59 protein-coding genes (1 of these 59 cut by a window edge) are annotated in these 54,905 nt (G+C 71.2%); 25 read left to right on the top strand and 34 right to left on the bottom strand.

Features of this window, described 5'->3' with window-relative positions; translation table 11 throughout:
* Positions 1–1,727, top strand: the 3' portion of a protein-coding gene (locus tag ABJI51_RS16800) for an ATP-binding protein (protein WP_348951809.1). It extends 634 nt beyond the left edge of the window; 1,727 of the gene's 2,361 nt are visible here — the last part of the coding sequence; its start codon lies off the left edge, out of view; its stop codon occupies positions 1,725–1,727.
* Here ABJI51_RS16800 and ABJI51_RS16795 read toward each other — a convergent pair.
* Positions 1,711–2,979: a cytochrome P450 gene (locus ABJI51_RS16795; protein WP_348951807.1), complete on the bottom strand. Its 1,269-nt coding sequence runs from the start codon at positions 2,977–2,979 to the stop codon at positions 1,711–1,713. The two genes, ABJI51_RS16800 and ABJI51_RS16795, sit on opposite strands and share 17 nt — an antisense overlap.
* A gap of 785 nt (positions 2,980–3,764) precedes the next feature.
* Here ABJI51_RS16795 and ABJI51_RS16790 point away from each other — a divergent pair.
* Positions 3,765–3,989, top strand: coding sequence for a hypothetical protein (locus ABJI51_RS16790; protein WP_348951805.1), 225 nt, complete (start codon positions 3,765–3,767; stop codon positions 3,987–3,989).
* Between the two features lie 1,459 nt (positions 3,990–5,448).
* Here the strand turns inward: ABJI51_RS16790 and ABJI51_RS16785 are convergent.
* The 18 genes from ABJI51_RS16785 to ABJI51_RS16700 form a co-directional block, all read right to left on the bottom strand.
* Positions 5,449–6,120, bottom strand: a complete 672-nt coding sequence (locus ABJI51_RS16785; RefSeq protein WP_348951803.1) for a 2'-5' RNA ligase family protein — start codon at positions 6,118–6,120, stop codon at positions 5,449–5,451.
* Positions 6,121–6,161: 41 nt separating this feature from the next.
* Positions 6,162–6,401, bottom strand: a complete 240-nt coding sequence (locus ABJI51_RS16780; RefSeq protein WP_348951801.1) for a hypothetical protein — start codon at positions 6,399–6,401, stop codon at positions 6,162–6,164.
* Positions 6,394–7,146, bottom strand: a complete 753-nt coding sequence (locus tag ABJI51_RS16775) for a helix-turn-helix domain-containing protein (RefSeq protein WP_348951800.1) — start codon at positions 7,144–7,146, stop codon at positions 6,394–6,396. The genes ABJI51_RS16780 and ABJI51_RS16775 overlap by 8 nt, the downstream gene beginning before the upstream one ends.
* Positions 7,147–7,157: 11 nt before the next feature.
* A complete protein-coding gene (locus ABJI51_RS16770) occupies positions 7,158–7,529 on the bottom strand; it encodes a helix-turn-helix domain-containing protein (protein ID WP_348951798.1) in 372 nt (123 codons plus the stop codon).
* Positions 7,530–7,609: 80 nt separating this feature from the next.
* The gene (locus ABJI51_RS16765) at positions 7,610–8,833 is read right to left on the bottom strand and encodes a methyltransferase domain-containing protein (protein ID WP_348951796.1); all 1,224 of its coding nucleotides are present in this window, start codon (positions 8,831–8,833) and stop codon (positions 7,610–7,612) included.
* Positions 8,834–9,081: 248 nt separating this feature from the next.
* Positions 9,082–9,672, bottom strand: coding sequence for a Scr1 family TA system antitoxin-like transcriptional regulator (locus tag ABJI51_RS16760; protein WP_348951794.1), 591 nt, complete (start codon positions 9,670–9,672; stop codon positions 9,082–9,084).
* Between the two features lie 79 nt (positions 9,673–9,751).
* Positions 9,752–10,981: a methyltransferase domain-containing protein gene (locus tag ABJI51_RS16755; protein ID WP_348951792.1), complete on the bottom strand. Its 1,230-nt coding sequence runs from the start codon at positions 10,979–10,981 to the stop codon at positions 9,752–9,754.
* A gap of 38 nt (positions 10,982–11,019) precedes the next feature.
* Positions 11,020–11,598, bottom strand: coding sequence for a hypothetical protein (locus tag ABJI51_RS16750; protein ID WP_348951790.1), 579 nt, complete (start codon positions 11,596–11,598; stop codon positions 11,020–11,022).
* 82 nt (positions 11,599–11,680) lie between these two features.
* Complete coding sequence (locus tag ABJI51_RS16745) at positions 11,681–11,836, bottom strand: hypothetical protein (RefSeq protein ID WP_348951788.1); 156 nt, start codon at positions 11,834–11,836, stop codon at positions 11,681–11,683.
* Complete coding sequence (locus ABJI51_RS16740; protein ID WP_348951786.1) at positions 11,833–12,348, bottom strand: hypothetical protein; 516 nt, start codon at positions 12,346–12,348, stop codon at positions 11,833–11,835. The genes ABJI51_RS16745 and ABJI51_RS16740 overlap by 4 nt, the downstream gene beginning before the upstream one ends.
* 4 nt (positions 12,349–12,352) lie before the next feature.
* Positions 12,353–12,796, bottom strand: coding sequence for a hypothetical protein (locus ABJI51_RS16735; RefSeq protein ID WP_348951784.1), 444 nt, complete (start codon positions 12,794–12,796; stop codon positions 12,353–12,355).
* The gene (locus tag ABJI51_RS16730; protein ID WP_348951782.1) at positions 12,793–13,152 is read right to left on the bottom strand and encodes a hypothetical protein; all 360 of its coding nucleotides are present in this window, start codon (positions 13,150–13,152) and stop codon (positions 12,793–12,795) included. The genes ABJI51_RS16735 and ABJI51_RS16730 overlap by 4 nt, the downstream gene beginning before the upstream one ends.
* Before the next feature lie 365 nt (positions 13,153–13,517).
* Complete coding sequence (locus ABJI51_RS16725; RefSeq protein ID WP_348951780.1) at positions 13,518–14,354, bottom strand: SAM-dependent methyltransferase; 837 nt, start codon at positions 14,352–14,354, stop codon at positions 13,518–13,520.
* Positions 14,355–14,425: 71 nt separating this feature from the next.
* The gene (locus tag ABJI51_RS16720) at positions 14,426–14,647 is read right to left on the bottom strand and encodes a hypothetical protein (RefSeq protein WP_348951778.1); all 222 of its coding nucleotides are present in this window, start codon (positions 14,645–14,647) and stop codon (positions 14,426–14,428) included.
* A 554-nt stretch (positions 14,648–15,201) separates the two neighbouring features.
* Positions 15,202–15,858, bottom strand: a complete 657-nt coding sequence (locus ABJI51_RS16715) for a hypothetical protein (RefSeq protein WP_348951776.1) — start codon at positions 15,856–15,858, stop codon at positions 15,202–15,204.
* Positions 15,855–17,336 carry an APC family permease gene (locus ABJI51_RS16710; protein WP_348951774.1) on the bottom strand — a complete coding sequence of 494 codons (1,482 nt, stop codon included), beginning with the start codon at positions 17,334–17,336 and terminating at the stop codon, positions 15,855–15,857. Before ABJI51_RS16710 ends, ABJI51_RS16715 begins: the two co-directional genes overlap by 4 nt.
* 49 nt (positions 17,337–17,385) lie before the next feature.
* Positions 17,386–18,375 carry a GPP34 family phosphoprotein gene (locus ABJI51_RS16705; RefSeq protein WP_348951773.1) on the bottom strand — a complete coding sequence of 330 codons (990 nt, stop codon included), beginning with the start codon at positions 18,373–18,375 and terminating at the stop codon, positions 17,386–17,388.
* On the bottom strand, positions 18,372–18,560 hold the full coding sequence (locus ABJI51_RS16700) for a hypothetical protein (protein WP_348951771.1): 189 nt from the start codon (positions 18,558–18,560) through the stop codon (positions 18,372–18,374). The genes ABJI51_RS16705 and ABJI51_RS16700 overlap by 4 nt, the downstream gene beginning before the upstream one ends.
* Positions 18,561–19,310: 750 nt before the next feature.
* On the opposite strand from ABJI51_RS16700, the gene ABJI51_RS16695 reads away from it, so the two are divergent.
* Positions 19,311–19,631 (top strand): hypothetical protein, encoded by a 321-nt coding sequence (locus ABJI51_RS16695; RefSeq protein WP_348951769.1) that lies wholly within the window; start codon positions 19,311–19,313, stop codon positions 19,629–19,631.
* 1 nt (position 19,632) lies between these two features.
* On the opposite strand, the gene ABJI51_RS16690 is transcribed toward ABJI51_RS16695, so the two are convergent.
* Complete coding sequence (locus ABJI51_RS16690) at positions 19,633–19,842, bottom strand: hypothetical protein (protein ID WP_348951767.1); 210 nt, start codon at positions 19,840–19,842, stop codon at positions 19,633–19,635.
* A 310-nt stretch (positions 19,843–20,152) separates the two neighbouring features.
* Between ABJI51_RS16690 and ABJI51_RS16685 the strand changes: the two genes are divergently transcribed.
* Both ABJI51_RS16685 and ABJI51_RS43570 read left to right on the top strand, forming a co-directional pair.
* A complete protein-coding gene (locus tag ABJI51_RS16685) occupies positions 20,153–21,085 on the top strand; it encodes a helix-turn-helix domain-containing protein (protein ID WP_348951765.1) in 933 nt (310 codons plus the stop codon).
* Complete coding sequence (locus ABJI51_RS43570; RefSeq protein ID WP_431605617.1) at positions 21,078–21,650, top strand: DUF397 domain-containing protein; 573 nt, start codon at positions 21,078–21,080, stop codon at positions 21,648–21,650. Before ABJI51_RS16685 ends, ABJI51_RS43570 begins: the two co-directional genes overlap by 8 nt.
* Before the next feature lie 21 nt (positions 21,651–21,671).
* Here ABJI51_RS43570 and ABJI51_RS16670 read toward each other — a convergent pair whose 3' ends face one another.
* A complete protein-coding gene (locus tag ABJI51_RS16670; RefSeq protein ID WP_348951764.1) occupies positions 21,672–22,340 on the bottom strand; it encodes a hypothetical protein in 669 nt (222 codons plus the stop codon).
* 103 nt (positions 22,341–22,443) lie between these two features.
* On the opposite strand from ABJI51_RS16670, the gene ABJI51_RS16665 reads away from it, so the two are divergent.
* Genes ABJI51_RS16665 through ABJI51_RS16620 form a run of 10 tightly spaced genes read left to right on the top strand, consistent with a single transcriptional unit; the run spans position 22,444 to position 32,139 of the window.
* Positions 22,444–22,977: a hypothetical protein gene (locus ABJI51_RS16665; RefSeq protein ID WP_348951762.1), complete on the top strand. Its 534-nt coding sequence runs from the start codon at positions 22,444–22,446 to the stop codon at positions 22,975–22,977.
* A 4-nt stretch (positions 22,978–22,981) separates the two neighbouring features.
* Entirely contained in the window at positions 22,982–23,974 is a 993-nt protein-coding gene (locus tag ABJI51_RS16660) for a C40 family peptidase (RefSeq protein WP_348951760.1), read from the top strand.
* 47 nt (positions 23,975–24,021) lie between these two features.
* Complete coding sequence (locus ABJI51_RS16655; RefSeq protein ID WP_348951758.1) at positions 24,022–24,489, top strand: hypothetical protein; 468 nt, start codon at positions 24,022–24,024, stop codon at positions 24,487–24,489.
* A 1-nt stretch (position 24,490) separates the two neighbouring features.
* Positions 24,491–24,814 carry a hypothetical protein gene (locus ABJI51_RS16650; RefSeq protein ID WP_348951756.1) on the top strand — a complete coding sequence of 108 codons (324 nt, stop codon included), beginning with the start codon at positions 24,491–24,493 and terminating at the stop codon, positions 24,812–24,814.
* 4 nt (positions 24,815–24,818) lie between these two features.
* Positions 24,819–25,520, top strand: coding sequence for a DUF8175 domain-containg protein (locus ABJI51_RS16645; RefSeq protein WP_348951755.1), 702 nt, complete (start codon positions 24,819–24,821; stop codon positions 25,518–25,520).
* A gap of 21 nt (positions 25,521–25,541) precedes the next feature.
* Complete coding sequence (locus ABJI51_RS16640) at positions 25,542–26,921, top strand: hypothetical protein (protein ID WP_348951753.1); 1,380 nt, start codon at positions 25,542–25,544, stop codon at positions 26,919–26,921.
* A gap of 52 nt (positions 26,922–26,973) precedes the next feature.
* Complete coding sequence (locus ABJI51_RS16635; protein WP_348951751.1) at positions 26,974–28,437, top strand: SCO6880 family protein; 1,464 nt, start codon at positions 26,974–26,976, stop codon at positions 28,435–28,437.
* Positions 28,434–29,999 (top strand): hypothetical protein, encoded by a 1,566-nt coding sequence (locus ABJI51_RS16630; protein ID WP_348951749.1) that lies wholly within the window; start codon positions 28,434–28,436, stop codon positions 29,997–29,999. The genes ABJI51_RS16635 and ABJI51_RS16630 overlap by 4 nt, the downstream gene beginning before the upstream one ends.
* Positions 29,996–31,744 (top strand): type IV secretory system conjugative DNA transfer family protein, encoded by a 1,749-nt coding sequence (locus ABJI51_RS16625; RefSeq protein ID WP_348951747.1) that lies wholly within the window; start codon positions 29,996–29,998, stop codon positions 31,742–31,744. Before ABJI51_RS16630 ends, ABJI51_RS16625 begins: the two co-directional genes overlap by 4 nt.
* Positions 31,744–32,139 carry a DUF4913 domain-containing protein gene (locus tag ABJI51_RS16620; RefSeq protein ID WP_348951746.1) on the top strand — a complete coding sequence of 132 codons (396 nt, stop codon included), beginning with the start codon at positions 31,744–31,746 and terminating at the stop codon, positions 32,137–32,139. The genes ABJI51_RS16625 and ABJI51_RS16620 overlap by 1 nt, the downstream gene beginning before the upstream one ends.
* Positions 32,140–32,467: 328 nt before the next feature.
* Here the strand turns inward: ABJI51_RS16620 and ABJI51_RS16615 are convergent, their stop codons facing one another.
* A complete protein-coding gene (locus tag ABJI51_RS16615; protein WP_348951744.1) occupies positions 32,468–33,397 on the bottom strand; it encodes a S1 family peptidase in 930 nt (309 codons plus the stop codon).
* A 623-nt stretch (positions 33,398–34,020) separates the two neighbouring features.
* Between ABJI51_RS16615 and ABJI51_RS16610 the strand changes: the two genes are divergently transcribed.
* Both ABJI51_RS16610 and ABJI51_RS16605 read left to right on the top strand, forming a co-directional pair.
* The gene (locus ABJI51_RS16610) at positions 34,021–34,905 is read left to right on the top strand and encodes a hypothetical protein (RefSeq protein ID WP_348951742.1); all 885 of its coding nucleotides are present in this window, start codon (positions 34,021–34,023) and stop codon (positions 34,903–34,905) included.
* A gap of 2 nt (positions 34,906–34,907) precedes the next feature.
* A complete protein-coding gene (locus ABJI51_RS16605; protein WP_348951741.1) occupies positions 34,908–35,147 on the top strand; it encodes a hypothetical protein in 240 nt (79 codons plus the stop codon).
* 162 nt (positions 35,148–35,309) lie between these two features.
* On the opposite strand, the gene ABJI51_RS16600 is transcribed toward ABJI51_RS16605, so the two are convergent.
* From ABJI51_RS16600 to ABJI51_RS16590, 3 genes are read right to left on the bottom strand one after another with little or no spacing between them, the layout of a single operon-like run.
* The gene (locus tag ABJI51_RS16600) at positions 35,310–35,822 is read right to left on the bottom strand and encodes an NUDIX domain-containing protein (protein WP_348951739.1); all 513 of its coding nucleotides are present in this window, start codon (positions 35,820–35,822) and stop codon (positions 35,310–35,312) included.
* A 27-nt stretch (positions 35,823–35,849) separates the two neighbouring features.
* Complete coding sequence (locus ABJI51_RS16595; protein WP_348951737.1) at positions 35,850–36,752, bottom strand: phosphopantetheine-binding protein; 903 nt, start codon at positions 36,750–36,752, stop codon at positions 35,850–35,852.
* On the bottom strand, positions 36,749–38,149 hold the full coding sequence (locus tag ABJI51_RS16590; RefSeq protein ID WP_348951735.1) for an NAD(P)/FAD-dependent oxidoreductase: 1,401 nt from the start codon (positions 38,147–38,149) through the stop codon (positions 36,749–36,751). The genes ABJI51_RS16595 and ABJI51_RS16590 overlap by 4 nt, the downstream gene beginning before the upstream one ends.
* A 190-nt stretch (positions 38,150–38,339) precedes the next feature.
* Between ABJI51_RS16590 and ABJI51_RS16585 the strand changes: the two genes are divergently transcribed.
* Positions 38,340–39,677 carry a helix-turn-helix domain-containing protein gene (locus ABJI51_RS16585; protein WP_348951733.1) on the top strand — a complete coding sequence of 446 codons (1,338 nt, stop codon included), beginning with the start codon at positions 38,340–38,342 and terminating at the stop codon, positions 39,675–39,677.
* A 206-nt stretch (positions 39,678–39,883) separates the two neighbouring features.
* Here the strand turns inward: ABJI51_RS16585 and sepH are convergent, their stop codons facing one another.
* From sepH to ABJI51_RS16570, 3 genes are all read right to left on the bottom strand, one after another.
* Positions 39,884–40,726: a septation protein SepH gene (sepH, locus tag ABJI51_RS16580; RefSeq protein WP_348951903.1), complete on the bottom strand. Its 843-nt coding sequence runs from the start codon at positions 40,724–40,726 to the stop codon at positions 39,884–39,886.
* A 205-nt stretch (positions 40,727–40,931) separates the two neighbouring features.
* Positions 40,932–42,080 carry a sensor histidine kinase gene (locus ABJI51_RS16575; RefSeq protein WP_348951731.1) on the bottom strand — a complete coding sequence of 383 codons (1,149 nt, stop codon included), beginning with the start codon at positions 42,078–42,080 and terminating at the stop codon, positions 40,932–40,934.
* Positions 42,077–42,739, bottom strand: a complete 663-nt coding sequence (locus ABJI51_RS16570) for a response regulator transcription factor (RefSeq protein WP_348951729.1) — start codon at positions 42,737–42,739, stop codon at positions 42,077–42,079. The genes ABJI51_RS16575 and ABJI51_RS16570 overlap by 4 nt, the downstream gene beginning before the upstream one ends.
* Positions 42,740–42,852: 113 nt before the next feature.
* Between ABJI51_RS16570 and ABJI51_RS16565 the strand changes: the two genes are divergently transcribed.
* The 5 genes from ABJI51_RS16565 to ABJI51_RS16545 all read left to right on the top strand — a co-directional run bounded on the left by ABJI51_RS16565 (position 42,853) and on the right by ABJI51_RS16545 (position 47,752).
* Complete coding sequence (locus ABJI51_RS16565) at positions 42,853–43,398, top strand: hypothetical protein (protein WP_348951728.1); 546 nt, start codon at positions 42,853–42,855, stop codon at positions 43,396–43,398.
* Positions 43,395–44,489 (top strand): peptidoglycan-binding protein, encoded by a 1,095-nt coding sequence (locus ABJI51_RS16560; protein ID WP_348951726.1) that lies wholly within the window; start codon positions 43,395–43,397, stop codon positions 44,487–44,489. The genes ABJI51_RS16565 and ABJI51_RS16560 overlap by 4 nt, the downstream gene beginning before the upstream one ends.
* Positions 44,486–45,172 carry an ABC transporter ATP-binding protein gene (locus ABJI51_RS16555; RefSeq protein ID WP_348951724.1) on the top strand — a complete coding sequence of 229 codons (687 nt, stop codon included), beginning with the start codon at positions 44,486–44,488 and terminating at the stop codon, positions 45,170–45,172. Before ABJI51_RS16560 ends, ABJI51_RS16555 begins: the two co-directional genes overlap by 4 nt.
* Entirely contained in the window at positions 45,169–46,383 is a 1,215-nt protein-coding gene (locus ABJI51_RS16550) for an ABC transporter permease (protein ID WP_348951722.1), read from the top strand. Before ABJI51_RS16555 ends, ABJI51_RS16550 begins: the two co-directional genes overlap by 4 nt.
* Positions 46,384–46,564: 181 nt before the next feature.
* On the top strand, positions 46,565–47,752 hold the full coding sequence (locus ABJI51_RS16545; RefSeq protein ID WP_348951721.1) for a glycosyltransferase 87 family protein: 1,188 nt from the start codon (positions 46,565–46,567) through the stop codon (positions 47,750–47,752).
* On the opposite strand, the gene serC is transcribed toward ABJI51_RS16545, so the two are convergent.
* The gene (serC, locus tag ABJI51_RS16540; RefSeq protein WP_348951719.1) at positions 47,745–48,869 is read right to left on the bottom strand and encodes a phosphoserine transaminase; all 1,125 of its coding nucleotides are present in this window, start codon (positions 48,867–48,869) and stop codon (positions 47,745–47,747) included. The genes ABJI51_RS16545 and serC overlap by 8 nt on opposite strands.
* A gap of 68 nt (positions 48,870–48,937) precedes the next feature.
* On the opposite strand from serC, the gene ABJI51_RS16535 reads away from it, so the two are divergent.
* Positions 48,938–49,615 (top strand): hypothetical protein, encoded by a 678-nt coding sequence (locus tag ABJI51_RS16535; protein ID WP_348951718.1) that lies wholly within the window; start codon positions 48,938–48,940, stop codon positions 49,613–49,615.
* A gap of 11 nt (positions 49,616–49,626) precedes the next feature.
* On the top strand, positions 49,627–49,944 hold the full coding sequence (locus ABJI51_RS16530; protein WP_348951717.1) for a hypothetical protein: 318 nt from the start codon (positions 49,627–49,629) through the stop codon (positions 49,942–49,944).
* Positions 49,945–49,989: 45 nt separating this feature from the next.
* Here ABJI51_RS16530 and ABJI51_RS16525 read toward each other — a convergent pair whose 3' ends face one another.
* Genes ABJI51_RS16525 through ABJI51_RS16505 form a run of 5 tightly spaced genes read right to left on the bottom strand, consistent with a single transcriptional unit; the run spans position 49,990 to position 54,799 of the window.
* Complete coding sequence (locus ABJI51_RS16525) at positions 49,990–51,330, bottom strand: serine hydrolase domain-containing protein (RefSeq protein ID WP_348951715.1); 1,341 nt, start codon at positions 51,328–51,330, stop codon at positions 49,990–49,992.
* Between the two features lie 46 nt (positions 51,331–51,376).
* Positions 51,377–52,003, bottom strand: coding sequence for a response regulator (locus ABJI51_RS16520; protein ID WP_348951713.1), 627 nt, complete (start codon positions 52,001–52,003; stop codon positions 51,377–51,379).
* Positions 52,000–53,157: a sensor histidine kinase gene (locus ABJI51_RS16515; RefSeq protein ID WP_348951711.1), complete on the bottom strand. Its 1,158-nt coding sequence runs from the start codon at positions 53,155–53,157 to the stop codon at positions 52,000–52,002. The genes ABJI51_RS16520 and ABJI51_RS16515 overlap by 4 nt, the downstream gene beginning before the upstream one ends.
* On the bottom strand, positions 53,154–53,963 hold the full coding sequence (locus ABJI51_RS16510) for an ABC transporter permease (RefSeq protein WP_348951709.1): 810 nt from the start codon (positions 53,961–53,963) through the stop codon (positions 53,154–53,156). The genes ABJI51_RS16515 and ABJI51_RS16510 overlap by 4 nt, the downstream gene beginning before the upstream one ends.
* Positions 53,960–54,799: an ABC transporter ATP-binding protein gene (locus tag ABJI51_RS16505; RefSeq protein ID WP_348951708.1), complete on the bottom strand. Its 840-nt coding sequence runs from the start codon at positions 54,797–54,799 to the stop codon at positions 53,960–53,962. Before ABJI51_RS16505 ends, ABJI51_RS16510 begins: the two co-directional genes overlap by 4 nt.
* Positions 54,800–54,905 lie beyond the last annotated feature (106 nt).

Genomic DNA, 54,905 nt, shown 5'->3' with positions numbered 1-54,905 from the left:
TTCCCGCCGCGCGCAAGGTCGTCAACCAGGTCGACCGGCTGCCGCTGGCGATCGAACTGATCGCCCGGCGGCCCGCCACCGTTCCGCTGTCCAGTCTTCTCCGCCCGGACCTTCCGAACATCCTCACCGGCGGCACCTCCGCCAAGCCGCGGCACCGGACGCTGGCGGATACCTTCGCGTGGTCATACGGCCTGCTCGGCAAGCCCGAGAAGGAGCTGCTGAAGCGGCTGACGCTGTTCGCGGGCAGCTTCGAACTGGACGACGCCGCCGCGCTCAGCACCGACCTCGGCAACCAGGACAAAGTGGCCGAGCTGCTGAGCAAACTACGCGATCGCTCGATGGTGGTGGTGGAACAGTACCTCGACGGACGCCGGTTCCGGCTGTTGGAAACCATCCGCAGCCTCGGCTACGAGCAGCTGACCGAGCAGGAAGCCGACGAGCTACGCGAACGCCACGCCGACCACTACGAAGCGCTGACCATCCGGGCAACCAAGGAATGCTTCGGCCCGGATGAACCGGGCGTGCTCCAGCGCCTGGAAAGGGCGCTGCCGAACGCCCGCCTGGCGCAGAAGACCCTCCTGCGCCGTGACGAAACCGCGCTGCGCGGCCTGGCCCTGTTCAACAACCTCGCCCGCACCCGGCTGTTCTACTTCGCCGGTCGGCTGACCGAGGCGGACGAGATGATGCAAACCGCGCTGCGCTCGAATCCGGACACGCCCAGCCACACCCTCGTCAGCGCGCTCAGTTTCGCGGCAACCGTCGCCCTGTGCCAGGGGGACCAGAAACGTGCCGCGCAGCTGCTGGTGAAGGCCGAAGCGGCGGCGCGGCAGCTGGGGTGCTTCGACGACTTCGGACCGCTGCTCTACGCCCGCGCCACGCGGCTATGGCTCGCGGAACGAGATCTGGCCGAAGCCCGCACGTCGCTGCTGCTTTTCGAGCAGGCCGCCGCGTGGTTCAGCACCAACGACGCCCCTCTCGACGCGTGGATGGCAAGGCTGTTCGGTGTACTCGCTGCCGCGACGCTCGGCGACCGGGAGAGGGCCAGACGGGAGAGCGGGCCGCTGCTGGCTGACGCCGAAGCGGCCGGGGCGGCCTGGTCGATCTCCTGGGCCCGCTGGGCCTGCGCGCTTACCCTTTTCCTGTCCGACCGCAACCTCGGCGAGGCCTTGAAGCTGGCGCAGCAGGCCCTGGCCGCCCAGGATGACATGGGCGAGAAGTGGGGCCTTCATTGGTCGATCTTCCTGATCGCGCTGATCGCGCTGCGGCTGCGCCAGTTCGAGCGAGCTGCCCGGCTGCTCGCCGGCGTCGCCAAGCTGCAGGACGACAGCGAGATTAGCGCCCCGGGCCTGCTGCCGTTCTGGGAACTGCAGGTGCAAGCGGAGACCGCGGGGAGCCGGGAGCTGGAGGCGTGGCCGACCCAGTGGGAACTCGGGTCCGGCCTGAGCCGGGATCAGGTGGTCGAGCTGGCCAGCAAACCGATGACGGCTCCCGCGGTCGCCGCCAAGGCACAGCACCCAGGCGGGCTGACCCGACGCGAATACCAGGTGGCGCAGCTGCTGGCCAAGGGGCTGACCAACCGGGAGATCGCCGACGAGCTGGGCATTTCGCTGCGAACGGCCGAAACGCACGTCGATGCGGTCGCGGGCAAGCTTCACGTGCGGGGCGAAGGACGCCGGGGACGGGTCGTCAAGATCCGCGAGTGGTTCGAGGCTAACAAGCCGAGCTGACCCCGCGCCCGGCGGTGATACCGCCTGCATCACCGGCACTCCGGCCGCCGAGATGCGCGAAGAGATCCTCCCAGCCGTTCATGATGGGGCTGCAGCGACGGCGCAGCGGCCGGTCGGCCAGCTCGGCGTGGGGGAAGGCGCGGGCGAGCACGCCGAGCGCCACCTCCGCTTCCATGCGGCCGAGGGTGGCGCCGAGGCAGCGGTGGAGCCCGACGCCGAAGCCGAGGTGCTTGAGGTCTTCCCGTCGCGGGTCGAAGGTGCCGGCGTGTTCGTACCGACGCGGGTCGCGGTTGGCGCTCAGCAGGGAGATGAGCACGATCTCGCCGGGCAGCAGGGTGGTCCCGCCGTATTCGACGGGTTCCACCACGACCCGGTGGGTGGCCATGCGGACCGGGCAGTCGTAGCGCAGGGTCTCCTCGACGACGTTGGGGATGATCTCGGGGTGTTCGCGTACGAGCCGCCAGCGGGACCGGCGGTCCTGCAGCAGTACGCGCAGCGCGTTGCCGATGAGGTTTGCCGAGGTGTCGTGCCCGGCGTTGAGCAGCAGGAACAGCGTTCCGAGCAGTTCGTCTTCGGCGAGCTGGTCGCTCTGGTCGTCGGCGACGTGGATCAGGTCCGAGACCAGGTCATCACCTGGTCGGCGGCGTTTGTGCGCGATGAGGCGCGAGAAGTACTCGACGAGTTCGTCGGAGGCCTTCGGCGCCTCCTCGGGGTCGTTGACGTTCATCGCATCGACGAGCGGCCGAAGCGCGTCGCGGTCGTCGACGGGTACGCCGAGCAGTTCGCAGATCACCGCAAGCGGCAGCGGAACGGCGAAGCGGCTGATCAGGTCGACCGGTGCGTCATGGGGGAGGCCGGCCACCAGCGAGGCGGTCATCTCCTCGAAACGCGGTTTCAGGGCCGCGACCCGGCTGCTGGTGAAACCCGCCAGCAGGAGCCTGCGCAACCGGGTGTGGCGGGGCGGGTCGCTGAACAGCGCGTGCGGCAGCTCGAACATGCCGCTGGGACGCCGGTCGCCGTATCCGGCCTGCTTCAGCTGACGGCCGATCGCCTCGACCAGCGTCGCGCTGTCCTTGCTGAGGCGGACATCGTCGAGCGCACGGCGAGCCTCGGCGTAGCGGCTGATCACCCACACGGGCAGGCCGTCGGGGAGCGTCCCCTGGCTGATGGCAGCCCGTTCGCGTTCCCGGTCGCCGATCGCGAGCGGGTCCTCCCAGTAGTCGGAGGTGAAGAAGCCGTGTGTGCGGGTCAAGGTCTCTCCTGTACTGCGAGCTGACCCCCGCCGAGGCGGGAGGGGATGGGTGAGCCGGGATGTCGCGGCCGCCGCCCCCGGTTTCGGCGGCGGCCAGGCGCTGCGCCGTGGCGCCGCTGCCACAAGGCCGGGTGCGCGATGCCGCAATCCAGCATTGGCGATCACTCCTCCGATTTCCTCGTGGCTACTACTGAAATTGCAGAGCGATGACTACGTACAACATTTTGCGGACTACGTAGATCATTCCCGAATGGCTACGTAGAAGATTATCGAATGCGCACCGACCGGGCTTTTGCTCTTCCCGATTAATCGCGAAGAGTCTCCCCGCTTTCTGTCGGTCGACCAATCGGCTCGGTCAGGGACTGCAACTTGCAGAGTAGAGCATGCAAAACTGCTTTGCACCTGGTCAGCCCCATCGACAGGCTGCTTGGGCACGGAGCGCGCACGTACGTAGGCGATCCGGGTCACTACCGAGTGCTGATCGTTGGACCATTCGCGCCGGGGCGGACAAAAAGTGGACACTGATTGTGCCGCGGCGCGTTGACAGCTGCAGTTTTGCGCCTAAGGTGGCTACGTCGAAGAGATCACGAATTTGATGGCGACGCGAGTCAGGAATCGGGCGGGATTCAGGAACCACGACACGGCTTCCGCGGCATGAGCCGCCAACGGGGTGCCTGGTGCGGGCATCGGGCCCGGCCCGGGTGCCGCGGTGGCGTCTGCGACCGGGCGGGAGCGGGGGTTCGGCTGATGGCGCGTGCATCCGACGATCAAGGGGATGGGGATCGATGTCAACGCAACTCGCCGGCCAGTGCAGCCGGGGCGAGTACAGGCTCACGCCCTTCGCTGGGGTGCTGATCGAGCCGCTGCCCCCGGCTGCGCGGCGCGGGCGGGAAAAGCAGGTGATCAGCCAGGAGGACTTCGACACGCTCCGGCGGTTGATGCCCGATCTGGATCCGGAGCTGATCCGGGGGATCATGGGTGTCGAGGTGCTGGCGCCGGATGCGGAGTGAACGAGGCGCGCGACCGCGCTGTTCGGCACCCGTTCCCAAAGGTGCCTCTGCCGCGGCCACCACCCGGGGCGGGGCCCGTCATGATCTTGAAGATCCCGGCGACGGGCTGCGACACTGGCCGGCCGGGGCTTCAGCGTGCCAGTGCGGTGATGATTCCTGAGCAAGCCGGCGGCCTTGGCGCACGAGGTCGATACAGCTTCGCCTGTGGGGCCCCGTTGTACGGAATGCCGATGCCCTGGCTCGGGCCGACATCGACGGTCACCTGGCAGGAGGTGAAGCTCCCGTCGATGCCGGGTGCCGAGGATCCATTCACCGGCCGGGTAGGCCATCAGCCAGGCAGGCCGAGCCGTGCAGTGAGGGGCAGCAGGCACGCCCGAACACGGGCTGGTGTGGCAAGCAACGTCCAGCGGAGGCTGGGTCGAAGCCGGTCTCGCCGAGGTGGCGGGTGCGGCCTGCTCGGGGTGACCGCTGCAGGCGGCCGCCGCCAAGATGGCGAGGCAGCCGAGCGGCGGCACGGCGGATCTTCTCAACTATCGAGGTTTCTCCGTATCGGGTGTCCGGCCTGGCGACGTCCGCGCGGCCGTGTTGTTCGATGAACGTCCGGCGTTCCTGCGGGCCGCTCGGTGCAGAGTCCCTGTGCTGGCGGTGACGGTACTGCACGTTGGTGCCCCGGTGATGCAGGCTGGAGGGGCGGCGGGACGCTGCCGGGTCTTTCCGCCGGCTGGGTTGGCCCCGCCGCTCCCCAGGGGTCCTCACGCCGGGTTGAGCGGCGGGAGCGGCGGGAGTGGCGATTTTGCGTGTCAGGCTGTCGATTCAGCCGAACGTATCGGATCGGCGGCCCGTTCTGGTCCGATGGCTGACGCTTCCAGCAACTCCTTCTCTGCCACAGCTCGGAAGTGCTCCAAAATTGCCGCCGACGGCGGTTCCGGGCTCCCTCCCGTTTCCTGGCCCTGTGTCATTAATACACCAGATCTCCTTAGGCGTCGACGCGCCGTTTGACTGCTTAAGTTCCACAGAATTGACACTAAACCAGTAGAGAGTCCCGCGTTGATTGCCTCAATCATTCCGGGCGTCGCGAAGACTTGGCGCGCGTCAGCGTCACGCCATCTCGCCAGCTCCAACCTGGCGATGGTTCGGAATCGTGCGACTGTCTCGACCGGTGGCGGGAGCCGCCTCGTAGCGCTCCTCATTGATACGCCTGAGTTTTTCAGCCGTCGGTGTATTTTGTCGTGGTTCATCTTCCACAGTTCACCGATGTTGGCGCACGGACAGGCCAGGCGACGTATGCCTCGATCATGGCTGGCGTCGCGTAGGCCGTTTTGTCTGGCGTATAAATGTCTTCTCCTCTCGGTGCAGGCAGGCGATTTACTGTTATTTCCGCTTCTCGACTTCGTCCTCCCCCAGATCGCCGACGATTTCGTCTTCCTTTTTCGGTCCCATTTACCCTCCTTAATTATTGTCAAATAACGGCTTCACAGACGGTGCTGGTAGCGCTGGGTTCGGTCCGGCTGCTGAGGGAGAAGCGGCGCAGGACTGTCGAGTCGTACCGGCACCGCTGGGGAACCTGCACGGTTTCGACCAGATCGACCGCGGTGACGGTCAGGCTGGCGTGGCTGGGCCGCACGTGATGGCGCAGCTGGCGTTGCAGCTCGTCGCTGGAGCCGCGGCCGTCGGCGTAGCAGAGGGCCATGTGCGCTGGCCGGGAGTCGTAGGCGATCGCGTCTGGTCCGCAGATGCGGGCGATGACTCGTCGGGCGCGGTCGAGGAGGTGGTTGAAGCCATCGTCGTGGTGTGTGTCGGCAACGACGCCGCGGTGGTAGGCCAGTGGCGAGCCGATCAGCATCTCGAACGCGGGCACCGCGGCCAGCTCGGGCGCCAGCGCCTCGATGAGCCTGGCGCGGGTCGGCTGGTCGACGTCGCCGTGCCCGGGCCGGAACACGGCCTGGACCGTGAGGTGCAGGCTCTCGTCGGGTACCGGTTGGGTGGTAGCCGGGTGGGCGGCCATCACCGCGCGGCAGGCGGCGACCAGTTCGGCGAGGCCGGGGTTCCCGTCGAGGTCGGGGATGATCATCAGCTGGAGCTGGCGGTGGCCGGTGGGCCAGAGCCGATCCGGTTGGAAGCGCGGTTCCATCGTGGTGTCCTCAGGGCCAAGTGACGCGTGGGAGCGGGTTGTCAAAGCCGGGCGCGCAGGATGTGGGCGGCGGCCAGGTCGAGGCCGACGAGGAGCGCACCGCGGAGGTATCGCCGATCGTGGAACGCCTCGCCGAGCGCGGCGATGGCCCCGCCCAGGGCGACGGTCGGCGACGAAGGTGCTGACCAAGACGGTCGCGGTCCGCGCGGCACCGAGCGGCTGCAGGCGGCCGCGGCCAAGGCGAGGCCGCCCAGCGCGGCCTGGCGGATCTTGTCAACCATCGAGGCGCCGCCTCCGGATCGAGGCGTCCGGCCCGGCGACGTCCGCGGGCCCGCGTTGTTCGATGAGCTTCCGGTGTCCCTGAGTCCCCTTCGGGGCGAAGTCCCGATGCTGGAAGGCTGGCGGCTGCGGAGCGGCTAGCTCGTTCCTCGCCCTCGGTGATGCAGGCTGTATCGGCCGAGGAACGCGGCCGGGGTACTGGATCGTCCGGTCCGCTATCGGGGACTGCGCCTCTGGCATCTCCTCGCGAAGCGCGTCGCGGTGGAGGTACAGGCGCCCGACGAAGTAGCCGACGGCCTCTTCCGCGGCCGGGAAGGTCGCGACGTCCGTCCGCCTGCCGTCCTGCGTCCAGAACACCGCCCAGCCGTCGCCGTCGGGCACGAGGCACCACGCGCCGTCGGTGACGTCGCCGATGCGGTAGCGGTCGGGGCTGATCTGCATGTCGGTCGCGGCGCGCTCGGCGGCACGCAACGCATCCTCGCCGGGCACGGCAGGTTCAGGCCGGTGCGGGCGGCTGGTTCCTCGCTCCGGTGGCGCGAAGTCGTAGACGGCTCGGACCACCAGTTCTTCCCGCGGCACGCCCAGGGCGTCCGCGATTCGGGCGACATAGGGGAGGGTGAACGGGACGTCGCCGAGTTCGAGGTGTCCGATGATGCTTCGGTCGATGCCTGCCTTGGCGGCGGCGTCGAGCACGCTCATGCCGAGCCGTTTTCGCTGGGATCGCACCCAGCCGCCGGCGGAGGTCATGTCGGGTTCTTTCACCTCGGAGGTGCCTCCTCGTGGTGTTCGAAGTCGCGGAGCGCGCGCAGGGCGAGTTCGGCGCGCTCGGCGCCGAGGACGTCGGCGAGGTGCGCGACGCACTCGAGCGACTTGGTGAGGGTTCTGCCGGTCTCGATGCGGCCGAGGTGGCGTCTGCTCATGCCTGCCGCGGTTGCCAGTTCCTGCTGGGTGAGCCGGTGGGCCGTGCGCAGCTCGACGACGCGGTCGCCGAGCGACCGGTCGTCCGGCAGCGATCGCGGCAGGTCGTCCGGCCGGGGCCGGGGGTCGATCCTCGGGTCCCGGCAGGGGCGGCTGCGGGTGCCGGCCTCTTCGGCTGCTGGCGGCGGGCTGGGCCAGTGCGTTGCGGGCATGGTGCTGCTCCTGGGCATGTCCGGTGCGAAGTCGAGGATGATGCAGGCGGTATCAGGCGCCGAGGGATCTCCTCGTGCGATCACGCCGAGCCCTGCATGCGCAGGACGAGGAACTGGCTGGGCCGCCGGAGGTACCGGTCTCCGGGCGGCAGCTGCGCCTCGGGGGTCTGCGCGGGGACGACGGTGACCGTGGGGTGGACCGTGCGGTTGGCGCCCCAGGCACGGATCTGGTCGACGTACGCGGCGGCTTGCCGCATGGCGAACGCTCCGAATGCGCCCGCGCCGAGTTCGAATCGCCGGGTGCCGTCGGGCGCGGCCGGGATCTCCCGGCGGGTGAGGTAGGCGATGGTGCCGTGCTGGACGATCGCGGGGGTCCCGGCCGGGAAGGCCAGCGGCGGCACCCCGGTTACGTGGCCGTCCGTGGTGAGCCTGCAGGTTCCGGCCTCGGTCGCGGCGAGTCGGAGCCACAGCCGGTCGAGCGGTTCCCCGTCGTGGACGATCACCCCGGACCAGGCCGTGGAGGTGGTGCTGTAGGTCTCGGAGGAGTAGAGGTCGTAGCCGTGGACGAGCCTCCACTGGTCGTCGTCCCAGCCGAGGGTGATTCGCCCGCCGGGGCCGATGGGTTTGGTGCGCTGGCGGTCGTGGTCGGCGCCACGCAGCGGCGGGAGGGTGCAGGGGTGGCTGTCGCGTGCCTGCACGACGCCGCGGCGCTCCTGGAAGACGAAGCTGCGGCTGGTGCCGCGGAAACGCAGCGGCACGACGAGCCGGCCGCCGGGGGCCAGCTGGCGGATCCAGGCGTCGGGGATGTCGTAGGCGCTGGCGGTGACGATGATCCGGTCGTAGCGGCCGGGGGCGGCGTCGCTGACGCCGGCGGTGATGACCTCGACGCGGGCGTAGCCGAGGGCGAGGAGGGTGCGGCGGGCCTGGGCGGCGAGGTCGTGGTCGCGGTCGATGGTGACGACGCGGCGGGTGCCCGACAGCTCGGCCGCCAGCGCGGCGGTGTAGCCGGTGCCGGTGCCGATGTGCAGGACGGTGTTGCCGGGCTGGATGTCGAGCTGGTCGAGCATCATCGCGACGGTGATGGGCGCGATGCTGCTGCAGGGGCGGGCTCCGGCGGCAGGATCCAGCGTCGCGGCCAGGGTCTGCCGGTAGTCGTAGGCGTCGGCCAGCGCCACGCCGGGGAAGAAGCGGTGGCGGCGCACGGTGTTCAGCGCGTCCTGGACCGCGGGGGTTCGCGCGTGGCCGGCGGCGACGATGCCGCGGACCATCTCGGCGCGCAGGCGCTCGGGGCTCTGGTGGCTCATCGGGTTCCTCAAGGGTCAGTCGGTGCCCCCTCCGTGCGTGCCGTCGGGGTGGGTGGAACAGGCGGCCGCTGCTGTCCGGTTCGTGGTGGCCGCCGGGTTCGGGGGGGGGGCGCGTGGTGTCGGCGTCGCTGTGGGCCGCGGAGTTCGCAGCGACGCCGAGGGGCGTTGCGGTCGAGCGGTTGTCCGGGCGGGGTGCTGTGGAGCCGGGTGCCGCGGGTTCAGCGGCACCCGGTGTCCGGGCTGGATCATCAGAGGCGCTCTGTCAGAGCACGTGCGAGTTCCTCCTCGAATTTCTTGAATCGGTCGATCAATTTCTTCTTGCGCTCATCATCTGTGACTTCCCACAGCTTTTCCTCATCGCTTTCGAAGACCACGGTTTTGCCGTCGAGTGTGAATATGGAAAACGAGGTGCATTCTCCTGTGTACAACCCTGGAACTTTCAGAACTTTCGCGCGTCCCGATGCATGAACGCGCTGCGCCGCATTGAATGCAGCCTGCGTGATCTTGGCTGAGCCGATTTCTCGCGCGGGAACCGTGGCGTCGATGAGGAAGGTTATGGTCCGGCCAGGCCGGTAGAAGCCTTGCTGGCGTTTGATCCGGAAGCCGACTGCCCGCTCGATTTCAACGTCGCTGAACTCGCCGCGGTAACACTCCAGGACCGCCCTCAGATAGGCGAGAGGCTGCAGCGGAAGCGGGAACACGGAACCATGGAACGCTTGCACGGTTGTCGCGTGATGTTCGGCGGCGACGTAGTCGATGAGCGATCCTGGGAAGAATTCCCGGTACAGTTCCCACCAGGGTTCATCGGGCGGTTCGAGCGTGATGCTGTCATAAATCATCGCGGTTCCTTTCCTCGTATTCCGCTGTCCTGGTTGCGGTTGTTCCCAGGGCCTCGACGGCGCAGTGATGCAGGCGGCATCACGTTTTGCGCCACGCGCTGGCGCTGGTCGGGGTGGGGCGAGTCCAGCGGTGTTCACCGTCGGGCTGGTCGAGCCAGATGGTGTGCTCGGTGGGGGTGACGGTGAGCCCGAACCGGGCCCAGCCAGGTCGGCCCAGGTCCCGCCACCACCGGTGGGCCCGTTCGACGACAGCCCAGAGGCGCCGCGGTCCGCCCTCGATCACGTGGTGCTCGCCGTCGCGGGCGACCGTGTCGATCCGGGCCCACGAACCGTCCGGCGTGTCGAGGACGATGGCCGGGTGGCCTGGCGGGAATCCCTGCGGTCGTCGCTGGTGGCGGACCTCGTACATGCCGAGGTCCAGCGCGGCCAGGAACCAGGTGACGCGGGAGACCTCGGGGTCGTGGAGCCACGGCGTGTCCGGCGCGATGGTGCTCCAGCGGCTCCGGGGGCTGGATGTGTCGTGGTCAATCCACGCGGCGGTGTGCTGGCTGGACCGGCCTGGGCAGGGGCGGAGGGGGGCGAAGGCGGTGCCGGCCGGGTGGAAGCGTCCCTCGATCCGGTCGGGGGCCTGGCGCGCGAGCCGGACGAGGGTCGCGGCGCCGGGGCCGAGCCGCAGTTCGGCGACGACGATGCCGTGGGTGCCGAGCTGGCTCAGCCAGGACGGGGGGATCGAGGGCAGGGCGCAGGTGGCGACGATCCGGTCGACTGGGCCGTGCTCGGGCAGGCCATCCCAGGCGTGTCCGGCTTGGACGGTCGGGGTGTGGCCGATGGCCGCGAGCCGGGCGGCGGCGAGGTCGACCAGGGCCGGTTCGATGTCGAGGGACATCACGTCCTGGTCGCCGAGCCGACGGCACAGCAGGGCGGTGAGGTAGCCGCTGCCGGTGCCGACATGGAGAACGCGGTGGCCGGGGTGAACGTCGAGGGCCTGCAGCGTCCGGGCCGCGTGGCGTGGGCGGATGGCGGTGGACAGCACGGCGGCGGGCCGGACGCTGCGGTCGAGGAGGATGGCCAGCTCGGCATCCGAGTAGGCGGCGGCCAGGCTGGCCGGACGGCCACCCTGATCGCCGACGTGGGTCGACGTCCACCGGCCGGGTCGCAGCTGCTGGAAGAAGACGGGGACGAGTTCGTGGCGGGGGGTGCCGCGGATCGCGTCCAGCCAGGCCGGATCGGTCACGTCGCCGGTGCGTGCGAGGTCGTCGGCCAGGTCAGCGGCGCGGTCGCGCCAGTGCACCTCGGCGGTCGTCATCATGAACGGCTCCTCTTCGGTCTTGCCGCGGCGGTGAGGGATCAGGGGCAGCCGTGGGCGGCGAGGATGGTCCGGGTGAGGTCGTCGGCGGGGGTGACGCCTTCGCCGCCGAATTCGGCTCGCTCCCGGGACGGCCAGGAATGGCCGGTGCGCGTGAACCGCAAGGGCTCGCCCTCGGACCAGGGGTAGACGATCACCGAGTCGGCGGTGATCGTGACGAGCTGGAAAGCGTCCCCGCCGTAGTCGGTTCCGGCCAGGCAGCCGCCGCGGTAGGCGTCGAGGTCGGCGTGGTAGTCGCGGGTGAGCGGGTCGCTGGAGCCGATCCCGACGGACACCAGGCCGAGGAAAAGCAGAAGCGGCGCGCCGGTGAGCAGCACCAGGCGCCCTGGAACCGCTGCCCCCGGCCGGGACGCCAGCCACCAGCTCGCCGCCCAGCCGACAACCGCGGCCAGGACAACCGGGAGGCAGAACAGCGGGTAGGGGAGGTAGAAGCGTCCGCTCCAGGTCAGCGCGGAGACGCCGAAGGTGCAGCAGACCGACCACCAGGCGGCGATGGGGGAGCGTGCCGATTCCGGGATGCCGGGGCAACGGGAGCCCTGGCTCGGCGGGCGGGGCGTCATCCGCCACATCGCCGGGCGACGTGGGCGGGCTCGGCTGGCCGCGCCGGGTCCTGGGCGAAGACGGCGGATCACAGGATTCTCCTTAGTAGCAAACGGTTTGCATGACGTGAGGAGTGATGCAGGCGGCATCGGCGAGGCACGGCCAGAGGGTGCCGCGGCGGCTCCAGCTGGCCGCGACGGCTTCCACTGCCAGCACCGTCCGGTCGGCGTGCCGCAGGGGGACAGTCGGTGCTGTCACAGCAAACTCCTTTCCCCGCGCACGGCGAGCCAGGTCGTGGTCAGCGAGGCGACCACGCTGATGAGGCGGTGCATCGCCTGGTCGCATTCGGTCAGCGCCGTTCCCGGCCCGCTCTCGTCGACCACGCCCGGCCGCCGCTGCGCGGTGGCGTGCGCGAGATAGCCGGCCTTGCCGCCGCCGACCAGGCGCAGCTTCCGGGCGCGGTCGGACAGCAGGAACTTCTTCAACGGCTCACGGCGGTCGATCGCGTAGTGCGTCACGGCGTTGATCGCGGTCCCCGCCAGCAGCCCCGGCCACGAGACCCGGGCACCGAGCACGCGGGTCACCGCGACCGCGACGGCGAGCTGGCCGACCGAGTACGACGCGACGTGGCGCGTGCACGCCTTCCGTCCGACCGCGCCGGGCTTGCCCTTGTCGCACGCGTCCTGGTCGTTTTGAAGGATTTGATCGCAGTAGGGGTGCACGTCCGAGAGCACAGCCTGCAACGCGGCGAACAAGGCCAGCGCCTTCACTGCCTCACCCGGCCGCCCCGTTGTAGACATGGCCAGCAGCGGTGCCGCGGTCGGGGCTATGGAAGCCATACGGGTTCCTCTCCGAGTGAGGTTGGGTGGGTATCCCGGCCGGCGACCCGCCGCCGAGCAGCAACGCCAGGAACGCGCTGGTGAACCAGATCAGCCAGCCGAGGCGGACGGCGGAGACGACGGGGCGGCTCGCGCGCACCTGCCAGAACCCGACCGCCGCGCAGAGGAGGAAGGCGATCACGCCGCCGTAGACGGGCAGGTACACCGCCAGGTGTCGGCGGACATGCGAACAGCCGCCGGTGTCGGATGGGGACAGGCAGGGCCCGCCGCGGAGGATCAACGCGCCGTAGCAGGCGAAGACCATCAACGGCGTGACGAAGACCAGGGCGATGAGGTGCGCGAGGAGGTCGGCCCGCTGCGACCGCGTGTCCACGATCACCGCCGCGTTCCCGTGCGAGGACGCCGTGCGAGGGGGAGCCCTGACGCTGCGGGTTGCAGCTGGAGCAGGTGATCGGTGCCGGTTTCGACCGCGAGCAGCTGCCCGCCCACGGGCAGGCCGTGATCGATGAGCCAGTCGAGTGCGGCGCGCCCAGCCGCCTCAAGGCGGGCCAGGACATCGGCGGCCTGGCCGTCCGGGCGGACCGCCGCCTCGACCAGCTCGGGCTCTTCGGCGAGGTTCTCGGGGTAGCCGTGTTCGCAGGCCAAGCAGATGAGGGCTCCGGCGAACTGGTACCCGTTGCTCGCGCGGACCAGTACACGCAGCTCAGGCGACAGCGTGGCGACGGTGGCCGTCATGGTCGTCTCCTTCGTCGTGGGTGGTGGTGGCCTGGCCTCGCGCTGCTTCGAGGCCAGGCCACCGGCCCGGGGGCTGCACCAGCGGGTGTTTCAGGTCCGCTGGGCGCCTGCTCCGGGGTGGCCGGTGAGTCGTGGACTCCCCGGCTGTCCTGGTGATGCAGGCTGTATCGCTGGTTCCGCCGTGGGACGGGCGGTCAGCCGGTGTGGTGGCGCGGGGTGCCCGATCCGGCAAGGGGGAGACCGTGCCGGGCACCCCGCCCGGCTCCTTGTGGGTGCCGGCCTCCCGCGCGCTTCTGGCGGGGGGATCCAGCAGCGCGCGGGAGATCAAGGGGGCGAAACGAGGTCGAACGACCGGCTGCGGCCGCTCAGCCGGGGTCGATGGTGGCGACGACTCCGGCGACGAGCGGCCCGCTCGCCGGTTCGGGTGCTTCCGCGCCGGCGGGGGTGAGCCGGATCGGGCCGTCGCGCCACCACAGGTTGGCGGGGACGACATCCGGCGGCGCGCCGGGAGCTGGTGGCAGGATCGTGGTTCCGGCGACCATCGCGCGGATCTCGTCCCGGGTGGCGCTGGCAGGGCGGCACGGGCCGCAGGTTCCCAGCGCGTCGCGAAAGCGGCGCACCATCGGGGTGATCTTGGGGTCTTCGGGGTCGTACAGGTGCGTGAGCACGACGAAGGATCCGGGCGGGAGCCGGGCGATGTGCTGCTGAGCCACGGTGATGGCGTCGGCCCGGGTGCCGGGGTGGTAGGAGAGGACTCCGCCGAGTACCAGGCAGATCGGCTCGTCGGCCTCGATCGGGGTGGGGTGGCTGGCCAGGCGATTCCAGACTGTGGCGGGGTTCAGCGGGTCGGCGTCCACGACGCGGACCGTCTGGCCGCTGTCCTCGTCGCCGACGAGTGCGCGCAGGTGCACCAGGACCACGGGCTCGTAGTCGACGTACCAGACGCGGGCGTCCCGGTTGTGTCGGCGGACGACATGCTCGAGTCGGTCGCCGTTGTCCGGGAGCAGTCCGGCGAGGGCGACCACCCATTGTGTGATGCCGCGGGCAGCAACGGCGCGCGCGGCGCGGTGCAGGAACGCGATTTCGGACCTGAACACGAAGGCGGCGTCCGGTACTGCCGCCTGCAGCCTGGCGACCCGTAACCGTTCGTATGCGTAGTGGTCTTTGCCGCCGAGCAGCGCGTTGTAGATGCGGGCGATCATGGGCTCGTCTCCGAGGGCATCGATTGGCCTGCGGGAGATGCAGCCGTCGGGCTGGCGGTCACACGGCGCCGTCATGACGCCTTCCCGTGCACCTGGGCCAGCAGACCGACGAGGACGTCCTCCAGCATCCGGGGCCAGTACTCGCTGTCGTGGTCGGGCCAGCCGATGCTGGCGGGATGACGGATCGGCTCGCCGTCGTGGTTGGTTGCGATGTAGGGGGCCGCGACGGGGCGGAGCGCGGAGGACGCCGGGCCTGGGGCGTGCTGTTGGTCGCCGGATTCGTTGGTGTGCACAGGTGCCTCGGGAGTGATCGGGTTGCTGAACTGGAGGAGCGCGCTGCACGGCGCTACCGAGGGTCGGTGGTCAGGGCTGATGCCGGCGGGCCGCGCGAGGATCGCGCGGGCCGTCGGCGCCGGGTCTCCTGCGAAAGCGCGCCCATACCCACGTCGGCGGGGAGCACAAGGTCAAGGCCAGGACGGCGGCGCTGACGACTCCGGGCAGCACTCTCTGGTACGGCAGGTAAAACTGGCCGATCCATATCAGCGCGGCAGACAGTGCGGAGCAGGCCCCCCGGTAGACGGCATGGACAGCCACGTTGGTCCGCTGTGTCCGTCCGCGCGGGCTTCGGCGTCGAGCGAGTGTTCCGGCGCGACGCTCGATGCGGCGCAGCCGCCGGGTGGTGGAAGCGGGCGCCAGGGCGTCCCACCGCGGGGATGCCGCTGTCGGCAACGCGGCGAGGAGCGTCATGAGCGTTCTGCCGGGAGCAGGCGGCAGGCCGTCGTTGGGGCTCGGCCGGAGTGATGCAGGCTGGATCACCGCGTCCTGCACTGTGGACGGTCCATCTCGGTCAGACAATGTGGACGCCTCTCCGGGAACGCCGTGGCATGGGGCCTCGGGGATGGCGGCGCATCGGGTAGATGAACTGCTCGTCACTGTCTGGAATCTGTACGGGCTCGTCGGATTCGAAGTCCAACCGGTGGTAGAGCCAAGCGGCCTGGGTGCTGCTGGCGTGCAGGGTGACCAGCGAGCCGTTCGGCTGCTGGTCGACCCGGCGGAGGTGGTGGGTTACCAGCGTGGTGCCGTGTCCCTGGCGGCGGGTCCTGGCGGCGAGCAGGTCGAGGTGATCGTGCGGTGAGTCCGGTGTGGTGCGCTGGAAAACGTCGTCGAGGGCCCGAAACCGGGGGTAGAGGTCGCCGGTGATCTGGCGGAGCTTGGCGTCGTAGCCGGGTGGATCGGTGACCTCGCCGCCGGGGTGCATGGACCACACCGCCGCAGCGTCCAGCTTCGCGTCCACCCGGATTCCGTCGACGCGTCCGCCTGACTTGAAGGCACCGGTGATCAGCAGGATGAACTGCTGGCGCAGCAGACTGGTCCGGAGCTTGTCGTTGTCGGGCACCAGCCATCGGGTGATCGCGATCTGGTCGGCGAAAACCGATGCGATCAGCTCGGCGATCTCCTCGGTGTCGTCTGGTCCCAGCTCGACGACCTCGGCGGGGGCGGTCATTTGGCCGCTCCCGTGTCAATGGTCGCAGTGGCTGCCGGGGGCCGGCGATGGCATAGGGCCCAGCCGACTCCGGCGAGGGCGACGGCGAGGTAGCTCAGCTGCACGATGCTCGGCAGCGTCGAGTCCGGTCCGACGCCGAACAGGACGTCGAGGTGGAGCAGCACGCTGCCCGCGATCGCGCCGATCACGAATACGGCGGCGACAGCAGCGGCCGCGCGACGGCGGCCGGTGGGACGCTGGCGCAGCAGGATGACGGCGCTGGCCAGGGCGGTTCCGGCGAGCAGGATCAGCACGCCCGCGCCCCCGGTTGTGCCGCCGAGATAGAAGAGGGTGGTGACAGGGTCGGCGCCGAGGACCCACACGATGACGATGGCGGCCAGCGCCAGGACGGTCTGCGCGAGCGAGGCGGTGACGGGGTTGCCGTACTTGCGGCTGACCTTCGCCAGGACGGCCGGGGCGGCGTGGTCGCGGCCGAGGTAGTAGCCGTACAGGGCGGTCGTGCCGTGGAAACTCAGCGCTCCGGCCAGGACGCTGCCCGCGAACAGGATTTCCACGATCGTGGCGCCCAGGTCGCCGAGGTGGGCCTGCGCGGTGGCGACGAACAGCCCGGCCGGATTGGCCTGGGCTGCGGCGACGACGCCGTCGACGCCGAGGGTCACGCTCAGCCCGGCCGAGGCCACGAAGTACAGCGCGGCGAGGACCACGATCGCGGCGATGCTGGCACGGGCCACGCCGCGGTGGCCGTCGCGTGCGTGGTAGGTGTGCACCACGGTCAGCTCGGTGCCGACGATGCCGAGAACCGCGAGCGCCAGCTGCGCGGCGATCACCGGCACGCCTGCGGTCAGCTGGTGCGGGTCGAACGCCGCGGCGAGCGGCTGGGTGTTCGCCGCCGGGTGGCCCCAGTTGGCGGCGCTGACCACGAGGATCATCGCCACCTCGCAGGTCACCAGGAACGTCAGGACGCGGCTGGCCACCTCGATCCGCAGCAGGCCGAGCCAGCCGACCAGCAGGACCGAGGCGATCGCGATGGCCGGCCAGGGCACGGTGACACCGAGCAGGTCCGACACCGGCGTGGCGAGGATGCTGCCGACCAGGCCGTACAGGCCGACGGTCAGCGCGGTGTAGGCGGCCACGGCGACCCAGCCCGCGCCGACGCCGAGGACCCGGCCCAGGCCGTGGCGGATCAGCGAGTAGAAGCCACCGCTGGCGTCCTCGGGCGGATACAGCCGGGATGCGCCGTGGTAACCGACGCAGAACAGCAGGTAGGCGAGCCCGATCAGCAGCCACAGCAGCGGGAAGTTGCCGCCGGTCACCGCGATCCCGACCGGGACCACTCCGGCGACCACGGTGGTCGGGGTGGCCGCGCCGATGACACGGCCCGCGATCGTGCGGGCGGGCAGGTTGCCGAAGGCCAGCTCGGCATCGCGCGGCCTGGTCGGCGACGTGGACGGTCTGCGGCGCAGACGAGGCAGAGGCAAGATCAGCTCCTTGCGGACGGTGGCGGGGGCGGTGCGGGCAGCGGTCGTGCTACAGCGGGATGGCCAGGTGGATCAGCAGGTCGTCGAGCGCGGCGAACAGCGGGTCCAGTTCGGCCGGAAGTGGCGTGGCCTCCAGCCGCGACGCGATGCGGGGATCCAGGTCCAGGGTCCGGCTGTCCAGGCACAGGGCCTGCAGGCCGCGCCACAGGATGGCCGCGGCGGGCGGCACCGCGGCCTGGTCGGTGACCTGGTGCTCGAGGTACTTGCGTGTCCAGCCGACCGGCAGGTAGCTCGTGAGGACGTGCCGGGGTTTCTTCCACCGCAGCCTGCTCTTTTCCTCCTGCGCGACGTCGGCCTCGACGAGGCGTCGCCAGACCAGCCTGGTGGCGCGGTGGTCGTGGGCGAAGTACCGGATCCACGGTCCGGCCGGCCGGGCGTGCGGCTGGGCCTGCAGGTCGGCCAGGACCTCGTTGACGGAAACGTCGTCGTTGTGGGCTCGCCGCTGCGGGTGGATCTTTCCGCCTGCGTCGATGCGGATCTGTCCGTGCAGGTACAGCTCGGCCAGGAGGATCGCGCCGACGACGTGCGCGATCCGGTCGCCGTCGCGGACCAGGGCCTGATACATGCTGTCGCAGTAGATGCCGAGCAGAGTCAGGTCTGCGATCGGCCGGTCAAAGCCGCTGTACCCCTCCGGCTGTCGGACCCGGGTGTCCTGGCCGTCGATCGCGGCCCGTCGTTCGGTCACGCGCGGCTGCGGCGGCAGTACGGCGGCGGGCGGGACCTCCGAGCGGGTTTCCTGGACCCGCGGTTGCGGGACCGTGCTCGGGCCGGGTGGCACCGGAACCCGGGGGAGCACGTCGGTGGTGGCATTGGCCAGCGCGAGAGCTGACCGCGGCAGCGGTAGCCCCCCGGTGGTCGGGTGCCGGACGGCGTGCCTGCCGCCGTGGGCATCGTCGACGGCCCGCGTGTTCGGTGCGCGTCCCCCGTGCCGAGCCCCCGGGGTGCGGCCGTTGTCGGAGGTGTCCACGGCGGGCCTCATCGGGTGACCTGGTCGATGAACATGTGAGCGAGGACGAGGACTCCGGTGACCGCGGCGCCGATGACCAGACCGCCCACGACGACCACGCGGAGGGCCTTGATGACGAACACGCAGATCGGCGAGGCCAGCGTGGTGCCGGCATCAGGTGCGGGCGGCGTGGCGGCGATGTGGCGGCCAGCGGTCATCTCGGTCCTCGCGTGGAGTGGCTTAAGCGGCATGGTCGTGCCCGGCTGCGGACAGTTCGCCGGTGGCGTCGGGCGTGATACGGGCTGCATCACCTCGGACCGCCGTTCCTCCCGTGGTCAGCGGGCGACGGAACGGCCGATGTCCGAGCGGTACAGCTCCAGGCTCGGGATGGACCGCGGCGGGGCGGCTGACGGCGTCCGCTGGATCCAGCAGTGGTTCCGTCGGCCACCGGGGGCTGTCGTCGACCGGCTCGCTGCGCCCCGCGGTGCCGGGCAGCTCGGTTGCCGGTGCGGTGAAGGCGGCGTTCCAGCAGTCCGGGCATTCGCCGTCCTGCGGGCCGTGGGCGCCATCGTCAGCGACGACTGCCCGGCACAGGCAGCCGCAGAGCGCCACGACGACGTACGAACCGGCCAACCCGAGGTCCACTGCATCCTGGCTATCCAGGCGATACGGCATTACGCCGCAGCGAACGCGGTGGCGAAGGGGTCGAAACACTCCAGGCGCGGTGATCAGCCCGTCTGCCGGAGCAGGCTCGGGAGTCCAGCCGTGCGTCATGGCCGCACCTCCGTAGCGGTGCGGGCTTGCCATTCCGGGTGACGGGCCGGTGCGCTGGCGGGCGCGGTCCGCAGCAGGGTGACGGCGGCCCGAAGATCGCACGTGGCTGACCAGGAGAGATAGCCGGTGGATGTCTCGCGGTCCGCGGCCGAAATGCCCGCGCTGATCACCAGGGTGTCGCGCGTGCCGTCGGGATGGACCCGCGTAGCCGCGAGAGCTGGCTCGCCGTCAACCTCTCCACCGACCGATTCCCAGCCAGGACCCTGAAGGAGATCGGCCAGCTCATCCAGCGTTTGGTCGCCGAGGTGGTCCCGGCCGACGCGGACCTGCTGGGCGTTGTGGTCTGGGTTTCGCGGTTGCTCCGGCCGGTCGCCGTGAACTTCGCGCAGCCGGGCAAGGATGGCGTGGACCCCCGCCGCCGCGGATGCGGGAGTGGCACGATCCGCGGCGGCGGGGAAATCAGGGAGGCGACGGGCGTCGGCTGCAAAGGGGACGATTCCGGTGCAGCAAGGTGATTCACTCGACACTGCGGTCACCTTCATCGAGCCGTTTGGCGTCCTTTTGGAGGTCCTCGCCGATATCGCACATCGCCATACCTAGCTCGCGCAGCTTGACCGCGAGTTCGGTGGACGACAGGGGAACATGCGTGATGCCGATGATCCGGCGCTGGAGGTTCGCCCCGAACTTGCGGGCTCGCGCTACCACCTTGGCGGTCGTGGAATCCAAGATGAGCCCTCCGAGTATCACGGGGTCGGTCTGGCAGCGACGGCCTTGACCGGCGCAAACGCGCGGTTGTGCACCGATTTGCACACGACGGCCTCGTTGGTGCACGCACGCACCAACCTGCCGCCGGACCGCTGACGCGGTGACCAGTAGAGTTCCGGAGGAGAGCCGCGGTCGAGGCATCGTCCGTACACCTCCGTCGGTGCGTGAATTTCGTTCGGTGCGCACCACTGTGCACCACGTGCACCAATCGCGCAATACAACGAATGGGTGCTGGTGTGTGCATCGCCAGGTCGACGGCTAGGCTTGGTGCATGGCGCGCACCAACACTGAGATCCCTGCGGCGACCAGCCGTCAGCGCACGCTTGCCGGTTTGCTTCGTACGGTCTTCGACCAAGCCAAGGCGCGCGACTCAAAGGTCACGATGCGGCAGCTCGCCACGCAGCTCGGCATACACCATTCGACCGTGTCTCGATGGCTCAGCGGCGAAGTGGTCCCCGACCCCGAACAGGTCTCAGCGTTTCTGGCGTGCCTCGGCGTGGTGGGCGACGAACGGGAAAAGATCATGCGCCTCGCACGCGGCCAGGCCAGTGCGGACACATGGGTCACAACAGGGCCGCCGGGAATTAATGATCAGCAGACCGCCGCAGTGGAATTGCAGAGCCAAGCGACGGCGATGATCGAATGGCAACCACTGGTCGTCTGCAGACTGCTCCAAACGGAGGCGTACGCCCGATGGGTCATCAGTAACAAGTATCAGAAGAAGATTTCCCGAGCCGAGCTTGAACACCGCGTCGCGCTCCGCATGGGTCTTCAGCACGCGGTACTGCGAGATGACGATAACGACGCGCTGCCTTTCTTGGCTATCCTCGGAATACCTGCGATCCGTGGCCGTATCGGCGCAAGCAGCGCTGACGGCCCCAACGCGATCATGCTCCCGCAGCTCAAGCACCTGGCAAGGGTTTGCCGTGACCGCAGCAACATCAAAGTACGACTAGTCGAGGTCGAAGGTGACTGGCACGGCGGTTTGCTCGGTTCATTCGTCGTGTACGAATTTGCACCACCGATGCCATCCATTGTTTGCCTGGAGCACCATCGCACAGCCTCGTTCGTCGACGACAGCACAGACGTCAAGGCGTACCACGACCTTCGGGATGAACTCCTCGCTCTGGCGTACGAAGAGGATGAGAGCCTGGCACTGATCGAGGCCGAGATTGAAAAGAGGGAGAAGACCCGTAGTGAATGACAGCTGCGACATTCCGCCGTGGATTACCTCTAGCTACACTGGCGAGCAGGGCAACTGCGTAGAGGTGCAGCTGCCGCAGGTCGCGGGGGTCCACGACTCCGTCGTGGGTATCCGCGACACGAAGAACCGTCGGGCCGGCGCACTGTACGCGCAAGTCGATACGTGGCGTGCGTTGCTTGCCCAGCTCGCTGACCGCCTCCGGGGGATGGCTCGCGCGATCGCAGCTGCGTCACCACCTCGCCCAACGACAGCACGCGCGTTCCACGCCGCTGCGGTAAGCGGGCAGCCAATCGACGACAAGGCACATATCCGGCACGCGCTCGACGTCTCCAAGGCCGAGTGGATCCGCGCCGAACCCAAGGGCGTACAGCTCGACGACTGCCTCGAGTATGCGTTTCTCGAACACTCCGAGGGCCGGAACTCCACCACCTACGTCGTGATGCGCCTGTCGTCAGCGCCAGATGGCCTAGTTCTCGTCTTCACGTTGTCGGAGTGGGATGCATTCGGCAAGGGGGTTATCGACGGCGAGTTCGACGTGCCCGAACACGTTCCGAGCGCCTGTTGATACACCGTTGCGATTGTGGTGTCACCATTTCCAGCCGAGGCGCCGGACGCACAGCGTCGGCCGGGCGATGGGCTGCCACACGAGGATGTCGCCGGTGATGTCGCGCTGGTGGGTCGTGCCGGTGACCTTGACGCCGATGTAGCCACCGCCTTGGAGGCTCGGCGGGTCGTCGGTGATGGTGAGGCTGGTGGGCGGGGCGACGGCGACGAGTAGCTGCCCGCCGAGAATGCTCGACGATTCTGGACAGGCCAGCTGTCCGGCGGCCTTGGCGTCGTCGTGGTTGAGCGCGTCGACGAACTGCTGAACAAGCTTCTTCGCCTCGGCCAGCTGTTCGGGGCTGCCCATGCGGATGGTGGTTTTTGCTGCGGCGGTGGTGGTCGGTTCGCTGGTGCTTGCGGGTGGTAGGACGGCGGCGGCGCGGGGTTCGTCGTGGTGCAGGAAGAAGCCGGGCGCGGCGAAGCCGGTGATCGCGAGGGTGGCAGCGAGCGCGCCAGTGACGGCGATGGCGACTCGCCGGCCCACTGATTTCCGTGGCGGTGGAGGTGGAGCGGAGCCAGGGAAGTTCAGCGGCTGGTAGGGCTGCTGGTCTGGCCAGGTCGGCGGGCCTGGCTGCTGGTTCGGATGCGTCATCGCGGCGTCCCCCATCACGATCAAATGCTGAGTTTGGTTGACAAACAGTCGTCGCAGCATACCCTGAAGGGGCGAATGTCAACCAAACTCAGCATTCGCGTATCCCATGCGGGCGTGACCTGGGGAGAGGCCGTTCGCGTGGGCGACCTCGGGGGAGTCCGCCGTGCGCTTGATGCTGCCGTTTTTCTGCGCCTTCGCCGCGCTGACGCTGGCCGGTTGCGCCGTGCCCGCGCCGCCGCCGTCGGCGCCGTCGAGTGCGCCGCCGATACAGCCTGCATCACCCGTTCCGGACGCGAGCGGCGTGCCGTTCGCCGAGGGAGTGGAGCATCCCGCGGCGACCGCGGCGAGGGAGTGGGCGCGGCGGTGGTGCGGATGGTCGTGGCGGGATCCGTTCGGGGCGCGTGAGGCTCGGGCCCGGGAGCTGATGACCGCGGCGGCCGGCCGGGCGCTGGTGGGTACCGCGGCCGACACGTGGCAGCGCGACGTCGTCGGCGCTCACGAGTCCGCGACGTGCTCGAGTCCGTCGGTGTGGCTGACCGACGGTCCGCGCGGCGACACCCGCGTGTACGTCGCGATCACCGCGCAGCGGACCGTGGTCTCCGACGACGGGCTCGTGTCGAGTCCGTTCCGCGACGACCGGCGGATGAGCCTGGTCGACGGCCGGTGGCTGGTCGACGTGGCCGTGGCGGGCGGGTGAGCGGATGGGACGCGTCCTCACCGCGATCGCCGCTGTCGTGGTCATCGTCGTCGCGGCCGCCGCGCTGGTCACCGTCGTGTTCACCAGCTCGTCGGCGGGGTCCGGCTGCGACGGCGGCCACGCGGTCAAGCACCTGACCGGCTCCGAGCTGGATATCGAGCAGCTGGGGATCGTGCAGGTGATCCTCGCCGCGGTCCACCAGCGTCAGCTGCCGGACCGGGCCGCGGTGATCGCGGTGGAGACCGGGCTGGTCGAGTCCGGGTTGCGCAACCTCGACCATGGCGACCGCGATTCCCTCGGGGTCTTCCAGCAGCGTCCGTCGCAGGGCTGGGGCACCCGGGAGCAGGTCATGGACCCGGTCTACGCGACCGGGCGGTTCCTCGATGCGCTCGTAGCGCTGCCCGGCTGGGAGTCGATGCCGCCGGGCGCGGCCGCGCAGGCGGTCCAGCGGTCGGCGTTCCCACAGCGCTACGCGCAGCGGGAGGCGGAGGCCGGCCAGATCGTCGCCGGGGTGCAGGGTCAGCTCGGCGGGCTGTCGGACCCGTGCGTCCCGCCGCACGAGGTCGACGCCTCGTCCGCGGTGCAGCGGGCGTTGGCGCAGCTGGGGATGCCCTACTGCTGGGGCGGCGGGACGACAGACGGCCCGACGCCGGGTGACGGGTCCTCGCCGCCGCCGTGCGGGCCGAACTCCCCGGGTTTCGACTGCTCGGGGCTGATGCTCTACGCGTTCGCCCCGAGCGTCACGCTGCCGCGGACCAGCCGCGAGCAGTACCAGGCCCCGGGCGGCACCCACGTGCCGCTGGTCGACGCCGCGCCCGGCGACATGCTGTTTTGGGCCCGCAGCACCGACGATCCGACCTCGATCCATCACGTCGCGCTCGTCGTGGCGCCCGGTCAGCTGGTCGAGGCCCCCGAGGACGGCAAGACCGTGCAGCAGCGGGCCTACAGCCTCGACAGCGCGGGGCTGATGCCCTCGGCCGTGCGGATGAGCCGATGACCGCGCCGAGCGCCCGGCCGCTGATTCAGGCTGCATCAGCGGCGGTGATGCAGCCTGAATCAGCCGCGCCGCGGCAGCTGGTCGTGGCCGGAGCGTCCGGCAACGTCGGCACGTCCGCGGTGGCGCGGATGCTCGACGCCCTCGACGCAGGCATGTGGCGCACCGACACGGTCGGCCCGCTGCCCGAACCCGACGTCCTGGTGACCGGGGTGTCGCTGCAGGCGATGGAACGCGCCCGGTTCGCGCTGGTGCTGCTGGCCCGCCTGGGGATCCGGCCTGTGCTGGTGGTCGTCGACGACGGCCACGGCCGCCCACCCGCGGACTCGCGGGCCCTGCTGACTTTCCTCCGGCCGCTGGCCCGCGCGGTCCAGCGGATGCCGTACGTGCGCGCGTGGCGGGCGTGCACCAGTCCCGGAGGTCTCACCCCGCCGTCCGGCCCGGCCCTGCAGGCGGTGAACCGGCTGCGCGCCGAGTTCGGCCTGGCTCCGGTGCCTTCACCGAAGAGGACACGCTGAGATGCGGCTGACACAGTTCGATGACCCGTTCTCGCCCGATCCGACGACGACGCAGTCGCCGTTTTCCGTGCCGGACCCGCCGCCGAAGGCGCCGCCGGGCCTGGAGGCCTTCGGGGATTTCGTGGTCAGTTCGCTGAAGTACTTCGGGATCATCGCCATCGTTGCCGGGTTCGCGCTGATCGCGATCATGATGGCGCTCGGCCGCCGCAACCGTTCCGAGTGGGCTGCGCAAGGCGTGCTTGGCCTGCCGTACGTCATCGGCGCGGTGCTGATTGTGGTCGGTGCCGGCGGGATCGTCCAAGGTCTGCTGACCGGGTGGCGGTGAGCTGATGTCGTGGAACGACACCGCCCCGCGTCGCCGCTGGCCCTTCGTGCTGGGCGGCGTACTCGTGCTGCTGGCGGGCCTGCTGGTCGCTTCGGTGGTCTATGCCGGGCAGCACGACGACCCGCCGCCGGGCGCGGCGGCTCAGGACGCTCCCGCCGAGCCGGAGCGGCTCTCGTGGGGTTCGATCAGCTGGGTTTCGCTCAACGGCACGCAGGTCCCGCTGTCGGCTGAGCACGGTCCCCGCGACAACAGCGGCGGGCTGGCGTCCGGGTTTACCCATGATCCGCAGGGCGCGGTGCTGGCGGCGGTGAACATCGCCACCCGCACCAGCGGCCTGGCCGGAGGGGAGGACGTGTTCGGCCCGACCATCGCCCGGCAGACCACCGGGGAGGTCGAGCAGTACCTGGCCGCCACCCAGCAGACCTACCGCGAAGCGCTCGGCCGCGGCGGCGCGACGGCGCCGGTGGTGATCGGCTACCGGCTCGCCGGGCCGAACACCGCCGACGACGTGCGGATCGACATCGTCGGGCGCCTGACCAACAGCAGCAACCCGCGGCTGCGGGCGCTGATCACCGGGACGTTGCGGGTCCGCTGGATCGGCGGTGACTGGCGGCTGGTCGTGCCCACCGGCGCGGGCCGGCAGGTCAAGGCGGTCCCGCCTGGGTTCACCCCGATGCCGGGCCAGCGGCTCGCGCTGGTCGGCTGAGGACAGGGGAGGCGGAGGTCGATGTGCTCGATCTGGGCGAACCTGTTGTCCCAAGGCGCCTGCCAGGTCGTCGAGTGGACCGGTGACCTGGTCGCCGACGGCGCCAAGAGCGTCGCGGGCTCGGCGCTGCAGGGCGCCGCGGACTCGGCGGGCCAGTCGGCGGGCCAGCTGATCACCGTCAGCCTCGGCTGGTGGACTTTCCAGTCCTCAGTGGACTTCGGGTCCCCGGCGATCCGGCTGATCCAGCAGTACACGATGCCACTGTCGGTGATCATGCTGATGGCGGGGGTGATCCTCGCGGCAGCGAGGACGGCGCTGGTGCGCCGCAGCGAGCCGCTGACGAATCTGGCAGTCAACCTCTTGGTCTTCTTGGTGCTGACCACCGCCGGGGCCGGGTTGCTCGGCGCGTTGCAGGCCGGAGGCGATGCGTTCAGCGCGTGGATCATCGCCGAGGCGGGCGCGAATTTCGGTGAGCGGTTCGCCCAGGCGGCCACGTCCAGCTACTCCGGCGCGTTCGGGGTCATCCTGATTTCGTTGCTGTGCATCGTGATCTCGTTCGTGCAGTGGGTACTGATGCTGTTCCGCAACGCGGCGCTGGTGCTGCTCGCCGGGAGCATGGGGTTCGCGGCGGCGGCCTCGACGGTGCAGGGCCGGACGGATTCGGCGAAGCGGGTGGTGACCTGGGCGGTCTCGATTCTGCTGTACAAGCCGATCGGGGCGCTGATCTACGCGGCCGGGTTCACCACGATCTCCGAAGGCGGGTCCCTGCTGGTCATGCTGCAGGGAGTGGTGATCCTGCTGATGGCGATCATCGCGCTGCCGTTGCTGGTCCGGCTGTTTTCCTGGACGTCGGCGGCGATGCCCTCGGGTGGCGGTGGCGGGATCGCCGCGGCCGCCGGGATCGCCGGGATGGTGCTGGCCCGCCGGCCGGGTGGCCGCGGCGCCAGCAACGCCTCGGGCCCGGGGGAGGACGGCGGCGAGACCGATCCGGGCGAGATCGCCACGACGGCGGGGCAGGAAGTCCTCGACCACACACAGGCCATGGACACCGGCGGGCCCGGCACGGGCGGCGGCCGGGACACCCCGGTGAACGCCTCCGACCCCGCGGATGCGGCCGACCCGGGCGGCAGCAGCAGCACCGGCGGGACCGGCGAGGGCGCCACGGGCATGACCCAGCAGCTTCCGCTGTCGGGCGAGGGCGAGAACTCCGCGAGCGGCGCCGCGGCCGCGGCGGCAACCGGCGGTGCGGCCGGAGGCGCGGACTCGCCGACCTCGAGTGGCGCTGGGCTGCCAGGGGCAGAGCAGACCGGCGCGGCGTCGACCGTCTACGACACCGCCCAGGACGCGACGGCCGCGGCCACTGTGCCGCCGGAGCCCACGAGCCGGGACGAGCCGTCATGACGACCGCGACCGCGGCGGCCGATACAGGCTGCATCACCCACGGGGGCACGACATGAGGACCTACGGGGCCTGGCGCAGGCGCAGAGGTTTCGAAGCGCTGGGGCTGCCGGCCGCGCATCTGGCGTGGCTGCTGAGCGCGATCTGCGTTCCGATGGTCATCGCGCTGGTCGACGCCGCCGCCGGGGCCTGGGCGATGATCCCCGGTGTCGTGGTCGTGGCCGCGGTGCTGGTGCGGTCGGACCGGACACCGTGGGTGGTGCTGCTGGCCCGCCGCTGGATCTGGCACCGCGCGTACCGGCGGGGGATGACCTCGTACCGATCCGAGCTGGTGACCCGCGTGGCCGGGGCGCCGTACCTGCCAGGTCCGCTGGCGCCGCTGGAACTGCTCGCGGTCCGCCAGGTCACCGGCGACCGGGCTGGCTGGATCTGGGACCGGCGCGGCGGATTTCTGACCACGCAGGTCCGGCTCGGCTCGACCGGCACCCTGCTGGCGGACGAGGCGTCCGCGGACAGCTGGGTCGCGGCACTGGGTGCGTGGCAAGCCGGGCTCGGGCACGTGCCGGGCGTCCGGTCGGTGGCGATCGTGGTGGACACCGGCCCGTCGTCGGTGTCGCGGGTGCGCGATTACGTCGCCGAACATGCTGTCGACGACGCTCCTGATCTCGCACGTCGCCTGATGGCCGACGTGCTCGCAAACCTGCCCGCGCAGACCGCGGAGATGCACGTCTGGGCGGCGGTGACGCTGGATCCGCGGAAGCTGCCGACCCGGCCGACCACGATGGCCGAAGCGACCGCCGAGGCGTCGGTGACCCTGACCGGCATCGTCGACGGCCTCAACTCGGGCGGGGTCCGGGTGCTCGGCCGCGCCACGCCCGCCTGGACAGCTGCCCGGATGCGGGCGGCGTTCGATCCGGACACCCGCGGTCAGGTCGACCGGGACCAGGCGGGCGAAGCGGAAGTGGGCTGGCAGCAGGCCGGGCCGCAGGCCGCCACCGAGCACTGGGATCACCTGCAGCACGATTCGGGCTGGTCGGTGACCTACGCGTTGCGGGAACTGCCCGCGTCCCGGGTTCGGCACGACGTCCTGCGCAGGCTGATGGCCCCGGGTGCGTGGCCGCGGCGCGTCGCGCTGCTCTACCGCCCGTACCCGGCGGCGCTGGCCGCGGCGGTGGTGGATGCCGAGCTGCAGGCCGCGACGGTGCGCCAGACCGCCGCGCGCAAGGCCCGGCGGGACTTCTCCGTGCGGGAACAGGTCGATGCGGCGCTGGCCACCGCGACGGCGGTGGAGCAGACACGCGGCGCTGGGCTGGGCGAGCCGGGCATCCTGGTGACGGTCACAGCCGGGGACAAGGCCGACCTGCCGGCGGCGTGCGCGGATCTGGAGAGCCGCGCACGGGGCGCGCGGTTGCGGCTGCAGCGGATGTACGGCGCGCAGCTGCTGGGGTTCGCCGCGACGCTCGGCGTCGGCGTCGACCCGTACGAGCTGGCCAGCCGGACACCGGGGCGGTCGAAGTGAACGGCGGCGTCACCTCAACGAGCAGCGCGGCGATCCAGCCTGCATCACCGGCCGGGGAGCCAACACCGGGCGCAGGCGCGGCCGCGGAGCTGGCGGCCGAGCAGGCCGGCGCGCTCCGGGCAGCGGGCTCCGGCTTGCCCGCGGAGTGGATCACCGCGCGGGACAAGCCGATCCCGCCCGCGCTGGGCTGGCGGATCCGCGGGGCCGGGCGCTCGCCCCTCGCGCCGAAGCTGCCGCGCTGGGTCGGCACGACCGCGCAGCTGGCCGGCCTCTACCCGTTCGTGCTCTCGGCGGGCACGCCGGATTTCGGCGTGCCCATCGGCGTCCACCAGATCACGCGGGAACCGGTGTGCCTGGACGTCGGCGAGTACCTGCGGCGCGGGCTGGTGACCAACACCGCGACCTACCTGACCGGCGAGCCAGGCACCGGCAAGAGCACCATCGGCAGGCGCCTGATGTGGGGGTTGTCGCTTTTCGGCGTCGGGGTCATGGTCCCGGCCGACCTGAAAGGCGAGCATCGGCTGCTGGTCGAAGGCCTCGGCGGGACCTGCGTCACCCTGGGCCGGGGCCTGCATCGGATCAACCTGCTCGACAGCGGCCCGCTCGGCGGCGTGCTGGAGGAGGTGCCGGCGGCCGAACGCGCGCGGCTGCGGCAGGAGATCCAGACTCGCGCGCTGACCCTCACCGAGGGCGCCTTGACGATCAGCTCCGGTCGGCCGCTCAACGACACCGAACGGCTCGGCCTGGCCCTGGCCTACGAGCTGTTCTTCCGGCGGCGGCCGAAGGACACCCCGACTCTGGCGGACCTGCTGCGGATCTTGCAGGAAGCACCCGAGGAGATCCAGGCGCCGCTGCACGCGGCCGACACCGACGAGTCGAAGCGGATGCTGCGGCCGCTGCTGGTGCGGCTGCAGCTGATCCTGCGCGGGCCGCTGGCCGGGTTGTTCGAGGGCCAGAGCAGTTTCACGATCGATCCGCGCACCCCAGGCGCCTGCCTGGATCTGTCTCGCCTGGTGGCGGGCGCCGACGACGCCGCGGTGGCGATCGCGATGCTGGCCGCCTGGGGCTGGTCCTCGGCGCTGATCGACGCCGGCCAGGTCACCGGCCGCCGCCGCACCTGGATCCAGTTTTTCGATGAGTTCTGGAGAGTCCTGCGCGCGGGCTCGGGCATGGTGGAGATCGGCGACCAGGCCGGGCGCATCGGACGCCAACGCGGCGTGCAGGCGGTATTGGCCTCGCACGCCGTGGCCGACTTCCTCGCGCTCAAAAGCGAGGAGGACAAGGCGAAGGCGGCCGGGATCATCGCGCGATGCTCGACGGTGATCGTCGCCGCGCAGCCCCAGTCCGAACTGGACGATCTCGCGCGGATCGTGCCGTTGACCCAGCCGGAGATGGCGCTGATCCGCTCCTGGGCCGCGCCGCCAACCTGGAACGGCGAGAGCCAGCACCCGGGCCGCGGCAAGTACATGCTCAAGCAGCGCGAACGGATCGGGATGCCGATCCGGATGCTGCTGGCGGGCTCGGAGCGCCCGTACCACGACACGGATCAGGCCTGGCGATGAGCACCACGCCGCCGGGACCGCGAGACGACGCGCTGATCGGCTGGTTGTGTATCGGCGCGGTCCTGGCCGTCGAGGTGGCCGCGGGGTTGCTGTGGGTCGCCCAGGGCGTGGTCACGCTGGTGACGGGCGACGGCTGGTCCCCGCCGGCGTTCCGGTGGGGGATCGGCCCGATCCGGGACGTCGCCGCCGCGCATCCGGACACACCGCGGGTTGCGGTGCTGATCGTGTTCGGCGTGCTGCTGCTCGCGGCCGCCGCCGGGGTGATGCAGGCGGCATCGCTGATCCGGCGCACGATCCAGCGGCGCCGTCGCCTCGCCGAGGCCGTCGCGGTGAACCGGCGCGCCGACGTCACGGAAATGACCGCCGGTGCTCGGGCCATCGAGAACGCGCGGCTGCATCCGGGCCTGACGCCGCCGCCGGGCAGCCGCCCGGACGTGCGGGACGTGCTCGGCATGGTGCTTCCCGCGGGGCCGGAGATCTTCTCCGGGTGGGAGGACGTCGAGATCGCGTGGATGGCGCCGCGGTCGGGGAAGACGACTGCCCGCGCGATTCCGCGGTTGCTGGGCGCCCCCGGGGCGGTGGTGGGCACCGCGAACCGCCCGGACCTGTACCGGGGGACCTGGCGCTACCGGGCGGGCCTGGGCCGGGTGTGGCGGTTCGACCCGCAGCAGATCACCCGCGCGCGGCAGAAGTTCTGGTGGAACCCGCTGCGGCTGGTCACCGACGACGGGTCGGCGCGGCAGCTGGCCGCGCAGTTCGTGCAGGCGATCAGGCCCAACGGCGGTGACACGTTCTGGGCCGACAGCGCCGCAGATCTGCTGTCGGCGATGTTCCTGGCCGCGTCGCTGAGCGGTGCGTCGATGCGCGAGGTGTGGCGTTGGCTCAACGCCTCGACCGACGACCGGCCGGTTCAGCTGCTGGATGACCACGGGCTCGGCCCGGTCGCCGAGAGCCTGCGCAACACCGTGTTCCTGCACCAGGAGACCCGGGATTCGGTCTATCAGACAGCCCGGACGGGGGCGAGCTGCCTGCGCAATCCGCGGGTGCTGAAGTGGGTGACTCCGCAGCCGGGGCTTCCGGAGTTCTCGATGATCGACTTCGTGCGGTCGACCGACACGATGTATCTGATGTCCAAGGACACCGCGGGCGCGGCCGCGCCGCTGCTGGCGGGGTTCATGGACCAGTTGTTCGACACGGCCCAGGAGGAATCCGAGCGGCACGGCGGCCGGCTGCCGGTTCCGCTCACCGCGGTGCTGGACGAGGTCGGGAACATCTGCCCATGGGACCGCCTCGCCAAGGTCGTGTCCTTTTCCGGGGGGCTGGGCATCTCGATCAGCGCCATCCTGCAGTCCTGGGCCCAGGGCGTGAAGGTGTGGGGCGAGGTCGGGATGGAGATGCTGTTCGGGGCCTGCACGGTCAAGGTGTTCGGCGCGGGCATCGATGACGACAAGCTGCTGGCGCGCATCTCGCAGGCCGTGGGCAAGGCCGACGTCGTCCGGATCTCCACGACCCACGGGAAGGGTGGCCGGTCGGACACCACCAGCGCCGAGTTGCGTGATGTGCTGCCGCCGGACTCGGTGCGGGCGATGGAGAAGAACACGGCGCTGGTTCTGGCGACCGGCCGGCGGCCGGTGATGGTCCGGCTGGTGCCGTGGTACGAGACGTCCTACCGTGACGTCGTCGAGCAGTCGATCGCGGAGGCCGACCGCGAGCTGGCCGCGTTGCTGGGCCAGGCGGTGCCGTGATGCAGGCTGGATCGGGCAAGAAGCCGCCACCCCCGAAGTGGGAACCGGCCGATCTGCTGGCGTGGCTGGAGACCACGCTGTTCCCGGTGTACCTGCGGCCGCTCGGCCGTCCGGGAATGCGCTGGTGCAGCCGCTGGTGGGCGCACGCGGAAGCGTGGGCCCGCTTCGCCGCGTGCCATCGCGCGTGGCAGGAGCTGGCCGCGCAGCCCGGCATCGGGCTGTCGGTGTGGCATCGCGATCATCTGGACCCGATGCTCACCGCGCTGCTCGGCGAGAACGGCCCGTTCGCCGCGTGCACGCCGCGCTCGCACACCGACCCGACGCGGGCCCGGCACGTCCAGCCGACCCGGTACGACGTCGAGGAGATCCCGCAGGAGAACCCGAAGCCGCCCTGATGCAGGCTGTATCAGGGCGTGCGGGAACGTCCCTCCGCGGATTTGCGCAGTATGGCCGGATTCCTTTGCGGCAGCGTCGGAGCCGGGCTCGGTGTTCGGCAGTGATGCAGCGATGGGCCGCCGGAGTAACTCCGGCGGCCCATCGCTTCTCACCTCATGCGGTCGCAGGCGGCATTCCCCCGAAAGTAAATAAAAAGGGAAACTGCTGCACGCCTTGGATTCCGCCCTTGGGGATGTCTGGCCCGAGGTCAGTGACTTTAACGACCCCACGAGGAAGTATCCTTATCGGGGCCATTCGGCCGTCTACGCCGACCGTGTTGTGGTCGGGCTAGCGGACCGGCGCGCCGTGGGTTTTGCCGGGTGCTGTTTGCATGGCGGCGTACAGCTCCCGGGTGAACTCCGGCGTCGAGGTGTAGACATCGGGCGTCGCGCCGCAGATCGGGCTGCCACCGCGGCTGGTGATCCCCGCGTCGTAGTAGACGCCATTGATCTTGAGCACCGCCGCGCCGCCGGAGTCGCCGTTGCAGTTGCCTTTGGCACCCTGCGGGTTGTCCAGACAGATGTCCCGCGTGGTGATCCCCGCGTCCACGCACTTGCTGGCGGGGACGACCCTGCGCTGCAGCTCCCGGATCTGGGTCGGCAGCTCGCCGGCGAAGACCGGCTCGGTCCCGCCCCAGCCGAGGCTGTAGACGACATCTCCGGGACGGGCCTTGCGCGGCGCGATCGGCAGGGCGTAGCTGTCCAGGTACTGATCGGTCTTCAGGAGCGCGATGTCGTCGCTCTCCGGGCTGTTGCCCCAGGCCCAACCGGGGTGGACCCACGCGACCGACGCCGTGGTGACGACACCGCCGCTGGTCCGGTCGGGGGAGCCGACCCGGACGCTGAACTGCTTGTCGGCGGTCGGGATGGCCGCGGCCGTCGCGTCCAGCCCGTAGAATTTCATCAGCCGCGCCTTGGCGTCGGCGCTGAATCCGGCCGGCACGTCGGTGACGCAGTGTGCGGCGATGCGGACGTAGCGGCCGTTGGTCTGCGCGGCGGTACAGGTGAAGCGGTTCTCGACCCCGTGCTTGGGGGCGCTGTAGGTGACCGCAGCGAACGCACCCGGCGGGTACGCCTGGGTTGGTGCGTGGCCGCCGACGATGTTCGTCTGCATCCCGCCGTCCGACGTGTCCGCCGTCGCGGCCCACGCCGTGGCCAGGCCGAAGGCGAGTGCGGTGGTGGCGACTGCCGACGCTAATACGCCGACCCGTCTGCTCAAACGATGCAAGGAATCCGTTCCTTTGAATAGTTCATTATTGTTAGTCCGCCGCCCTTCGGGCAGCGAATTTCACGTCCCACGGGGATGGGATTAACCGAAACCGGCATGACTCAGACATTGAGGTGCCGCAACAGCGGATCCCACCCCTGCCAGTTCGGCCTGAATTCCGGCCGTTCACTGCACAAGGAAGGACGAGGCAGTAACCTACACAGCGGCTTACGTTTCCGTCAAATGTGAGTTTTTATACGCATGTGAGTTTATATACGCATGCCGGGATAGCGGTTCTTCTTCAGCGTCACAATCGCTCCGATTCGGACGCTTGCACCCGGCCGTGACTGATACTCAGCACGCGAGCGCCGCCTTAGCCCCTCCCTGCCCGGGGCCATCGACAAGTCCGAGCACGGCAAGCCTGCTCGCGGCGTGCGACCAGTCCAGGAGAGGCGCCGCACACGCCGCGACGATCCGGCCCGATGGCAGTCTCCGCCGCTCGCCGATGGTCGGCGGGGCGCTGGGGGGCTGAGGGCTGGGGACCGGACCACACGGCCGGAAGACACCAGGACAACAACCGGGCGGCAAGTGTCGAACTATTCGACATGTCGAGTGGTTCGACGTAGAGTGCTGGCATGACGACACCGCCGTCCGCGGAAACCGCCGCTGTCGCGCAGGCAGCCGCCGCCGATGCGGCCTGCACGTCCCTGCAGGCCTGGGCCCGGCACCGGGATCAGCTGCCGCAGCTGCGTGCCGAGCTAGTCGCGTTGGCTTGGCAGGCGGGCAACCGCAACGTCGCTGCGCTCGCCCGCGACGCCGACGTCTCCCGTGACACGATCTACGCCGACCTGCGCGCCCACGGCATCGACGCCGCCGACCAGGCCGCCCGCCGCACCGCCGCCACCCCGCGCTACCAGCCGCTGACCGCCGACGCGATCGCCGGACTGGGCAAGCTGGTCGAGGCCCGGATCATCTCGGCGATGCTGACCGACCGGCCGCAGCCGGAAGCGGCGATCGCGTGGCAGGCGGGCATCATCCTGAGCCGCATCGAAGCCATGCTGGGCACGCCCGCTGGCACCATGACCGATCTCACCGGCACCGAGACGGTGAACTCCCGGGCCGATCAGCTGCAGGACCTGATCGACCGCGCCACCATGATCGTCGAAGACGCCCGCAAAGTGCTGGCCGGCGAACTCACCCACGACCAGGTCGCCGCCCGCGCCGTCGACGACCAGGTGAACACCCTCGGCGGCGCGCTCGAGCCCGTCGTCATGGACGCCACTCTGCGCCTGGTCGTGCCGAACGAGGACGTCCCCCAGCCGATCGCGATCACGCTCGCCTACCGCGACGGGAAGCTCATTGAGGTGGACAGCGAGTCCCCGCTGGTCGACGGGCAGCTCGACCGGACCGCCCACCTGGCCATCCACCACGCGTTCGACATCATCACCCGCGCGCTGCGCCCTGTGCTGGCCGACCGCGCCTATTTCACCAGCGACGAAGGCCGCGGAGAAGCGGATTGACTGTGGCCGGGCAGCCGGTGCTGCCCTATCCGCACGCGCGCAACGACTGCGCCGGCTGCCGCGAGCAGGACGCCGACGTCGAACTGCTCGACCACGACGGCCGGCCGCGCCGGGTGCCGCACGAGCTGTGCCATCGCTGCCTCGGGCTGCTGGTGGCCTCGCTCGCGCTCACCGAGTCCGGCCAGCACCTCGACCAGCCGGTGACCCTGCGCTTCCGACCTGCCCGCGGCCGCCGTATCTGACAGCGTCTCCACCCACCCGACTTCCGGCTCCTCGACCTCGACGGGGCGACCTTCGCCGAATACCTGCGTCTCCGGCTGCAGCCTCGGAACACCGGCGACGGCGCCCTCTACCCGAGCCTCGCGGCCGTCGGCCCGGTCAGGGACGGGGTGATGCAGGCTGGATCAGGCAGCTGGGAGGAATCCGTGCTCGAGTTCGAGCGGTTCTGGGGCGCCGCTGCGGACGTGGTGGGCGCAGGCAGCGACGCGGCGGGCGAGCCGATCCACCATCATCTCGGCGAGTTGCTCCGGTTCGACGAACCGCTGCTCTCCGATCTCGCCGTCGACGTAGCGGATGGCTGCCATCTGCTCGGGAGTGAGGACGCCGCCGTAGTACAGGAAGGCCAGCATGGGGGCGTGGTCGTCGCCTTCGGGCACCGAGTCGGTGCCGAGGAGCCGGCCGACGGTGATGTCGAGGCCGAGTTCTTCGGCGACCTCGCGCCTGGCGGTCTGTCTTGGAGACTCGCCGTGCCGGGCTTCGGTCACGCCGCCGGGGATGTCCCACTTGGTGCGGCCGGTCGGTTTCACGACGAGGACGCGTTCGTGGGCGGGGGTGTCGAAGAACAGCACCCCGGCGGACGGGATAGCCATCGGGTACTGCTCGAAGAACTGCAGCTGTGTCGCGGTGGGCGTCGTCACGCAGAGGAGGCTATCCCGCCCCGGAGATTACGTTACGCGTATGTCCTGGTCACGGGTTGTGGCCGTGGCCGGTGGGCGTCGCTCGTGCCGGTAGCGGTTCCCGCAGCGGCCGCAGGTGGTGCCGTTCAGCCGGGTGCCGCAGCGGCAGACCCATCCGACATGCTGGTGGGGGTTGCCTGCGACGAGTGCGTGGGGCGGGACGTCGTGGTCGACGACGGTGTGCGCGGCGACCATGGCGTGTTCGCCGATGTGGACGCCGGGCAGCAGCACGGCGGCGGCGCCGATGGTGGCGCCGCGGCCGACGGTCACGGGTTGCGGCGTCCAGTCGGCGGTGGTCTGGGGCAGCCCTGCCGGGGTGACGGCGCGGGGCGTGCGGTCCTCGATGATGAGGACGCCGGGGCAGAGCAGGACTTCGTCGTGGATGGTGGCGCCGAAGACCTGCGCGGTGTTCTGGATTTTGACGCGGTCGCCGACCCGGGTGCCGGGGCCGAGGTGGACGGCGGTGCCGAGCGTGCATTGGTTGCCGACCTGGACGCCGTCGGCGAGCTGGACGCGGCGCCAGATGCGGCTGCCGTCGCCGACCCGGGCGCCGGTTCCGAGTTCGGCGCTCGGGTGGATGAACGCGGCGGGCAGCTGTTCCGGCGCCGGCCGCGGCACGGGCACCTGGGTGATGGGGATCAGCGTCGTCGGGGTCGCAGCTGCGCCGTGCTCGATGAGGGCCAGGAGGTCGCCGACCTGGTGGACGTCGGCCATCGCGGTGTCGGGGATGGTGATGCCGTAGGCGGCCTCGATCGCGGCCGCGAGCCGAATGCGGTCCAGCGAGTCGAATCCGAGGGCGTCGAGTTCGGTTTGCGGGGTCAGGGTGTCGGCCTGGCCTGGGGTCGGGCGCAGGGCGGTGATGGTCTGGGTCAGCCGGGCGGGCAGCGTCATCGTGTGCTCCGTCCGGCGACGTCCAGCAGCAGTGGCAGGACTTCCTCGACGGGTGCGCTGGCTGCTAGCCGTTGTACGGCGGGGTCGGTGGCGACGTGGCGGATTGCGGCGCACAGCGCCGCGCTCAGCGGTCTGGCGGCGCCGCCGGGCAGGTGGCCGCCGGGCTGGCACACCAGCTCGGCCAGCGCGTTGCCGTGCCCTCCGATGAGCTGGGCCAGGTCGGGCGCGGGGATCGTCCGGCGCGGCGAGTACGGGTGTTCGGCCAGGGTTCCGGGGTGGTCGAGTTCGGTGCGGACGAGCGTGGCCACCCGGGGTGCGAGGAGGATCCCGCACCGGTACGTGGCGGTGGCCAGCAGCACCGTGGGGTCGGCGGTCCGGCCGACGAGCGGCAGGTGGTCGATGGTGTAGGGCCGGTACCCGACCCGGACGTCGGCCACCTGGGCGTGCCGGAGTCCGGTGTGGAGTTCACGGACGCCGTCGTGCAGGAGGGTGGCGATCTCGTCGACGCTGGGCCGCCGGGCCGGCTCGGGCCGGGTGCTCAGCCGGTTCGTCGCGCCGAGGTAGGTCTGTCCGTCGGCACGGGCGACCAGGTGCGCCCCGCAGGCGAAGCCGCGGTTGGGGGTGCGGATCGGTGCGGCCACCGGTTCCGGGACGTTCTCCAGCACCATGCTGACGCCACGTCCGGCGAGCACGGGAGGAGCATCCAACTCCAACGTGGGGGAGCGGCGCACGAGCGCCGGGGTGTGCACGCCGGTGGCGAGCACCACGTGGTCGGCGACGATCGGCTCGCCGTCGACGAGGTCGACCTGCCGCGCTGGTCCGGCGTCGACGATGCGGGCTGCATCACCGTCAACCCAGGTGATCCGGGGATGCGCGGCGACGGCGGCCGCGGCCGCGGCGGTGAGCGCCGCGGCGTCGATCCCGGCCTCCCCGGGTAGCCACAAGGCTTCAAACACCGCCTCCGACTGCAGCCCGGGGACGTCGCCGGGCGCATGCAGCTGGCCGGGCATCTGGGCGTCGGCGGCGGCCGCGGCGATGGCCGCCAGCTCGGCGCGGTCGGCCGGAACGCTGGCGGTCACCCACACGCCGGGGGTCAGTTCCGGCGCGGGGCGGCCGGCCAGGGCACCGAGCTGGTCGAGCCATGCTTCAAAGCCCGCGCGGGCGGCGACCCGCTCGGCCACTTCGACGGCTACCCGCTGCGGCGGATGCGCGGCCTCGACCTCGGAGAACACGGTCAGCATGGCCCCGGCCGCGCGGGTGGCCTGCCCCGCGTGCGCGCCGGTCCGTGGCCCGACCAGGGCCACCGGGATTCCGGTCTCCGCCAGTTCCAGCGCGCACGCCAGGCCGACGATGCCTGCGCCGATCACTGCCACGTCCGCGGTTCGTGTCCTGTCCACCTGCTCGCTCCCGTCGGTCGGGACGCGGGACCGGTGCCCCGAGTCGTGAGGTCGAGGAAACCGGTGAGCGGCAGGGTGCGGCAGGGGGTTGTGCCGGATCGGCAGGGTTGTGCCAACTTGGCACAACCCTGCCTCGCGAGTCGTCGAATGGCTACGCTGAGTGCGTTGCCCCTGGGAATCGAGGCGTCCAATGCCGCACCGATGGAGCACTGCCGACCAGGCCGCGCTGACCAGCGCGATCGATGCGGGCGACCATGCCTCGATCGTGCGGCTCGCCCGTATCCGCGCTGATCTCACCCAAACCGCGCTGGCGCGCCGGTTCGGATGCCATCCGAGCATGGTGAGCCGGATCGAAGGCAGGCAACGCGTCCTGCGCGACGCCAGCGAGCTGCGGCGCCTGGCCGGCCTGCTCGGGCTTCCCGCCGCCGCGTTCGGCCTGCAGGACCGGCCTGCCTCCCAGCAGTTTCCGCCGACTTCTCCTAGGGTGTGCAGCAGTCCAGCCGAGGAGAACGACATGCGGCGCCGCACATTCCTGGTGGCCACCGGCCTGCTTGGCTCCGGCGTGGCCGCGGGCAGCGCCGCCGGCGCCGAACCGGACCCCGCCGCGCTGCTGGCGCGCAACCTCGAGCCGGTTCTCCTCGGACCTGCCGCGGCGACCGGCCCGAGCACCGTGGCCGCGCTGCGCCGCCACCTGTCGGCGGCACGGGCTGCGTTCGACCGGGCCGACTACCTCTCGCTCGCCAGGGATCTGCCGCGGCTGGCCCGGACCACCGAAGCGACGCAGGCCGTTGCCGGTGGCGGTCACGACGTCGCCGCCCAGGTCTACACGCTGATCACCCGGGCCCTGATCAAGCTGCCCGCCAGCGGCCTGGAGTGGATCAGCGCAGACCGGGCTTCCCGTGCCGCCGCCCGCGCCGGAGACCCGCTGCTCTTGGCCGAAGCCGAGCGGATCAAGGCCTCGGTCTGCCGACGCGGAAAACAGCACGACACCGCCCAGAAACTCGTCCTGGCCGCCGTCGATCACCTCGACACCGGCCGCCGCGCCCACCCGCACCATCTCGCGTTGCACAGCGTGCTGATGTGCACCGCTGGCTACGGCGCCGCCCGCGCCGGAGACCGGGACCTGGCCCTCGACCTCCTTGCCGACGCCAGCCGAACCGCAGACCGCCTCGCCGACCACCACGCGCTGCACGGGCCGCTCACCGCCAACATCACCAGTCACCAGGTGTCCGCGCTGTACGTCCTGGGCGACCCCGCCGCTGCGCTCCACTACGCCCGCTCGGCAGGCCCCTTCACCGGTACCAGCACCGAGCGGCAGGGGCGGTACCTTGTCGATCTCGCCCTCGCGCACCACGCCCTCGACCGCCCCGGCCCCGCCTACAACGCGCTGCGGGAAGCCGAACTGCGCGCCCCGGGCGAAGTCCACACCCGCGCCACCGCACGGAGTCTCATCCGCTCCCTCCGCGAGAACCGCGGAACCAGCCTGCCCGGCATCGACCAGCTCGCCGCCAGGGCACACGTCGCGTAACGAGCCACGCCGGGGGGGGGGGGGGGGGGGGGGGGGGTGCGGCGCGGGGGGGGGGGGGGGTTAAATTCGCCCCCCCCCCCCACCCCCCCCCCACGACCGCGGACCGGCGGCAGCACGCTCACCTGGCCGACGCGGGCGCTTTGCCGAGTGCGGTGGGGAACCGCGCGACTGTGCCGAAGGCCCTCGCGGCCCAGGTGCCCTGAGGCTCAGCCGCGCTGGGAGCGGACCCCGAGGAGGACGTCCTCCCAGGACGGCACGATCGGGTGGTTCTTCTTGACCTTGGGCCGTGCCGGGTCGGTCGTGTCCTCGTCCGGGCCGGCCGGGACGCGGGGGATCTCGCGGGTGTCGTCGTCCGGGTCCGGCTCCGCCGACGGCAGCTCCGGCAGTTCCGGGGCCACCGAGTCCAGCGTCGGCTGGAACTCCGTTTCGCGCCTCGGTTCGAGGGCGCGGACCGTGCGGGGCGCGCGGTAGGCGTTCGGGTCGAGGAGGACTTCGGCGTTCTCGTCCAGCGCCGTCACCGTGCCGCCGTGCGCGCCCGGCGAGAACGCCCAGTGCGCGCGGTTGTCCGAGCGGCCCGCCTTCCACTGGAGCACGACGACCCAGCGGCCGTCGTCGCCCTTCCAGGAGTCCCAGGTCGCCTGCGAGTAGTCGTGCCCGCGGACGCCGAAGCTGTGCGCGACGACTTCGCCGAGCGTCTGCACGTCGGGGCCGTCCTCGCGGACGGGGTGCGCGGCCTGCGCGAGTTCCGCGGTGCGGGAACGCTCCAGCAGCACGGGGTAGGCGAAGCGCTCGACGCGCTGCACCGAGACGCCGGCGCTGCTCGCGACCTGCTCGACGGACTCGCCGGCACGGATTCGCGCCTGGATCTCGCGTGGCCGCATCTGGCTCTCCAACTCGATTTCGATCTGGCCGAGGCGGGTGATGTCACCCCGCGCCGCCGCGCGCAGACGCTCATCAGCCGGGAGCAGGAAGCGAGTACGGCTCGCCGGGTCTTCGAGCACGATGGACTTCCCGTCCTCGTGCAGTCCGACCACCCGCAGCGCCCGCATTGTTCTCGCCTCCCCGATCTTCTTCACCGTTGTGGGTGCCCACGTTAGAACGGCGCGTCGGCTTGACGTGCGAGGCGCGCCGAGTCCGCACCGAACTGTCCTCTGTTCATTTCGCGACCCGGACATCATCAACCAGCCAGGTCGGCGGCAATGGGGTGACACGCCGGATACGCAACGTCACGATCGAGTGGATCACGGCGACCGCTCACGCAGGCGGGAACCGGACCGTCACCACGAGCCCCCCGCGCCGCCCGGGCTGGGCCTCGGCATAACCGCCGTGAGCCTGCGCGACCGACCGCACGATCGACAACCCCAGTCCCGCGTTCCGCGAGTCCCCGGTCCGCTCCGACCCCACCCGGCGGAACGGCTCGAACAGTGTCGGCACCGCTTCCGGCGGCACCACGGGCCCCGAGTTGCGCACCTCCAGCGCCGGGTCGCCGCGCACCTCGACGTACACCCAGCCGCCCGAAGCGTTGTACGTGATCGCGTTGACCACCAGGTTCGTCACCAGCCGCTCCAGCAGCACCGGGTCGCCCGGGACCGTGCGCGGCCGCAGCCGGGTCTCGACCTTCACCCCCGCCGACGCCGCCTGCGCGGACGTCGCCCGGACCACCGTCGCCACCACTTCGTCCAGGCGGACCGGGACGCGGGACTGCAGGCCACGGTCGCTGCGGGCCAGCACCAGCAGGCCCTCGATCATCCGCTCGCTGCGCTCGTTGGTGTGCAGCAGGTGCGTGCCGAGTTTCCGCATCTCCGGCGGCACTTCCGGGCCGGCCAGTGCCACCTCGATCAGTGTCCGCTGCACCGCCAGCGGCGTCCGCAGCTCGTGGGACGCGTTCGCGACGAACCGTTTCTGGCTGTCGAACGACTCCGCCAGCCGGTCGAGCATGCCGTCGAACGTGTCCGCCAGCTCCTTCAGCTCGTCGGGCGGGCCGTCGAGGTTGATCCGCCGGTCGAGCTTGCCCGCCTCCAGCCGGCGGGCGGCCGAGGTGATGTCGTGCAGCGGCCGCAGCGCCCGGCCCGCCATCAGCCAGCCGAACAGCACCGCCAGCCCGGCCGTCGCGACCAGCGCGATCGCCGAGCCGACGACCAGCGTCGACAGCGTCGAGGAGCGGTACTCGTCCAGCGAGCCGGTGAGCAGCTGCGCCGTGGCGCCCGGCGAGCCGATGATCGTGTTGCCCTGGATGCCGTACACCGCGTCGGCCGAGCGGATCGCCATCGTCGCCGCCCGGTCCGGGTCCGGCAGGGCGCTCTGCACCAGCAGGTAGTTGATCACCACGAGGACCAGCCCGGCGAGCAGGAACAGCCCGCCGTACCAGGCGGTGAGCTTCGTCCGGACGGACAGGCCGTTCACCGCGTGCCGAACCGGTAGCCCGCGCCCGGCACCGTCTCGATCACCGGCGGGTCACCCAGCTTGCGCCGCAACGTCATCACCGCGACGCGTACCGCGTTGGTGAACGGGTCCGCGTGCTCGTCCCACGCCTTCTCCAGCAGGTCCTCGGCGCTGACCACCGCGCCCTCCGCCCGCATGAGCACTTCCAGCACGGCGAACTCCTTCGGGGACAGCAGCAGGAACCGGCCGTCGCGGGCGGCCTGGTGCCGCGGCAGGTCGAGCACGACGCCGTCGCGCTCCAGCACCGGCGGCAACGCCGGCCGCGCGCGCCGCGACAGCGCCTGCACGCGCGCGACCAGCTCGGCGAACGCGAACGGCTTGGTCAGGTAGTCGTCGGCGCCGAGGCCCAGCCCCGCCACCCGGTCGGTGACGTCGGCGGCCGCGGTCAGCATCAGCACCCGCGCCTCGCCGCCCGCCCGCACGACGGCGGCGCAGACGTCGTCGCCGTGCACCTTCGGCAGGTCGCGGTCGAGGACCACGACGTCGTAGCCGTGCACGCCCACGCGTTCCAGTGCCTGCTCGCCGTCGTAGCAGACGTCGACGGCCATCGAAAACCGCCGCAGCCCCTCCGCGACCGAGTCGGCCAGCAACCGCTCGTCCTCCACCACCAGCACCCGCACCCGCCCAGTCTGCGCAGGCAGGCCATAAGGACCGCATAAGCGACTTCGCTTAGCGCGCCGGAATCCCCCGATCCGTAGACCTGTCACCCAGCCGATACGAAAGGAGCGAGCCGATGCGGAAACGGATCGCCGTCGCGGCGCTCGGGGCGGCCCTGCTGCTCGCGGGCTGCGGCGCCAAGGCCGACGACGGGTCGAAGGTCGCCTCGATCTCGACGCCGCCCAAGACGGGCGGCCCCACCGCGGCCGACAACAGCGGCAAGAGCGACGAGGACAAGATGCGCGAGTTCGCCAAGTGCATGCGCGAGCACGGGGTCGACATGCCCGATCCGAAGCCCGCCGGCGACGGCAAGGGCGGCATGATCGCCGTCGGCCCCGGAGAGAACGGCGCCGACCGCACGAAGATCGACGCTGCGAACAAGGCGTGCAAGCAGCTGCTGCCCAACGGCGGGGAGATGAAGCAGCCGAGTGCCGAGGACCTCGACCGGATGCGCAAGGAAGCCAAGTGCATGCGCGAGCACGGGGTCGACATGCCGGACCCCGACCCGTCCGGCACGGGCGGCATGCGGATCGGCGGGCCGGGCAGCGACCCGAAGAAGTTCGAAGAGGCCGCGAAGGCGTGCGGGCTCGGCATGTCCGTCCACTCCGAGGCGGCGAAGTGACCGACGTGACGCACCTGCGGCCCCGCCGCCGCGGCCGGACGCGCTGGTTCGTCGCCGCCGCGGTCCTCGTCGTCGTGCTGGGCACCGGCTCGGTCGTGATCCTGACGCGGGTGTCCAGCGCGACGCCGGTGCAGGAGGCCGCGCCGCCGCCGGTCGAGACCGCGGAGGTGGCCAGGACCGACCTGAGCGAGGAGGAGGAAGCCGACGGCACCCTCGGCTACGGCGACGAGTCGGCCGTCCAGGGCCGCCGTCCGGGCACGGTCACGTCGCTGCCCGAGGCCGGCGCGACGCTCACCCGCTGCAAGCCGGTGTACGGCGTGGACGCCAAGCCGGTGCCGCTGTTCTACGGCACGCTGCCGTTCTACCGCGACCTCGCCACCGGCGTGGACGACGGCGCCGACGTCAAGCAGCTGGAGGAGAACCTCAAGGCGTGCGGGTTCGGCGGTTTCGGCACCCCGGACAAGAAGTTCACGGCGGCGACGGCGGCCGCGCTGAAGAAGTGGCAGAAGTCCCTCGGCCTCGAGCAGACCGGCTCGTTCGGCCAGGGTGACGTCGTGCTCGCGGCCGGGGAGCTGCGCGTGTCGGCGGTGACGGCCAAGCTCGGCTCGCCCGCGCAGGGCGAGATCGTCAAGACGACGGGCACCGTGCGGTCGGTGCAGGTCAAGCTGGACGCGGCCAAGCAGGACCTCGCCCAGTCCGGCGCCAAGGCGTCCGTGACGATCAACGGCAGGACGACGCCGGGCACGATCACCGACGTCGGGCGCAGTGCCGTCGAGGGCAAGGACGCCACGGGGCAGAACGACGGCAAGCCCAAGATCACCGTGACCGTCCGGCTCGACGACCCGGCCGCGGCCGGCAGCCTGGACTCGGCACCGGCGACCGTCCGCTTCACCAAGGACGTCCACCGGGGCGTGCTCGCGGTCCCGGTCGGCGCGCTGCTCGCGCTGGCCGAAGGCGGGTACGCGGTCGAGGTGGACGAGAACGGCAAGCGCCGCCTGATCGCCGTCCACACCGGACTGTTCAGCGGCGGCAAGGTCGAGGTCACCGGCGACGGGCTGGCCGCGGGCATGCGGGTGGTGACGACGTCGTGACGCCCGTGCTGCGCGTGCACGAGGTCACGCGCACCTATCCCGGCGGGGTCGCCGCGCTCGACGGCGTCTCGCTGTCGCTGGAGGACGGCGAGATGGTGGCGATCGTCGGGCCGTCCGGCTCCGGCAAGTCCACCCTGCTGCACCTGATGGGCACGCTCGACCGGCCGTCGTCGGGGCGGATCGAGCTGCGCGGCCACGACGTCGCCGCGCTGCCGGACCGGAAGGTCTCCGCGCTGCGCTCGCGCTGGATCGGGTTCGTGTTCCAGCAGTTCTTCCTCGACGAAGGGATGAGTGCGGTGGACAACGTGTGCACCGGCCTGCTCTACGCGGGCGTGCCGCGACGGCGGCGGCGTACGCAGGCGCTGGCCGCGCTCGACCGCGTCAAGCTGGGACACCGGGCGTGGCACCGGCCCGGCGAGCTGTCCGGCGGGGAACGCCAGCGCGTCGCGATCGCCAGGGCGGTGGTCAACAACCCGGCGATCCTGCTGGCCGACGAGCCGACCGGCAACCTCGACACCGGCACCGGCGCGTCCGTGCTGGCGCTGCTCGCCGAGCTGTCGGCGGACGGCACCACGATCGTCGTGATCACCCACGACCGCGAGATCGCCGCGGGCATGCCGCGCCGGATCGAGCTGCTCGACGGGCACCTGCGCCTGGACACCGGCCTGGTGGGGGCGCGATGACCGCGCCACCGGAGATCAGGCTGCCGGAACCGGCCCGGCTCAAGCCGCCGGACGTCGTCGCGCTCGGCGCGCACGGCATGCGGACGCGGCCGGTGCGGGCGGTGCTGTCGGCGCTGGGCATCGCGATCGGCGTCGCGGCGATGGTGGCGGTGCTGGCGATCCCGGCGTCCGGCGGGCAGGCCCTGCACGACCGGCTGGCCGCGCTCGGCACGAACCTGCTCACCGCCGGGCCGGGCAAGACGCTGTTCGGGGACAACGCGACCCTGCCGGACGAAGCCGTCGCGATGGCCAAGCGGATCGGCCCGGTCCAGGCGGCCGCCGGCACCGGGACGACGTCGGCGAGCGTGCGCCGCAGCGACAAGATCGCGGTGGACGACACGTCCGGGCTCGCGGTGTACGCGGCGCGGCCGGACCTGCTCGGCGTGCTGGGCGGCAAGATACGGGCCGGGGCGTTCCTGGCGGCAGGCAACCAGGACTACCCGGTGACGGTGCTGGGGTCGCAGGCCGCGGCCCGGCTCGGCATCGACCACGTCGACCCGGCGCGGCCGCCGCAGGTGCTGATCGGCACCGAGTGGTTCACGGTGGTGGGCATCCTGGCGCCGATGCCGCTGGCGCCGGAGATCGAACGCTCGGCACTGGTCGGCTGGGACGTCGCGAAGCGGCTGCTGGGCTTCGACGGTCATCCGTCCACTGTGTACGTCCGGGCTGAGGAGTCCCAAGTGGACGGTGTGCGGTCGGTGCTGGCCGCGACGCTCAGCCCGCAGGCGCCGAACGAGGTCGAGGTGCGCCGCCCGTCGGACGCGCTCGCGGCGCAGAAGCTGACGGACACGACCTACAGCGCGCTGTTCCTCGGCCTCGGCGGGGTCGCCCTGCTCGTCGGCGGCGTCGGCGTGGCGAACACGATGGTGATCTCGGTGCTGGAACGGCGGCGCGAGATCGGCCTGCGCCGCGCGCTGGGCGCGACGAAACGCCAGGTCCGCGGCCAGTTCCTGGCGGAGTCGGTGCTGCTGTCGGGGCTCGGCGGGCTCGCGGGCGTGCTGGCCGGGGTGCTGGTGACGGCCGGGTACGCGCTGAGCCAGGGCTGGCCGGCGGTGCTGCCGACGGGGGCGCTGGCCGGCGGAGTGGGCGTCGCGGCACTGGTCGGGGCGGTCGCGGGGGCCTACCCGGCGATCCGGGCGGCCCGGCTCCCACCCACCCAGGCCCTCGCCTGACGTGGTGTCTTGAATGACTCATTCAGGACCTCCCAAGCCCTGAATGAGTCATTCAAGACCTCGGCCCAGGTCGGCGCCCGGCGGCGTGCCCGGTAATCTCGGCCGGTCGAAGGCCTGGGTTTTGGGGGGACGCGTGTCGGTCGCGGGATGGTCGGGGCGGAGACTGGCGTGGTCCCTCGCGGTGCTCGAGGTCGCCGCCGTGGTGCTGGTCCTGGTGCTGAAGCGGTTCGACGGCCTCGACCTGGAGGTCTACCTCGGCGGCGCCAGGGCGCTGGCCGAGCAGGGCTCGCCGTACGACGCCTGGGTGCCGACCACGCACCAGATCCAGCTGCCGTTCACCTACACGCCGTTCGCCGCGGCGGTGTTCCTGCCCGGCACGCTGCTGCCGTTCGCGGTGACGATGAAGCTGCTCAGCATCGCCTCGATCGTCGCGACCGGCGTCGTCGCCTACCTCTACGTCGCGACGCTCAACGGCTCGCTCACCGACGCCTCGAAGGTCCGCGGCCGGGCGGTCGCCGCGCTGGTCGCGATCGGCGCGCAGCTCGCCGGGGCCCTGCTGGAGCCGGTGCGCTCGACGCTGGGGTTCGGCCAGATCAACGCGCTGCTCATGGTCATGGTGGTGCTCGACGTCCTGCTCCCCGGCGAACGCCGCCGGACGAAGGGCCTGCTCATCGGGATCGCCGCGGCGATCAAGCTGACCCCGGCCGTCTTCGTCGTGTACTTCCTGGTCCGCCGCGACTTCCGGGCGGCCGCGCGGGTCGTCGGCGGGTTCGTGCTGGCCGGGGCGCTGCTGTGGCTGATCCGGCCGTCGGCGTCGTTCACGTACTGGACGAAGCTGGTCTTCGACGCGGGACGCATCGGCGGCGTCGACTACGTCGGCAACCAGTCGCTGCACGGCCTGACCGCGCGGGCCGGCCTGCCCGAGTTCGTGTGGGTGCTGGCCGCCCTCGCGGTGATGGCCGTGGTCGTGGTGATCATCGTGCGCGCCGCCGAGCCGGTGCTCGGGCTCACCGCCTGCGCGCTCGGCGGGCTGCTGGTGTCGCCGATTTCGTGGACCCACCACTGGACGTGGTGCGTGCCGGTCCTGGTCCTCGCCGGGTGGTACGCGTGGCGCTTCGGCGGGGCGGTCCGGTGGGCGTCCGCCGCCGTCGTGGTCGCCGGCCTGACGCTGTTCATCGTGGGCCCGATGTGGTTCGCCCCGCGCCCGGCGCCCTCCCTCGGCTGGTGGCTGGCGACCGAGTCCTATCTCCTCTTCGGCCTGGTCCTGCTGGTCCTCGCGGCCTTCGGCGCTCGCCGCCTGAACACGGAGAAGGGGACCTTCCCCGCCGTGGCGGAAAAGGTCCCCTCCGAAGCTCCCCGGGTCAGCTGAGGCGCTCGACCACGTACTCGATGGACTGCGTCAGCTTGGTGACGTCGTCCGGGTCGATGGCCGGGAACAGGCCGACGCGCAGCTGGTTGCGGCCCAGCTTGCGGTACGGCTCGGTGTCGACGATCCCGTTGGCGCGCAGCACCTTCGCGACCGCGGCGGCGTCGACGTCGTCGGTGAAGTCGATCGTGCCGACGACCTGCGAGCGCAGGTCCGGGTCCTTGACGAACGGCGTCGTGTAGCTGGTCTTCTCGGCCCATTCGTACAGCCGCGACGACGAGTCCTTCGTGCGAGAGGTCGTCCAGGCCAGGCCGCCCTGGCCGTTCATCCACTCGATCTGCTCGGCGAGCAGGAACAGCGTGGCCACGGCCGGGGTGTTGTACGTCTGGTCCTTGCGGGAGTTGTCCAGCGCGGTGGTCAGCGACAGGAACTCGGGGATCCAGCGGTCGCCGCCGCCGATCTCGCCGATCCGCTCGACCGCGGCCGGGGAGGCCAGCGCGATCCACAGCCCGCCGTCCGCGGCGAACGACTTCTGCGGCGCGAAGTAGTAGACGTCGAAGTCCTCGGCCTTGACCGGCAGGCCGCCGGCGCCGGAGGTGGCGTCGATGGCGACCAGCGCGCCCTCGCTGCCCTCGGGACGGCGGACCGGCACGGCGACGCCGGTGGACGTCTCGTTGTGCGCCCAGCCGACCAGGTCGGCACCGGCTTCGTAGGCGATGTCCGGCGCGCTGCCCGGCTCGGCCTTGACGACGATCGGGTCGGCCAGGAACGGCGCGCCCTTGGTCACGGTGGCGAACTTCGAGGAGAACTCGCCGTAGGTGAAGTGCTGCGCGCGCTCGCGGACCAGGCCGAAGGCGGCCGCGTCCCAGAACGCCGTGGTGCCGCCGTTGCCGAGGATCACCTCGTAGCCCTCGGGCAGGGAGAACAGCTCGGTCAGCCCGGCGCGGACGCGCCCGACGAGGGACTTGACCGGCTTCTGCCGGTGCGAGGTGCCGAGGTAGGTGGAGCCGGACTCCGCCAGTGCACTCAGCTGCTCGGCACGGACCTTCGACGGGCCACAGCCGAAGCGGCCGTCGGCCGGCTTGAGGTCGGCGGGAATGGTCAACTCAGCGTCGGTCATGTGGCCAGTCTCTCAGGTCGGGATCGGGCTGGTAACACAGGTGCGCTGGTGTCCGACATGTGGAATCGATGACGCCTCGCTGGTCCTTTATCGCCTGGTTCGCCGTGGTGGCCGTGGCGCACCTCGCGATCGAGGGCTGGACGGACACCACGGCCATCGGGCTGCCCGTCGGGTTCGCCGCGACCCTGGTGCTGGTCTTCGCCCCGCGGCTGCCGCGGTGGGCGACCGGCGAATCGCGCCGCGACCCCACGCGACGCTCGTCGATGAGGTGGCTGCTCCGCGTCCGGACCGCGACGCTCTGGACGGTCGCCGCGTTCGTCGTGGCCGCCGAAGTTGCGGCCATCGTTTTCGTGGGTGGCTGGCTGCCGTGGGTGCTGCCGGTCCCGGGGCTGCTGCTGGTCCTGGGGCTCGCCGCGTGGCGCTCCGACGTCGTCGGGATCGCCCGCTGCCTGGCGAGCGGCCACTGGACACCGGTCACGGCGGCGGCGTTCGACGTACGTGCGGGTGAGCCGGTCAACGGCTGGGCGGTGCTGCCCGGTGACGTGCGGATCAAGTTCCACCTGCCCGAGGCTCCCGCCGACGTCGCGGCCGAGCTGCGGGACCACCGGCGGCTCTGGCTGGCGGGCTGGCCGTCGGAGTACCTGGTGGTGGGCCTTCCGGACGGCGACGGTTACGCCGTCGGCGTAGTCGGGGTCCATCGCGGTGGGGGTAAAAACACGGTTCCCGCCGCTGCCGGGCGCCGGTAGCGTCCCGGCTCGTGACGACTCTGCAGCAGAGCTTCCCGGTGCCGCCGGAGGCGCTCTGGAACGCGCTCCCCGCCGGCGTGGCGGCGATCGGCGGGAAGCACCCGGCCTACGACGCCCAGGGCGGCTTCGCGACCTGCCGCACCGGCATGACGGTCCTGAGCTGGGGGCAGCACGTCAACGTCTGGGTGTCCTCGTCGGCGCCCGGCTCGACGCTCACCGTCAAGACAGTGCTCAAGCTGGGGGTCTGGGACTGGGGCGAGGGCAAGCGCATCGCCAGGCGGTTCTCCGCGGCGGTCGCCTACGCGGCCGGGACGGCCGCACTGACCTGAGGGGCCCCGCTCACCACCCTGGGGGTGTGAGCGGGGCCCGCGGGATCACTGCCAGTCTTCGACGCCGCCCGGCACCGGGGCGGCCGGGTCGTACGGGGTGCGCGTGAAGATGAACGTCGCCAGGTCCAGGTGCGTCGCGACGCCCTCGGCGTTGCGGCCCACCTGGAGCGTCTCGCCCGCGTAGTAGCCGTCGAGGCCGAGGTAGGTGTCCGGGCCCGTCGCACGGAACCGCGAGCCGCGGCCCGCGCCCTCGACCGGGGCCAGCAGGAGCAGCCCGTCGGCCTGGACGCGCAGGTGGTACGGCGTCGGGCCCCAGTGCCAGAGCCCGGTCAGGGCCAGCAGCCGCGGGTCGACCGGCGTCGGTTCCCACTCGGCGGGCAGCCGGGGCTCGAGCTCGTCGGTCGTCGTGATGAGGTCGATGCACAGCTGGGTGATGCCGACCCCCGACGTCGAGTTCGTGAGCACCAGCGCGCCGGTCTGCGCGGCCGGGTCGGTCAGCGTGACCGCCAGGAAGCCCGGCATCGAGCCGGTGTGCCCGGCCAGCCGGCGGCCCTGGTGGCGGACGAGCATCAGGCCGAGGCCGAACCCGGTCGTCCAGACGTCGGTGTCGTCGACGGTGACCATGGTCCGCATCTGCTCGAGGGTCTCCGGGGCCAGCACGCCGCCGGTGTGGCCGCCGAGGAACGCCGTCCAGCGGCCGAGGTCCTTGGCCGTGGACCACAGCTGCCCGGCCGGGGCCATCGCGCCCGCGTCCGGGTGCGGTTCCGGCAGCAGGACGTCGGCGAAGGGGTGCACGGCGAAGCCTTCGGCGTGCGCGCCGACCGGGTGCGGGGTGGTGCGGGTCATCCCGAGCGGGCCGAGGATCTCCTCGTCGAGCACGGACAGCCAGTCCTTGCCGCGGTGGCGGGCGAGCAGCTCGCCGAGCACGCCGTAGCCGACGTTCGAGTAGTGGAACCGCGCGCCCGGCCGGTGCTTGGTCGCGCCCTCGGCGAGGCTGCCCACCAGCGCGTCCCAGTCCGCACCCGGCGTGCGCTCCCACCACAGGCCGGGCGACTCGGACGTCAGGCCGGAGGTGTGGGACAGCAGCTGGGCGACGGTGGCCGCGCCGAACGACGTGCCGGGGACGTGCTTTTCGAGCGGGTCGTTGAGGTCGAGCAGGCCTTCGTCGCGCAGCCGCATGACGGCGGTGGCGACGAGGGTCTTGGTGATCGAACCCAGCCGGTACTGGGTGTCGGTCCCCGGCCGGGCCCCGCCGACCCGACCGCGCCCGCCGGACCAGACGATCTCCCCGTCCCGCACGACGGCGGCGACGAGTGACGGTGCCCGGCAGACGGCCTGCTCGTGGGCGATCCGGCGGAGCAGGGCGTGTTCGGTCGACTCAAGCATGCAGGCATTCTGCCGCGCGGCCGCCGTACGGGCAGGTCCTGGGGCTTCAGTCCAGGAGACGGCGGGCCATCGCCGTGGTGACCGCCGCCGTGCGGTCGGAGACGCCGAGCTTGCCGAACACCCGGAGCAGGTGGGTCTTCACCGTCGCCTCGCTGATGTGCAGGGCGCGGCCGATGTCGGCGTTCGTGCCGCCCTTGGCCACCAGCCGCAGCACCTCGACCTCGCGCGCGGACAGCGGCGGTGGCTGCGGCTCCGGGCTGCGGACGCGCTTGACCAGCTTCCCGGCCACCGACGGCGCCAGCACTGTCTCGCCGCGCGCGGCCGCGCGGATTGCGTTCGCCAGTTCCGTGCGGGAGGCGTCCTTCAGCAGGTAGCCGGACGCGCCCGCCTCGACCGCGCGCAGGATGTCCGCGTCCGTCTCGTACGTCGTGAGCACGACGATCCGGCGGCCGGGCCGCTCGCGCAGGATCCGCCTGGTCGCGCCCACGCCGTCGAGGCCAGGCATCCGCAGGTCCATCAGGACGACGTCGGGTTCGGCGACACGGTCGAGCGCGACGGCTTCGTCGCCCGAACCCGCTTCGCCGACGACCGTCAGGTCGTCCTCGGCTTCGAGCATGCCGCGGAGTCCTTCGCGGACGACGGGGTGGTCGTCGACGAGCATGACGCGGATCAAGACGGCACCTCCAGGGTGAGTTCGGTGCCGCTGGGGCCACTTCGGACACTCAGTGTGCCACCGACCTGCTCGGCGCGGGACCGCATGCCGCGCAAGCCGAATCCGGTGGCGGTGTCCGGGTCGAAGCCGGTTCCGTCGTCCCGGACGGACAGCCGCACCGAACAGTCCACAACGGACAGCCGAACGGACACCGACGACGCACCGGCATGCCGGCGGACGTTGTTCAGTGCCTCCTGCGCGCCCCGCAGCAGGACGACTTCGCTCGCTGTGCCGAGCGCGGGCAGCGGACCGTCCACTTCGTACCGCACCGTGATGCCGGTCTCGTCGGCCAGCCGCCCGGCCTGGCGCCGGACGGCGTCGACGAGCGACCCGGCGGCGAGGTCCGCGGGTGCCAGCGCGGCGACCATCGTCCTGGCCTCCGCGAGGTTTTCGCGGGCCGTGCGGGCGGCCAGCTCGACGTGCCGCCGGGCCGCGGCCGGGTCGGTGTCCAGTTCGGACTCGATGGCCTGGGCGAGGGTGACGATGCTGGTGAACCCCTGCGCGAGGGTGTCGTGGATTTCCCGCGCGAGCCGTTCGCGCTCGGCCGCGGTGCCCGCCTCGCGGGAGAGCCGGGCGACCTCGGCCTGGCTCTCCTCCAGCTGCGCGATGAGGTCCGCCCGCGCCCGGCTCTCCTCGATGACGTGGGTGATGAACTTCCCGGACAGGATCCCGAACACCACGAGGATCGCGGTCATCGGCAGCAGGATGTGCAGTGCGGGACCCCGCAGGCCGTCGTTGACGGCCGATGCCGCGGGGCTCAGCAGGATGGCGATCGTGGCGAGCACCGAGGCCGGGCGGAAGGCGAGGGTGGAGAACAGCAGCGGGCACGCCATGAACAGGATGAAGCCGGCGGTGTTGTTGGCGAACATCGCCGTCGCGACGAGCGCGAGGACGAGCAGCGCCAGCGTCCACCGCTGCCGCAGGTGCCCGTCGTCGCGCACCACCCGGCGGCCCCACAGCAGGTAGGTCAGCACGAGCGCGGTGAGCGCCCCGGCCGAGACGGCCGCCCGCACCGGATCCGGTTCGTCCAGCAGCACCAGCACGGTCGTGGCCAGGTACGCCACCGCGAAGAGGATCTCCCAGAGCCAGTTGAACCGGTCCCAGGCGTCGCTCACCGGGTGTCGGCCCACCGGAAGGTCAGCCGGGCCAGCACCGCCCCGGCCACGCACCAGATCCCCAGCACCAGCGCCACCCGCGGAAGTTCCCATGCCCCTGCCATCTCCATCCTCACCGCGCCGTCCGGCAGGAACACCGACCGGAAACCCTGGCAGATCCACTTCAGCGGGAAGAACGACGCGATGTCCACCATAACTTTCGGCAGGTTCGTGATCGGCGAGACGAACACCCCCGAGATGAACTGCAGCACCAGGTACAGCATCTGCACGATGGCGACCGCGCCGTTGACGGACTTCGCCAGTGAGCTGATCGCGATCCCGAGCAGCGTGCAGGAGACGATGCCGAGCGTGAACACCCACAGCAGCGTCAGCCACTTCGCCGGATCGGACGGCAGCCGCAATCCGAACAGCAGCACGGCGACCGCGGCCATCAGCACGGTCTGGGCGAGGCTGGACACCGCGACCAGCACCATCTTGCCGATGAAGTAGGAAGCGGGCGGCATCGGCGTGCCGCGGAGGCGTTTGAGCGCCCCGGTTTCGCGGTCGCCCGAGACGCCGGTCGCGATGCTGTTGAACGACGTCGACACGATGCCGGAGCCGATCATCCCGGCGGCGAGCAGCTGGCCGGAGGTGACGCCGTCGAGCGCGGTCGGACCGTCCAGAATGGACCCGAGCAGGATCATCAGCACCGCGGGCAGGGAGAAGGTGAAGACCACCTGCTCCTTGTGCCGGAAGAACTGCCGCAGCTCGGTGCCGCCTCGGGCGAGTCCGAGCGTCAGCGGCCCGGGAAGAGCGAGCGTGGTCATGCCTTTTCTCCGATCAGCTCCAGGTAGATGTCCTCCAGGCTCGGCCTGGTGACGGTCAGCCCGGCCGGTTCGCGGCCGCCCGCCGCCAGTTCGGTGACGAGCTTGGCCGGATACGCGGTGCGCTCGACGTGCTCGCCGCGTTCGTCGAACCAGCGCACGGTCGCCTCGGCGGCGGCGCGGCCACCGAGGTTCTGCGGCGTGCCGGTCGCGACGACCTCGCCGCGCGCGATCACCGCGACGCGGTCGGCGAGCGCCTCGGCCTCGTCGAGGTAGTGGGTGGTCAGCAGGATGGTGGTGCCCTCGGCGGCGAGGTCGCCGATCAGCGTCCAGAACTGCCGCCGCGCCTCGGGGTCGAAACCGGTGGTCGGCTCGTCGAGGAAGAGCAGCTCGGGCCGCCCGACGATGCCGAGCGCGACGTCGACGCGGCGCCGCTGCCCGCCGGAGAGCGACTTGACCCGCGCCCTGGCCTTCTCGGTGAGCCCGACCTTCTCGATCACCTCGTCGGGATCGCGCGGGTCGGGGTAGTACTTCGCGAAGTGCCGCACGGTCTCGGCGACGGTCAGCTCGGCGGCGTCGTTCGCCGTCTGCAGCACGATGCCGATCTGCGACCGCCACGCGCGCCCGGCCCGCCCGGGGTCCTCGCCGAGCACGGTGACCTCGCCCGCGGTCCGCTGCCGGTGGCCTTCGAGGATCTCGACGGTCGTCGTCTTCCCGGCGCCGTTCGGGCCGAGCAGGGAGAACACCTCGCCCCGCGCGATGTCCAGGTCGAGCCCGGCCACCGCGAGGTGACCGGGGTACTGCTTGCGCAACCCGCGCACGCTCACTGCTGTGGTCATGGCTCAAGCGTGCCGCTCCCGCGCGGCAAACCGGACCAACGCGCGGCTGAATCCGGCTGTCCACCGTTCGATGGACACGGGGTCGGGGCGCCGGGGCCGGACTGTG

Source organism: Amycolatopsis melonis, from assembly GCF_040064235.1.
Classification (GTDB): Bacteria; Actinomycetota; Actinomycetes; order Mycobacteriales; family Pseudonocardiaceae; genus Amycolatopsis; species Amycolatopsis melonis.
Note: the sequence above shows the minus strand (reverse complement) of the source record. Positions and strands in the feature narration are given on the sequence as shown.

What these genes read in the sequence shown, in the direction of transcription:
- ABJI51_RS16790 (WP_348951805.1), top strand. Translation starts at nt 3,765, where the DNA reads ATGTCAACGCAACTCGCCGGCCAGTGCAGCCGGGGCGAGTACAGGCTC.
- ABJI51_RS16785 (WP_348951803.1), bottom strand. Translation starts at nt 6,120, where the DNA reads ATGGAACCGCGCTTCCAACCGGATCGGCTCTGGCCCACCGGCCACCGC.
- ABJI51_RS16780 (WP_348951801.1), bottom strand. Translation starts at nt 6,401, where the DNA reads ATGGTTGACAAGATCCGCCAGGCCGCGCTGGGCGGCCTCGCCTTGGCC.
- ABJI51_RS16775 (WP_348951800.1), bottom strand. Translation starts at nt 7,146, where the DNA reads ATGACCTCCGCCGGCGGCTGGGTGCGATCCCAGCGAAAACGGCTCGGC.
- ABJI51_RS16770 (WP_348951798.1), bottom strand. Translation starts at nt 7,529, where the DNA reads ATGCCCGCAACGCACTGGCCCAGCCCGCCGCCAGCAGCCGAAGAGGCC.
- ABJI51_RS16765 (WP_348951796.1), bottom strand. Translation starts at nt 8,833, where the DNA reads ATGAGCCACCAGAGCCCCGAGCGCCTGCGCGCCGAGATGGTCCGCGGC.
- ABJI51_RS16760 (WP_348951794.1), bottom strand. Translation starts at nt 9,672, where the DNA reads ATGATTTATGACAGCATCACGCTCGAACCGCCCGATGAACCCTGGTGG.
- ABJI51_RS16755 (WP_348951792.1), bottom strand. Translation starts at nt 10,981, where the DNA reads ATGATGACGACCGCCGAGGTGCACTGGCGCGACCGCGCCGCTGACCTG.
- ABJI51_RS16750 (WP_348951790.1), bottom strand. Translation starts at nt 11,598, where the DNA reads ATGACGCCCCGCCCGCCGAGCCAGGGCTCCCGTTGCCCCGGCATCCCG.
- ABJI51_RS16730 (WP_348951782.1), bottom strand. Translation starts at nt 13,152, where the DNA reads ATGACGGCCACCGTCGCCACGCTGTCGCCTGAGCTGCGTGTACTGGTC.
- ABJI51_RS16725 (WP_348951780.1), bottom strand. Translation starts at nt 14,354, where the DNA reads ATGATCGCCCGCATCTACAACGCGCTGCTCGGCGGCAAAGACCACTAC.
- ABJI51_RS16715 (WP_348951776.1), bottom strand. Translation starts at nt 15,858, where the DNA reads ATGACCGCCCCCGCCGAGGTCGTCGAGCTGGGACCAGACGACACCGAG.
- ABJI51_RS16705 (WP_348951773.1), bottom strand. Translation starts at nt 18,375, where the DNA reads ATGAGGCCCGCCGTGGACACCTCCGACAACGGCCGCACCCCGGGGGCT.
- ABJI51_RS16700 (WP_348951771.1), bottom strand. Translation starts at nt 18,560, where the DNA reads ATGACCGCTGGCCGCCACATCGCCGCCACGCCGCCCGCACCTGATGCC.
- ABJI51_RS16695 (WP_348951769.1), top strand. Translation starts at nt 19,311, where the DNA reads ATGGACCCGCGTAGCCGCGAGAGCTGGCTCGCCGTCAACCTCTCCACC.
- ABJI51_RS16685 (WP_348951765.1), top strand. Translation starts at nt 20,153, where the DNA reads ATGGCGCGCACCAACACTGAGATCCCTGCGGCGACCAGCCGTCAGCGC.
- ABJI51_RS16670 (WP_348951764.1), bottom strand. Translation starts at nt 22,340, where the DNA reads ATGCTGCGACGACTGTTTGTCAACCAAACTCAGCATTTGATCGTGATG.
- ABJI51_RS16660 (WP_348951760.1), top strand. Translation starts at nt 22,982, where the DNA reads ATGGGACGCGTCCTCACCGCGATCGCCGCTGTCGTGGTCATCGTCGTC.
- ABJI51_RS16655 (WP_348951758.1), top strand. Translation starts at nt 24,022, where the DNA reads ATGCAGCCTGAATCAGCCGCGCCGCGGCAGCTGGTCGTGGCCGGAGCG.
- ABJI51_RS16650 (WP_348951756.1), top strand. Translation starts at nt 24,491, where the DNA reads ATGCGGCTGACACAGTTCGATGACCCGTTCTCGCCCGATCCGACGACG.
- ABJI51_RS16645 (WP_348951755.1), top strand. Translation starts at nt 24,819, where the DNA reads ATGTCGTGGAACGACACCGCCCCGCGTCGCCGCTGGCCCTTCGTGCTG.
- ABJI51_RS16640 (WP_348951753.1), top strand. Translation starts at nt 25,542, where the DNA reads ATGTGCTCGATCTGGGCGAACCTGTTGTCCCAAGGCGCCTGCCAGGTC.
- ABJI51_RS16635 (WP_348951751.1), top strand. Translation starts at nt 26,974, where the DNA reads ATGAGGACCTACGGGGCCTGGCGCAGGCGCAGAGGTTTCGAAGCGCTG.
- ABJI51_RS16625 (WP_348951747.1), top strand. Translation starts at nt 29,996, where the DNA reads ATGAGCACCACGCCGCCGGGACCGCGAGACGACGCGCTGATCGGCTGG.
- ABJI51_RS16620 (WP_348951746.1), top strand. Translation starts at nt 31,744, where the DNA reads ATGCAGGCTGGATCGGGCAAGAAGCCGCCACCCCCGAAGTGGGAACCG.
- ABJI51_RS16610 (WP_348951742.1), top strand. Translation starts at nt 34,021, where the DNA reads ATGACGACACCGCCGTCCGCGGAAACCGCCGCTGTCGCGCAGGCAGCC.
- ABJI51_RS16595 (WP_348951737.1), bottom strand. Translation starts at nt 36,752, where the DNA reads ATGACGCTGCCCGCCCGGCTGACCCAGACCATCACCGCCCTGCGCCCG.
- ABJI51_RS16585 (WP_348951733.1), top strand. Translation starts at nt 38,340, where the DNA reads ATGCCGCACCGATGGAGCACTGCCGACCAGGCCGCGCTGACCAGCGCG.
- sepH (WP_348951903.1), bottom strand. Translation starts at nt 40,726, where the DNA reads ATGCGGGCGCTGCGGGTGGTCGGACTGCACGAGGACGGGAAGTCCATC.
- ABJI51_RS16565 (WP_348951728.1), top strand. Translation starts at nt 42,853, where the DNA reads ATGCGGAAACGGATCGCCGTCGCGGCGCTCGGGGCGGCCCTGCTGCTC.
- ABJI51_RS16550 (WP_348951722.1), top strand. Translation starts at nt 45,169, where the DNA reads ATGACCGCGCCACCGGAGATCAGGCTGCCGGAACCGGCCCGGCTCAAG.
- serC (WP_348951719.1), bottom strand. Translation starts at nt 48,869, where the DNA reads ATGACCGACGCTGAGTTGACCATTCCCGCCGACCTCAAGCCGGCCGAC.
- ABJI51_RS16535 (WP_348951718.1), top strand. Translation starts at nt 48,938, where the DNA reads ATGACGCCTCGCTGGTCCTTTATCGCCTGGTTCGCCGTGGTGGCCGTG.
- ABJI51_RS16525 (WP_348951715.1), bottom strand. Translation starts at nt 51,330, where the DNA reads ATGCTTGAGTCGACCGAACACGCCCTGCTCCGCCGGATCGCCCACGAG.
- ABJI51_RS16510 (WP_348951709.1), bottom strand. Translation starts at nt 53,963, where the DNA reads ATGACCACGCTCGCTCTTCCCGGGCCGCTGACGCTCGGACTCGCCCGA.
- ABJI51_RS16505 (WP_348951708.1), bottom strand. Translation starts at nt 54,799, where the DNA reads ATGACCACAGCAGTGAGCGTGCGCGGGTTGCGCAAGCAGTACCCCGGT.